The sequence below is a fragment of the Roseofilum halophilum BLCC-M91 genome, from assembly GCF_030068445.1.
GTDB classification, from domain to species: Bacteria; Cyanobacteriota; Cyanobacteriia; order Cyanobacteriales; family Desertifilaceae; genus Roseofilum; species Roseofilum halophilum.
Window position 1 is genome coordinate 1 of sequence record NZ_JAQPOK010000084.1, and the last position, 56,260, is coordinate 56,260.

Annotated in this window: 60 protein-coding genes and 1 CRISPR repeat array (1 of these 61 cut by a window edge); of the genes, 22 read left to right on the plus strand and 38 right to left on the minus strand. The window is 47.9% G+C overall.

Features of this window, described 5'->3' with window-relative positions:
* Positions 1-194 precede the first annotated feature (194 nt).
* Both PJF56_RS10600 and PJF56_RS10605 read left to right on the plus strand, forming a co-directional pair.
* Positions 195-437, plus strand: a complete 243-nt coding sequence (locus PJF56_RS10600; protein ID WP_283762642.1) for a coiled-coil domain-containing protein — start codon at positions 195-197, stop codon at positions 435-437.
* Between the two features lie 21 nt (positions 438-458).
* The gene (locus PJF56_RS10605; RefSeq protein ID WP_283762643.1) at positions 459-758 is read left to right on the plus strand and encodes a hypothetical protein; all 300 of its coding nucleotides are present in this window, start codon (positions 459-461) and stop codon (positions 756-758) included.
* Between the two features lie 132 nt (positions 759-890).
* On the opposite strand, the gene PJF56_RS10610 is transcribed toward PJF56_RS10605, so the two are convergent.
* The 6 genes from PJF56_RS10610 to PJF56_RS10635 form a co-directional block, all read right to left on the minus strand.
* Positions 891-3,152, minus strand: coding sequence for a calcium-binding protein (locus PJF56_RS10610; protein ID WP_283762644.1), 2,262 nt, complete (start codon positions 3,150-3,152; stop codon positions 891-893).
* A gap of 166 nt (positions 3,153-3,318) precedes the next feature.
* Positions 3,319-3,645, minus strand: a complete 327-nt coding sequence (locus PJF56_RS10615) for a 2Fe-2S iron-sulfur cluster-binding protein (protein WP_283762645.1) — start codon at positions 3,643-3,645, stop codon at positions 3,319-3,321.
* Between the two features lie 209 nt (positions 3,646-3,854).
* Positions 3,855-4,148 (minus strand): 2Fe-2S iron-sulfur cluster-binding protein, encoded by a 294-nt coding sequence (locus tag PJF56_RS10620; RefSeq protein ID WP_283762646.1) that lies wholly within the window; start codon positions 4,146-4,148, stop codon positions 3,855-3,857.
* A 253-nt stretch (positions 4,149-4,401) separates the two neighbouring features.
* Complete coding sequence (gene trpE, locus PJF56_RS10625; RefSeq protein ID WP_283762647.1) at positions 4,402-5,919, minus strand: anthranilate synthase component I; 1,518 nt, start codon at positions 5,917-5,919, stop codon at positions 4,402-4,404.
* Positions 5,920-6,030: 111 nt separating this feature from the next.
* Entirely contained in the window at positions 6,031-6,255 is a 225-nt protein-coding gene (locus PJF56_RS10630) for a hypothetical protein (RefSeq protein WP_283762648.1), read from the minus strand.
* Between the two features lie 146 nt (positions 6,256-6,401).
* The gene (locus PJF56_RS10635) at positions 6,402-7,145 is read right to left on the minus strand and encodes a DUF3120 domain-containing protein (protein WP_283762649.1); all 744 of its coding nucleotides are present in this window, start codon (positions 7,143-7,145) and stop codon (positions 6,402-6,404) included.
* A 186-nt stretch (positions 7,146-7,331) separates the two neighbouring features.
* Between PJF56_RS10635 and PJF56_RS10640 the strand changes: the two genes are divergently transcribed.
* Together PJF56_RS10640 and PJF56_RS10645 are read left to right on the plus strand one after the other, a co-directional pair.
* The gene (locus tag PJF56_RS10640) at positions 7,332-8,285 is read left to right on the plus strand and encodes an undecaprenyl-diphosphate phosphatase (protein WP_283762650.1); all 954 of its coding nucleotides are present in this window, start codon (positions 7,332-7,334) and stop codon (positions 8,283-8,285) included.
* 3 nt (positions 8,286-8,288) lie between these two features.
* Positions 8,289-9,620: a TIGR03279 family radical SAM protein gene (locus PJF56_RS10645; RefSeq protein ID WP_283762651.1), complete on the plus strand. Its 1,332-nt coding sequence runs from the start codon at positions 8,289-8,291 to the stop codon at positions 9,618-9,620.
* An 80-nt stretch (positions 9,621-9,700) separates the two neighbouring features.
* Here PJF56_RS10645 and PJF56_RS10650 read toward each other — a convergent pair whose 3' ends face one another.
* From PJF56_RS10650 to PJF56_RS10660, 3 genes are read right to left on the minus strand one after another with little or no spacing between them, the layout of a single operon-like run.
* A complete protein-coding gene (locus tag PJF56_RS10650) occupies positions 9,701-10,693 on the minus strand; it encodes a permease (RefSeq protein ID WP_283762652.1) in 993 nt (330 codons plus the stop codon).
* Between the two features lie 27 nt (positions 10,694-10,720).
* A complete protein-coding gene (locus PJF56_RS10655) occupies positions 10,721-10,963 on the minus strand; it encodes a thioredoxin family protein (protein WP_283762653.1) in 243 nt (80 codons plus the stop codon).
* Positions 10,956-11,396 carry a MerR family DNA-binding protein gene (locus PJF56_RS10660; protein WP_283762654.1) on the minus strand — a complete coding sequence of 147 codons (441 nt, stop codon included), beginning with the start codon at positions 11,394-11,396 and terminating at the stop codon, positions 10,956-10,958. The genes PJF56_RS10655 and PJF56_RS10660 overlap by 8 nt, the downstream gene beginning before the upstream one ends.
* A 303-nt stretch (positions 11,397-11,699) precedes the next feature.
* Between PJF56_RS10660 and PJF56_RS10665 the strand changes: the two genes are divergently transcribed.
* Together PJF56_RS10665 and PJF56_RS10670 are read left to right on the plus strand one after the other, a co-directional pair.
* Positions 11,700-12,368, plus strand: a complete 669-nt coding sequence (locus PJF56_RS10665; protein ID WP_283762655.1) for a cytochrome b/b6 domain-containing protein — start codon at positions 11,700-11,702, stop codon at positions 12,366-12,368.
* Between the two features lie 184 nt (positions 12,369-12,552).
* Positions 12,553-12,972, plus strand: a complete 420-nt coding sequence (locus PJF56_RS10670) for a peptidylprolyl isomerase (protein WP_347178794.1) — start codon at positions 12,553-12,555, stop codon at positions 12,970-12,972.
* A gap of 251 nt (positions 12,973-13,223) precedes the next feature.
* Here the strand turns inward: PJF56_RS10670 and PJF56_RS10675 are convergent, their stop codons facing one another.
* A complete protein-coding gene (locus tag PJF56_RS10675) occupies positions 13,224-14,486 on the minus strand; it encodes a GTP cyclohydrolase II (RefSeq protein ID WP_283762656.1) in 1,263 nt (420 codons plus the stop codon).
* A 194-nt stretch (positions 14,487-14,680) separates the two neighbouring features.
* Here PJF56_RS10675 and PJF56_RS10680 point away from each other — a divergent pair, with 194 nt between their 5' ends.
* On the plus strand, positions 14,681-15,184 hold the full coding sequence (locus PJF56_RS10680; protein ID WP_283762657.1) for an ureidoglycolate lyase: 504 nt from the start codon (positions 14,681-14,683) through the stop codon (positions 15,182-15,184).
* 8 nt (positions 15,185-15,192) lie between these two features.
* On the opposite strand, the gene PJF56_RS10685 is transcribed toward PJF56_RS10680, so the two are convergent.
* From PJF56_RS10685 to PJF56_RS10700, 4 genes are all read right to left on the minus strand, one after another.
* On the minus strand, positions 15,193-16,089 hold the full coding sequence (locus tag PJF56_RS10685; protein WP_283762658.1) for a DNA-methyltransferase: 897 nt from the start codon (positions 16,087-16,089) through the stop codon (positions 15,193-15,195).
* The gene (locus PJF56_RS10690; protein WP_283762659.1) at positions 16,082-17,050 is read right to left on the minus strand and encodes a hypothetical protein; all 969 of its coding nucleotides are present in this window, start codon (positions 17,048-17,050) and stop codon (positions 16,082-16,084) included. The genes PJF56_RS10685 and PJF56_RS10690 overlap by 8 nt, the downstream gene beginning before the upstream one ends.
* Before the next feature lie 226 nt (positions 17,051-17,276).
* On the minus strand, positions 17,277-18,761 hold the full coding sequence (locus tag PJF56_RS10695; protein WP_283762660.1) for a UDP-N-acetylmuramoyl-L-alanyl-D-glutamate--2,6-diaminopimelate ligase: 1,485 nt from the start codon (positions 18,759-18,761) through the stop codon (positions 17,277-17,279).
* Positions 18,762-18,842: 81 nt separating this feature from the next.
* Positions 18,843-20,318 (minus strand): CoA-acylating methylmalonate-semialdehyde dehydrogenase, encoded by a 1,476-nt coding sequence (locus tag PJF56_RS10700; protein ID WP_347179518.1) that lies wholly within the window; start codon positions 20,316-20,318, stop codon positions 18,843-18,845.
* Positions 20,319-20,701: 383 nt separating this feature from the next.
* Between PJF56_RS10700 and PJF56_RS10705 the strand changes: the two genes are divergently transcribed.
* The gene (locus tag PJF56_RS10705; protein WP_283762662.1) at positions 20,702-21,532 is read left to right on the plus strand and encodes a DUF4114 domain-containing protein; all 831 of its coding nucleotides are present in this window, start codon (positions 20,702-20,704) and stop codon (positions 21,530-21,532) included.
* A gap of 137 nt (positions 21,533-21,669) precedes the next feature.
* Here PJF56_RS10705 and crtB read toward each other — a convergent pair whose 3' ends face one another.
* The 6 genes from crtB to PJF56_RS10735 form a co-directional block, all read right to left on the minus strand.
* Positions 21,670-22,593 carry a 15-cis-phytoene synthase CrtB gene (gene crtB, locus PJF56_RS10710; RefSeq protein ID WP_283762663.1) on the minus strand — a complete coding sequence of 308 codons (924 nt, stop codon included), beginning with the start codon at positions 22,591-22,593 and terminating at the stop codon, positions 21,670-21,672.
* 30 nt (positions 22,594-22,623) lie between these two features.
* The gene (gene pds, locus PJF56_RS10715; RefSeq protein WP_283762664.1) at positions 22,624-24,048 is read right to left on the minus strand and encodes a 15-cis-phytoene desaturase; all 1,425 of its coding nucleotides are present in this window, start codon (positions 24,046-24,048) and stop codon (positions 22,624-22,626) included.
* 825 nt (positions 24,049-24,873) lie between these two features.
* A CRISPR array of direct repeats spans positions 24,874-25,279; the repeat unit is 37 nt; unit sequence GTTTCAATCCCTAATAGGGATTTAAGGGCATTTCAAC.
* Positions 25,280-25,574: 295 nt separating this feature from the next.
* Positions 25,575-26,189: a DnaJ domain-containing protein gene (locus PJF56_RS10720; RefSeq protein ID WP_283762665.1), complete on the minus strand. Its 615-nt coding sequence runs from the start codon at positions 26,187-26,189 to the stop codon at positions 25,575-25,577.
* A gap of 104 nt (positions 26,190-26,293) precedes the next feature.
* Positions 26,294-26,890, minus strand: a complete 597-nt coding sequence (locus PJF56_RS10725; protein ID WP_283762666.1) for an ATP-dependent Clp protease proteolytic subunit — start codon at positions 26,888-26,890, stop codon at positions 26,294-26,296.
* 94 nt (positions 26,891-26,984) lie between these two features.
* Positions 26,985-27,674: an ATP-dependent Clp protease proteolytic subunit gene (locus PJF56_RS10730; RefSeq protein ID WP_283762667.1), complete on the minus strand. Its 690-nt coding sequence runs from the start codon at positions 27,672-27,674 to the stop codon at positions 26,985-26,987.
* Positions 27,675-27,790: 116 nt separating this feature from the next.
* Positions 27,791-28,444 carry a TIGR04282 family arsenosugar biosynthesis glycosyltransferase gene (locus tag PJF56_RS10735; RefSeq protein ID WP_283762668.1) on the minus strand — a complete coding sequence of 218 codons (654 nt, stop codon included), beginning with the start codon at positions 28,442-28,444 and terminating at the stop codon, positions 27,791-27,793.
* A 25-nt stretch (positions 28,445-28,469) separates the two neighbouring features.
* On the opposite strand from PJF56_RS10735, the gene pgl reads away from it, so the two are divergent.
* The 4 genes from pgl (at position 28,470) to PJF56_RS10755 (ending at position 31,093) form a co-directional block, all read left to right on the plus strand.
* Positions 28,470-29,195 carry a 6-phosphogluconolactonase gene (gene pgl / locus PJF56_RS10740; RefSeq protein ID WP_283762669.1) on the plus strand — a complete coding sequence of 242 codons (726 nt, stop codon included), beginning with the start codon at positions 28,470-28,472 and terminating at the stop codon, positions 29,193-29,195.
* 55 nt (positions 29,196-29,250) lie between these two features.
* Positions 29,251-29,931 (plus strand): double zinc ribbon and FHA domain-containing protein, encoded by a 681-nt coding sequence (locus PJF56_RS10745; protein ID WP_283762670.1) that lies wholly within the window; start codon positions 29,251-29,253, stop codon positions 29,929-29,931.
* Between the two features lie 76 nt (positions 29,932-30,007).
* The gene (locus tag PJF56_RS10750) at positions 30,008-30,415 is read left to right on the plus strand and encodes an FHA domain-containing protein (RefSeq protein WP_283762671.1); all 408 of its coding nucleotides are present in this window, start codon (positions 30,008-30,010) and stop codon (positions 30,413-30,415) included.
* 246 nt (positions 30,416-30,661) lie between these two features.
* The gene (locus PJF56_RS10755) at positions 30,662-31,093 is read left to right on the plus strand and encodes an FHA domain-containing protein (RefSeq protein ID WP_283762672.1); all 432 of its coding nucleotides are present in this window, start codon (positions 30,662-30,664) and stop codon (positions 31,091-31,093) included.
* Here PJF56_RS10755 and pgeF read toward each other — a convergent pair.
* From pgeF to PJF56_RS10770, 3 genes are all read right to left on the minus strand, one after another.
* Complete coding sequence (pgeF, locus tag PJF56_RS10760) at positions 31,079-31,852, minus strand: peptidoglycan editing factor PgeF (RefSeq protein WP_283762673.1); 774 nt, start codon at positions 31,850-31,852, stop codon at positions 31,079-31,081. The genes PJF56_RS10755 and pgeF overlap by 15 nt on opposite strands.
* Before the next feature lie 99 nt (positions 31,853-31,951).
* Positions 31,952-32,371, minus strand: coding sequence for a type II toxin-antitoxin system VapC family toxin (locus tag PJF56_RS10765; protein WP_283762674.1), 420 nt, complete (start codon positions 32,369-32,371; stop codon positions 31,952-31,954).
* Complete coding sequence (locus PJF56_RS10770) at positions 32,353-32,610, minus strand: hypothetical protein (protein ID WP_283762675.1); 258 nt, start codon at positions 32,608-32,610, stop codon at positions 32,353-32,355. Before PJF56_RS10770 ends, PJF56_RS10765 begins: the two co-directional genes overlap by 19 nt.
* A gap of 63 nt (positions 32,611-32,673) precedes the next feature.
* On the opposite strand from PJF56_RS10770, the gene PJF56_RS10775 reads away from it, so the two are divergent.
* The gene (locus tag PJF56_RS10775; protein ID WP_283762676.1) at positions 32,674-33,465 is read left to right on the plus strand and encodes a biotin--[acetyl-CoA-carboxylase] ligase; all 792 of its coding nucleotides are present in this window, start codon (positions 32,674-32,676) and stop codon (positions 33,463-33,465) included.
* 108 nt (positions 33,466-33,573) lie between these two features.
* Complete coding sequence (locus PJF56_RS10780; RefSeq protein ID WP_283762677.1) at positions 33,574-35,046, plus strand: M23 family metallopeptidase; 1,473 nt, start codon at positions 33,574-33,576, stop codon at positions 35,044-35,046.
* A 140-nt stretch (positions 35,047-35,186) separates the two neighbouring features.
* Here PJF56_RS10780 and PJF56_RS10785 read toward each other — a convergent pair whose 3' ends face one another.
* Positions 35,187-35,882 carry a riboflavin synthase gene (locus tag PJF56_RS10785; protein WP_283762678.1) on the minus strand — a complete coding sequence of 232 codons (696 nt, stop codon included), beginning with the start codon at positions 35,880-35,882 and terminating at the stop codon, positions 35,187-35,189.
* 230 nt (positions 35,883-36,112) lie between these two features.
* On the opposite strand from PJF56_RS10785, the gene PJF56_RS10790 reads away from it, so the two are divergent.
* Together PJF56_RS10790 and PJF56_RS10795 are read left to right on the plus strand one after the other, a co-directional pair.
* Positions 36,113-36,619 carry a bifunctional nuclease family protein gene (locus tag PJF56_RS10790; protein ID WP_283762679.1) on the plus strand — a complete coding sequence of 169 codons (507 nt, stop codon included), beginning with the start codon at positions 36,113-36,115 and terminating at the stop codon, positions 36,617-36,619.
* A 127-nt stretch (positions 36,620-36,746) separates the two neighbouring features.
* Positions 36,747-37,865, plus strand: a complete 1,119-nt coding sequence (locus PJF56_RS10795; RefSeq protein ID WP_347179519.1) for an aldo/keto reductase — start codon at positions 36,747-36,749, stop codon at positions 37,863-37,865.
* Position 37,866: 1 nt separating this feature from the next.
* Here PJF56_RS10795 and PJF56_RS10800 read toward each other — a convergent pair whose 3' ends face one another.
* Positions 37,867-38,355 (minus strand): tellurite resistance TerB family protein, encoded by a 489-nt coding sequence (locus tag PJF56_RS10800; RefSeq protein WP_283762681.1) that lies wholly within the window; start codon positions 38,353-38,355, stop codon positions 37,867-37,869.
* Positions 38,356-38,429: 74 nt separating this feature from the next.
* Positions 38,430-39,563 (minus strand): iron-containing alcohol dehydrogenase family protein, encoded by a 1,134-nt coding sequence (locus tag PJF56_RS10805; protein WP_283762682.1) that lies wholly within the window; start codon positions 39,561-39,563, stop codon positions 38,430-38,432.
* Between the two features lie 194 nt (positions 39,564-39,757).
* Here PJF56_RS10805 and PJF56_RS10810 point away from each other — a divergent pair, with 194 nt between their 5' ends.
* Positions 39,758-41,152: a TldD/PmbA family protein gene (locus tag PJF56_RS10810; RefSeq protein ID WP_283762683.1), complete on the plus strand. Its 1,395-nt coding sequence runs from the start codon at positions 39,758-39,760 to the stop codon at positions 41,150-41,152.
* A 46-nt stretch (positions 41,153-41,198) separates the two neighbouring features.
* Here PJF56_RS10810 and PJF56_RS10815 read toward each other — a convergent pair whose 3' ends face one another.
* The 3 genes from PJF56_RS10815 to ilvN form a co-directional block, all read right to left on the minus strand.
* A complete protein-coding gene (locus PJF56_RS10815) occupies positions 41,199-41,546 on the minus strand; it encodes a carbon dioxide-concentrating mechanism protein CcmK (protein ID WP_283762684.1) in 348 nt (115 codons plus the stop codon).
* 169 nt (positions 41,547-41,715) lie between these two features.
* The gene (locus PJF56_RS10820) at positions 41,716-42,021 is read right to left on the minus strand and encodes a BMC domain-containing protein (RefSeq protein ID WP_283762685.1); all 306 of its coding nucleotides are present in this window, start codon (positions 42,019-42,021) and stop codon (positions 41,716-41,718) included.
* 68 nt (positions 42,022-42,089) lie between these two features.
* Positions 42,090-42,611: an acetolactate synthase small subunit gene (ilvN, locus tag PJF56_RS10825; RefSeq protein ID WP_283762686.1), complete on the minus strand. Its 522-nt coding sequence runs from the start codon at positions 42,609-42,611 to the stop codon at positions 42,090-42,092.
* A 511-nt stretch (positions 42,612-43,122) separates the two neighbouring features.
* Between ilvN and infC the strand changes: the two genes are divergently transcribed.
* From infC to PJF56_RS10840, 3 genes are all read left to right on the plus strand, one after another.
* Positions 43,123-43,656: a translation initiation factor IF-3 gene (gene infC, locus PJF56_RS10830; RefSeq protein WP_283768747.1), complete on the plus strand. Its 534-nt coding sequence runs from the start codon at positions 43,123-43,125 to the stop codon at positions 43,654-43,656.
* Positions 43,657-43,728: 72 nt separating this feature from the next.
* Complete coding sequence (locus PJF56_RS10835) at positions 43,729-46,722, plus strand: MFS transporter (RefSeq protein WP_283762688.1); 2,994 nt, start codon at positions 43,729-43,731, stop codon at positions 46,720-46,722.
* Positions 46,723-46,740: 18 nt separating this feature from the next.
* On the plus strand, positions 46,741-47,208 hold the full coding sequence (locus PJF56_RS10840; RefSeq protein ID WP_271942585.1) for a Crp/Fnr family transcriptional regulator: 468 nt from the start codon (positions 46,741-46,743) through the stop codon (positions 47,206-47,208).
* Between the two features lie 123 nt (positions 47,209-47,331).
* Here PJF56_RS10840 and PJF56_RS10845 read toward each other — a convergent pair whose 3' ends face one another.
* Positions 47,332-47,472 (minus strand): hypothetical protein, encoded by a 141-nt coding sequence (locus tag PJF56_RS10845; RefSeq protein ID WP_283762689.1) that lies wholly within the window; start codon positions 47,470-47,472, stop codon positions 47,332-47,334.
* A gap of 5 nt (positions 47,473-47,477) precedes the next feature.
* Positions 47,478-47,621, minus strand: a complete 144-nt coding sequence (locus tag PJF56_RS10850; protein WP_283762690.1) for a hypothetical protein — start codon at positions 47,619-47,621, stop codon at positions 47,478-47,480.
* Between PJF56_RS10850 and PJF56_RS10855 the strand changes: the two genes are divergently transcribed.
* Positions 47,620-48,570, plus strand: a complete 951-nt coding sequence (locus PJF56_RS10855; protein ID WP_283762691.1) for an SGNH/GDSL hydrolase family protein — start codon at positions 47,620-47,622, stop codon at positions 48,568-48,570. The genes PJF56_RS10850 and PJF56_RS10855 overlap by 2 nt on opposite strands.
* 53 nt (positions 48,571-48,623) lie before the next feature.
* Here the strand turns inward: PJF56_RS10855 and hflX are convergent, their stop codons facing one another.
* The 3 genes from hflX to PJF56_RS10870 form a co-directional block, all read right to left on the minus strand.
* Positions 48,624-50,312, minus strand: coding sequence for a GTPase HflX (gene hflX / locus PJF56_RS10860; RefSeq protein ID WP_347179520.1), 1,689 nt, complete (start codon positions 50,310-50,312; stop codon positions 48,624-48,626).
* A 198-nt stretch (positions 50,313-50,510) separates the two neighbouring features.
* Complete coding sequence (locus tag PJF56_RS10865; protein WP_283762693.1) at positions 50,511-51,278, minus strand: Uma2 family endonuclease; 768 nt, start codon at positions 51,276-51,278, stop codon at positions 50,511-50,513.
* Between the two features lie 116 nt (positions 51,279-51,394).
* Positions 51,395-52,498 (minus strand): AMIN domain-containing protein, encoded by a 1,104-nt coding sequence (locus PJF56_RS10870; protein ID WP_283762694.1) that lies wholly within the window; start codon positions 52,496-52,498, stop codon positions 51,395-51,397.
* A gap of 117 nt (positions 52,499-52,615) precedes the next feature.
* Between PJF56_RS10870 and PJF56_RS10875 the strand changes: the two genes are divergently transcribed.
* Positions 52,616-54,058, plus strand: a complete 1,443-nt coding sequence (locus PJF56_RS10875; protein ID WP_283762695.1) for a sensor histidine kinase — start codon at positions 52,616-52,618, stop codon at positions 54,056-54,058.
* Positions 54,059-54,191: 133 nt separating this feature from the next.
* Here PJF56_RS10875 and rpmF read toward each other — a convergent pair whose 3' ends face one another.
* The 4 genes from rpmF to PJF56_RS10895 all read right to left on the minus strand — a co-directional run.
* Complete coding sequence (gene rpmF, locus PJF56_RS10880) at positions 54,192-54,362, minus strand: 50S ribosomal protein L32 (RefSeq protein ID WP_271940070.1); 171 nt, start codon at positions 54,360-54,362, stop codon at positions 54,192-54,194.
* Positions 54,363-54,433: 71 nt separating this feature from the next.
* Entirely contained in the window at positions 54,434-54,898 is a 465-nt protein-coding gene (locus PJF56_RS10885) for a DNA phosphorothioation-associated protein 4 (protein WP_283762696.1), read from the minus strand.
* A gap of 55 nt (positions 54,899-54,953) precedes the next feature.
* Positions 54,954-55,289, minus strand: a complete 336-nt coding sequence (psb28, locus tag PJF56_RS10890) for a photosystem II reaction center protein Psb28 (protein ID WP_283762697.1) — start codon at positions 55,287-55,289, stop codon at positions 54,954-54,956.
* Between the two features lie 101 nt (positions 55,290-55,390).
* Positions 55,391-56,260 carry the 3' portion of a potassium channel family protein gene (locus PJF56_RS10895; protein WP_283762698.1) on the minus strand. It continues 1,194 nt past the right edge of the window, so the window shows 870 of its 2,064 coding nt (coding positions 1,195-2,064); its start codon lies off the right edge, out of view — the gene reads right to left on this strand; its stop codon occupies positions 55,391-55,393.

Here is a 56,260-nt window from a genome sequence, read left to right on the forward strand (position 1 = left end):
GCTCACTGCTATACAGCGCTTTTCGATGTTATGAGGTACAGTAATCGAAATTTTAAGGGTTGAGTGCCTTCCCATGAAAAGCCTGAAAAATGGGGATTATAGCGTGAAAAATGGTTTTCCCATTACCAATTACCCATTACCCATTACCGCGCGAAGCGCTGTAACTGGTCACCAACCCCCATTACCCATTACCCATGCAACCCTCCTCCTTTTTAATCAGTTTATTGGTCGTGATGACTGTTATTTTAGGCCTACTCTCTTTTCCCAGTTTCGGACAGTCAGACCCACCCGAACCCGTTAATCCAGATATCCGCTCTCCTGATGTGCAAATGTTATCTCAAGAAGTGCGCCAGCTTCATCAACAAGTCCGCCAGCTAGAATCCCAGGTCAGATCCTTAGAATCTAAGGTGCGGTCTTTAGAATTTTCCATCCGTTAGGAGTCAATCCAATTTCCGATCGTGAATACACCCAGTCACGCCATCTTAAACTTGACCGCTTTGGGAAAGACTAATTTCCCAGAATATAACCGCCATTTCTTTCCCTTCAGCAATTACCGCTTGATCAGTCCCTTTTCCTACTGGAATCCTGCTCATTATGGAGTCTGGGTGTCTGCTATAGAAATACTTCTAGTGATTGCAGGAACTATTTATTGTTGGTCGTTTATCCAGTCTTGGTTCGGTAAAATTCTGATGGTTTTGGTGAATACTGCCTATGTTATTTTGTGGTTTCTATTCTATTTTAGGTTGATTATTTCTTAGGAGTCATATCAAGTCCGGATAATCACTTGTTATTGCGAATGGAAAGCAAAGGAAAGCAATCTAGCCAATTTCGTTACTCTTGGTGATTGCTTCCCTGCGGTCGCAATGACAACTGTCTAACCAGATTTGATATTAATACACAAAAATATTCCCATTGCTAAAACTACCAACCGAGGGACGACCGGGAGCATTCAGAACCGCTAGAGGTTGATTATTCAAGATCCCGCCAGCAGCCGATCCATTAGTATCAAAGAATAACTGACCTTGGGAATCGTAAATAAAGCGGAAATTAGCACCATTTTCGGCATTGCGGTAGGCAGCCGGAGGATTAGCCGGATCGAAGGCAGAATTAGACAAGAACAACTGTCCTTCAGACAATTGTCCCGCCGTTAGACCGGCTCCAAACGTTTGGGCATTCACCAAAATCACACTACTATCACCAAAGCCTTGGATCGTATCTCCCCCTTCATCGACAAAAGTATAGAGATAGTAATCTTGTCCAGATACCCCATTGAGTGTATCTGGGCCTTGTCCTCCGAAGAAGAAATCACTAGAGCTATTGCCTCGGAAGTTCTCGGAGAGGGGCGTACCCGCCACTAAACTACCCGTAATTGGAGTGGGAACAGCCTCGGAAGTCAGTCGAGCAATTCCTCGTCCCGTATTATCTGGAGTGGTAAAGCGCAGGGTGGTCTCCTCGGTAATGCTCAAGCTGGTTTCGTTATATTTACCGGGAGAAACAATAATCGTATCTTGACCGGATATACCTGGTGTGGGGAAGCTATCATCCTGATTATTTCTCAGGATTTGATCTGTACTGGCTGCGCTCACCGTGGTATAGACATTAATCGTTGCTTCATCGGAAACTCTGCCCCCGGTATTCGTGGAGCGCACCACCAACCCAAAGGGCCCATTGCCACCCGGAGCGCTGTTGAGGGTAATATTCCCGTTATTATCAATACTAAAGTTAGAGGTGGAAGCGCCTCCAGTAATGCGGGAAATTTCATAGGATTGAATTCCAGAATTATCTGACGATTGGATTTGCCCGATCGCCGTTCCCGGTTGGGTGGCATCAATGCCACTGTCATTACTCACAGTGATGAGTTCTCCCCCAACTAATTGAGGAGGAGTAGGGGGTTGGGTTCCGGGGGTTGGGGTAGGAGTCGGCGTTGGCGTGGGAGTGGGGGTTGGGGTGGGGCTAGGAGTTGGGCTAGGCAGATCGACGGCAACAAAATCCGTTTCGTTAATCAGAGCAACATTGACATTTTGCAAGACCATTAGATAATCACCCAGTACGGGCCCGGTTTCCCCACCCGCGTTAATAATCTGACGAATGACCACATCATTGGCATTGTCTCCCGTTCCTTGAGTAATAAACAGGTCACTAAAGGTCAACCCGCCGCCTAAGCCGATTTTGTCTTCTTTGTTTACATCCTGGTCAACGAAGAAGTCGGTGACAATATCTGCACCAGAGATCTGGAAACCCCCGGAGTCTGGGGCGATCGCAAACGTATCCCGTCCCGCACCACCGAGCATAATATCCGCGCCCGTACCGCCAAAGAGGAAATCATTCCCCGCTACGGTGTTATCGGCATCTCCTGCTAGGGCATCATTACCGGCATTGCCTTGTAGGGTATCATTACCGCGATCGCCAGAGAGAAAATCATTCCCATCTCCCCCTTCCATTTGATCCTCATTTTGTCCCCCAAACAGAGAATCATCACCCGGATCGCCCAGCAGGGTATCATTTTCCGTACCACCAGCAATAAAGTCTGCACCATTACCACCCAGGAGACTATCGATACCGGCTTCACCGACAACGACATCATCATCATTATCTCCAAAAATAATATCGCTATCATTCCCTCCAAAGAGAAAATCAATCCCTTGGCCCCCTCGGATGCTTTCCAAACCATTGCCACCCTCGATGGTATCGTTCCCTAAATCTCCAAACAGATTATCATTGCCTTCACTACCGACCAGATAATCATCATCTTGACCGCCATAAATGAGATCGTTACCTCCATTCCCATCAATGGCATCTACACCCGTTCCTCCAAAGAGCAAGTCATTAAACGTCCCTCCAGAGATCTGATCGTTACCTGGCCCTCCCAGGACTAAATCAATCCCCTCTCCTCCGGCCAGAAAATCATCTCCAAAGTCCCCTGAGATTTCATCAGCCCCTGTGCGACCAAAGATGGTATCGCTTTCTTGGCCACCAAATAGGCTATCCTTACCCGGCCCGCCATCGATCAGATCGTTATCCTGATTGCCCAGGATCACATCATTAAACCCCAATCCGTTCAGGGTATCATTACCTTGAAAACCATAAATAATATCCCCTTGGTCGGTTCCGTTGAGTAAATCTGGGCCGGGAGTTCCGTTAATCGTTGGCATAGTTGAGCCTCCTCACAACTGAAATTAAGAGTGAAATTAAGAGATTAAGATCTTCATCCCATTAAAGCAAACTTAGCTCAGTTCAGGGTTAATTGGGGGTGAAGGGAGAGTGAAAGCTCTCTTGTCCTTGCCTGATCCTTGAGGTCACCCAGCTTATTGGATTAATTTAATAGAGTTCTTCTTCTTGGTTAGTAATAATTGTGCAGTCGGCTTTAGCATAGGCAACGCAGGTGAGGACATAACCTGCTTCCATTTGCTCATCGGTTAAAAAGGACTGGTCAGTTTGATCTACCAAATCTTCTGGATAAGTTTTCTCTGGCAATAGGAGCTTACCGGCACAGGTCGAACAGGCTCCGGCTTGACAGGAATAGGGCAGATCGACCCCCTGATCCTCTGCTGCGACTAAAATGTATTCATCTTCGGGGACTTCAATGATTTCGTCGAGTTCTTCTTCTTCGTTAATCAGTCGAACGTTATAGGTTTTCTTTGCCATTTCGCTCTTTCCTCGTTAAAGGTAGGGATGATAATCTGCTAATTTATACCCTAATATGACGACAGACGAACCCGATTCCCCATCCCCTTTTGGGTGAAAGGGGGATTGGGGGAGTCTAGATGGTTCGTTGGGTATAAAAATCTTCCTTGAGGCTGCCAACACTAGAGCCATGTAGGATTATATGCTACAGGGTTCTAGATCTCAAAGAACTAGCCCAGTTCTTCTTCCTTATGGGTTTCAATTTTGCAATCCGATGTAGGTTTAGCAATACAGGTGAGAACCCAGCCTTCTCCAATTTGATCGTCATCGAGGAAGGATTGATCTTCTTGGTCAACAGTACCAGAAACGATTTTACCTGCACAGGTGGAACAAGCACCGGCACGGCAGGAGTAAGGCAGGTCAAAGCCTTGTTCTTCAGCAATGTCTAGAATAATTTCATCTTCAGGGCATTCTATTACTTTTTCGCCATCAGGGGTGACTAATGTGACTTTGTATGTAGCCATGGTGTTACTCCTCAGAGATTAGTTGAATGAGTATAAGCTTGGTTAATACAAACGATAGCCAGGGTATTGGCTTAACCGTTTGTAAGATTGCTTGTCTTCCTTCTTGATATTACGGGATTTTGGACAAATTGCAAGCAAAATTTAATCAACAATTTGAATCAGATTGGTGATTTGATTTTCTAATTCCTTATACTTCACCCTTCCAGTCAGTAGCTAAGATTGCAGTTTTTCCCATTCAGGTTATCGGGAAGGCTTAGGGGTTCAAGCATTGAATGGCCTGCAATAATCCTTTGGCTTTATTGAGCGTTTCTTGGTATTCGTTCTGGGGCACCGAGTCGGCGACGAGACCGGCTCCGGCTTGAACGGATAAGGTTTGATCCTCTACGACCATGGTTCTAATGGTAATGGCGCTGTTGAGCTGTCCTTCAAAGTCGTAGTATCCGTATACACCAGAGTACGGGCCGCGCCGATCGCCTTCAAGTTCGTGAATAATCTCCATGGCGCGAATTTTGGGTGCGCCACTGACGGTTCCGGCCGGAAAACAGGCTTTGAGTAAATCCCAGGCTGTATGGTCGCTTCCCAGTTCCCCAATCACGTTACTGACAATATGCATGACGTGGGAGTAACGTTCAATCACCATCAGCTCATCGACTTTGACTGTGCCACTGGTACAGACTCTGCCCAAATCATTGCGCCCTAAATCCACTAACATCACATGCTCGGCGATTTCTTTGGGGTCTTGCAAAAGTTCAGTGGCTAAAGCTTCGTCTTCCTCTGGGGTTGCGCCACGGGGACGGGTTCCGGCAATGGGTCTGACGGTGGCTAGGGTTTTGCCACTGGGGTCTTTTTCGGCTTTAACCATCACTTCTGGAGAAGAGCCAATCAGTTGCCAGGAGCCAAAGTTAAAGTAGGCCATATAAGGCGAGGGGTTAATCAGTCTCAGGGAGCGGTATAGGTCAAAGGGTTTACCGCGATAGGGGGTACTCAGGCGCTGGGAGAGAACCACTTGAAAGATATCGCCAGCAAAAATATAGTCTTGGGCGGCTTTGACGTTGGCACAAAAGGCTTCTGGGGTAATGTTGCTGGTATAGGACAAGGTGGAGTCTGGGTTAATGCGGTTGGGGGGTGTCCATTCTAGGGAAAGATGTTTGCGCGATAGGGGTTTGTTGAGTTTCTTGACGAGGGATTTGATCCGATCGCACCCTTTCTTGTACGCTTTTTTGAGTTTGATGTTGGGATCGCGCACATCTACATAGGCGATCGCCCAAATCTTACGCTTCACCTGATCGAAAATCAACAGATGATCCACCTGCATCCAAATGCCATCGGGCAGAGCCTTCTTTTTCCCTTTATGGACGGGAACCGTGGGTTCAATCCAATGAATCAGCTCATAGCCCCAAAATCCGAATAATCCCCCGATTCCCGGAGGCAGTTGGGGCAATTTTACCGGATGATAGGGTTCTAAACAGTCGGCTAAGTGCTGGAAAGGATCGCCTTGAAATTCTTTTGTACTGCCATCTCGGAAGGTTTGGGTGGTGCGATCTCCTCTTGCTTCTAAGATCCATAGGGGATCGCACCCCAATAAACTGTAGCGACCGATTTTTTCTCCGCCTTCAACCGACTCTAGCAAAAAGTTGTAGGGATGACGGGCACAAACCTTGTACCACGCCGAAACCGGGGTTTCTAAGTCAGCTACCCATTCTTGACACACGGGAATAAAGTTACCTTGTTGGGCAAGCTGTTTAAATTCGGAAAAATCGGGGTAAATCATGGATCGAGAGGTGATGGAACAGGATTGGCCATCCAAGGATATCCTGCTTATGCTGAATCTCAATCATATCGCGCTTTGCGCTGGTAATGGGTAATGGGTATTCAGGATTTTCTACTCTCCGTCTATGACTGAGAGTTCATCCGTCAGTTTTAAGCGTCCTCGATAATAGGAATGGATCAGGCGATCGATGGCGTGTTGTTCTTCTTCCGTCAGGTTTTGCTCTAAAATCGCTGCCATCAGTCCATATCGGTCAGCTTGGGTTAATTCGCGCTTGGTATAGGCTTGAACGATGACATCGCTCAGGGCGCAGGGGAGGAGATTTAAGGAGAATTCCATGGCTCAGTTGTAAGATGACACTCTAAAGGAGCTTTAATGTCATTGTCCTTTGTTTTTCCTCTGGGTTACGTGATGACGGGGGAAATTAATTGTGAGTTCTATCACTATTACAGCGCTTTGTTAGCTCTGTATCATTTGAATTGATCTTAGGCGCACACAGCAGCCACCCAGAAGAGTCCATCTACAACTAGGGTACTGAGGACTGCACCGCTAAAGGCCCACCATGGTATTGATTTCGATCGCAGGGGAATTAAACCGAGTAGCAGCAGGAGCAGGACTAGCACTCCCGCCCAACATCCCCCCCAGGGGGTATAGATTTGGGCGATCGCCTCTTGAAAGACGGGACGGACAAATTCTGGTTCGACGAGCATCAATTGTCGCCAGTGGGGGATCAGGTTAACCAGGTAGAAGTAAATATCGGTGATCGCTGTCCCCAGTAGGGAACCGAGATAGAAGAAATGGCCGATTAATCCCCAAGGATTTTGAGAGCGTCTACAGCGTAAAATGAGGTCGAGTAACACGAAGGGGAGGGCGATCGCCTCGATGGGTAAATGATAGACTGGTTCCCACCTGAGCCATCCCCAATAAATCGAACCCGCTAACCAACTCCAACTAAATCCTAAGCAGAGATCCCCCCAAAGCTTGCCCCAGCTCTGTCTCATCAACAGCAGACTTAAGCCAATCCAGAATAGGGTCATTACAAAACTTAATTCTGGAAAAAGTCGCACTAAGGGCGCTTGGAAGAACACAGGAACAATCACCAACCCCCCAGATGCCAGCCAGATTTGCCAATGTTGAGGGAGTGCCAGCCCTTGCCACCATTCCTTTATAGGATTTGGGGCTGACTTGGATGTTGAGGAAGAGTAGGGGGGGAAGGTTTGTTGAACCACAATTAAGCTTCGTTACTTAACTTTACATTGTTTAAGATATCAGATTTTTCAATCTTGTCTATTACATCTAATATCCCCCTAGGGGGGATACAACTATGATAACCGATCGCCAGAGAAATGAAACCCACAGGCGACAATCCTCTGTTTTTAGCAATAATGGGACAGTTCTTCATCGATGGTTAATAAATGATCAACAAAAGCGGCGATCGCCCCCTCCTCCTGGGGTTGATGTTCCTTTCCGCCCTATTTTTACCCAGCCTCGTGCAAGCACAAGAACCGACTACAAACGCGGTTTCGGGGCAGATTAATATCTTTCAAGCCTTCATTTTAGGGCTGGTACAAGGAATGACCGAATTTATCCCCATCAGCAGCACCGCTCATCTGAAAGTAGTTCCCGTGGCGCTGGGATGGGGAGATCCAGGGGTTGCCTTCTCTGCCATTATTCAACTTGGCAGTATTGGCGCAGTTCTCTGGTACTTTTGGAGCGATCTGAGCCAACTGACTCTAGGAACCCTTGAAGCCCTGCAAAAAAAAGAGTATCAGTCCAATAGCGTCCGCATGGTATTGGGGATAGCGATCGGAACCCTACCCATTGCCATTATCGGTTTAGGCATTAAAATACTTGTACCCAACTTCGACGAATCCCCCATTCGTCAACTCTCTTCCATTGCGATCGCCTCCATCGTCATGGCCATTCTACTCGGATTAGCCGAACAATGGGGCAGCCGAAAACGGGACTTCGATCGCCTGGGAATGCAAGACGGCATCCTCATGGGATGCGCCCAAGCCCTCGCCATCATCCCCGGCGTTTCCCGCTCCGGCTCCACCATTACCGCCGGATTATTCATGGGATTAGAACGCGCCAGTGCCGCCCGCTTTTCCTTCCTCCTGGGCATTCCCGCCATCACCCTCGCCGGATTAGTCGAACTCGCTGGACTAATCGACGAAGGACTCGCCGGAGTGGGCTTATTTCCCCTAATTGTCGGCTTAATCTCCTCCGCCTTCTTCTCCTATGTCGCCATTGCCTGGCTGATCCGCTTTCTCCAAACCCGTAGCACCTGGCTCTTTATCTGGTATCGTCTCATTTTCGGCATCCTTATCTTAATCGCCATCAGCACCCAACTGATTCCCAACCGCTAACCCATGAGTACCATCCGCCCCGCCAAAATCTCCCAAGTTCTACCCGACTCCATCGCCGCCGAGATTGGTTTTGAAGCCGGTGATGCGATCGTCTCCATTAACGGTACAGCACCGCGAGACTTAATTGACTATCAATTTTTATGTGCCGATGAAATCCTCGATCTCGAAGTCCTCGACATTAAAGGCAAAACCCATCAAATCGAAATCGAAAAAGACTACGACGAAGATTTAGGACTCGAATTTGAAACCGCCCTTTTTGACGGCTTAATTCAGTGCAATAATCGCTGTCCCTTCTGCTTCATCGATCAACAGCCCCCCGGAAAGCGAAAAAGCCTCTATCTCAAAGATGATGATTATCGCCTCAGTTTTCTCTACGGCAGTTATTTAACCCTAACCAACTTATCAGCAAAGGAATGGAGCCGCATTGAAGCCATGCGCCTCTCTCCCCTCTATGTTTCCGTTCATGCCACCGAACCCGACATTAGAAACCGCCTATTAAAAAATCCCCGCGCTGGTGACATCTTGAAGCAACTGGAATGGTTCCAAGAACGGCGCTTACAAATTCATGCCCAAGTCGTCGTTTGTCCCGGAATTAATGATAGAGCGCATTTAGAGCAAACCCTTTTAGACTTAGCCCAATTTCATCAAGGAGAAGTTCCCACTGTTGCCTCAATAGCCGTGGTTCCTGTGGGCTTAACCCGGTTTCGTCCCACAGAAGATGAACTGATTCCGGTAACTGTAGAAAAGGCGCAAGAAGTGATTGCCCAAGTGCAAAGATTACAGGAAAAGTTTCAACACCAAAAAGGCGCAACCGTAGTTTGGTTAGCCGATGAGTGGTTTTTAATCGCCGGAGTCGATTTACCGGCCGAATCCCATTATCAAGATTATCCCCAAATTGGCAATGGAGTAGGTTCAATTCGGTTATTTATTCGCGAATTTGCAGAGAAAATAAAAGAAAGAAACGTTTCTCAAGTGTCTCCCCCGAAAACTTTATCTTGGGTGGTGGGAAACACCGTAGAAAAAGCATTTACCCCCCTCGTCAACCAATTAAATCAGATATCAGGCTTGACAATTCAGTTACAAGCGCTCAATAGCGACTATTGGGGACAAGAAATGACCGTTACTGGCTTATTGACGGGGGAAGATTTGCTGCATAAATTATCTGGCAAAGATTTAGGCGATGGCATTTTATTGCCCACGGTGATGTTAAAGCATGGCGAAACTTGTTTTTTAGACGATCGCACGGTGGAAGAGGTGGAAGAAAAATTAGGTGTGCCGATTTTTCTAGTCGAAAATATTGAGGCTTTGCTAAATATAGCGCTTTCCGTTCTATAGGTATGTAGGGGCGAACGGCCGTTCGCCCCTACAGGATTGTCAATACTCATCTATTTGAGAAAGGCTATATAGCCATCAATCTAAACGGTTAACACCTGATTAAACAAGTAACCCACGCTGATAATGCCCACAGTCATTAAGGTGATAAAAACCGCTAACAATTGAGGGCGCAATACCTTCCGCAAAATCACGATTTCTGGCAAAGATAAAGCCGTGACTGCCATGGTGAAGGCTAACACTGTACCCAAGGGGATACCTTTATTAACCAAGGCTTCACTAATGGGCATCACCCCGGCAATATTGGCATATAGAGGCACACCGAGAACCACGGCAACCGGTACAGCTAAAGGATTATTTGCACCGGCAAATTCGCTAATGAATGAGGTGGGGGCATAGCCATGAATGCCTGCACCAATGGCAATGCCAATTACTACATAAATCCAAACGGAGCTGATAATTTGACTCGACTGAGACCATCCCTGATTAAATCGCTCCTTCCAAGTCAGAGAGGAGTCGGAGCTATCCTCTGGGGGGACAGATTGCTCGGACTTTGGCAGTTGCCAAACGAAGGATTCCACCCATCGCTCTAATTTGAGTTGGCCCATGATATATCCAGCCGCGATCGCCAATACTACCCCAAAGCCAATATAGATAAGGGTGACCTTAAAGCCAAACAATCCCCACAGCAACACCACCGCCACTTCATTCACCATGGGGGCAGAAATGAGATAAGAAAAGGTGACTCCTAACGGAATTCCCGCCGTCAAAAAGCCGATAAACAAGGGAACTGCCGAACAGGAACAAAAGGGGGTAATAATTCCCACCAGGGCGGCTAAAATATTGCCACTGAACTGGCGTTTTCCGGCTAACCAATGGCGCACATGCTCTGGTTGTAAAAAGCTCTGAACTGTACCCACCAGAAAGCTAATGATCGTCAGTAAGGTGAGAATCTTGGGCACATCATAGAGGAAAAACCGCAAACTCTCGCCTAGGTGGGAGTCGAGGGGAATTCCCAACAGATGATTGACGATTTGACAGGCCAGCCAATCGAAGGGATAAAAGGGATCGAACATGGGTAATTTTTCTGTCTACTGTTGGGTCTAATTTTGCAAGAAGGGTTTAATTTCGTCTGCACTCATGACTTTACCTTTGGCGACGAGTTTCCCGTTTACCATTAGGGCTGGAGTGGAGAGGACTCCCCGCTTGGCAATTTCGATCGCGTCTTTAATGTGTAAAACTTCTGCATCCAGACTGAGATCGGCGATCGCCTGCTTTGCATTCGTTTCTAACTGCTGACATTTCTTACAGCCAGTTCCCAAAACTTCCACTTGAATGTTACTCATGATCTGACTCCTTCCTGAATTGATCCATCGATTGGGAAAAATTAACCGTATCTAAAACCACACATTCTCGATCCGTGACTTCTAGATTTTGGGCACAATAATTTACCAATGGGGTTAACTGATCGTGGAGAGCTTGTAACTGTTGAATCTGCTGTTCAATCTCGTTAAGTTTCTTACATAGGCGCTCATGCACCGCTTGACAAGTGAGCGATCGCCCATCCTTAAGCGCGAGAATATCCTTAATCTCATCTAAACTTAGGCCCAACCCTTTCACTTGCACAATAAAAGCCAGTCGTTCCATATCGCTCTGACTAAACAAGCGATAGCCTGCTGCGGTGCGCTCAGGAGCAGGAATTAATCCGATCCGTTCATAAAAATAAAGGGTTTGTGGATTAATGCCTAAAGTGCGGGATACTTCGCCGACTTGAAACATAGATCTCACTTGGTTACCAGCTCAATAGCTCTACTCTAAACCCTATAGTCGAGTATAAAGTCAAGACCTTGAGCCAGCCTGATCCTTAGCACGGAGTCAACCGTAATCAATTTTGCTATAGTTGAAGCGAAATAGAGCAAACCTAAATGAGTTATGTAATGGCTGCCCCTCATCCCCCAGCCCCTTCTCCCGCAGGAGAAGGGGAGCAGAAGTCCCTCTCGGAGTGGGAGAGGGATATAGGGAGAGGGCATTTCCCCTTGCACAACTCATTTAGACTAGCTATAGAGTGAATCCTTTTTGCTTATGCCCCGGTCTATTCCTTACCAACCTGTTCTCCTGCGACTCTTACATGGTGGCAGTGCCCTACTGGTGATTTTGGCCCTGATTTCCGGTTTTTGGGTTTATAACACCTATGATGGGCGTTGGGGTAGCCTACCCTTACCCAACCTACCCGATATCCAAGACATTCACGGCACGATCGCCGTTACCTTCCTGCTCTTACTTCCCCTCTTCGCCTTCTATAGTTTCCACATTGGCTATCATCGCCTCATTCAAGAGCAATCTTTTAACCCCTTAAAACAGGTGGGTAAACCGGTTTGGTGGATCTTTATGCACCGTTTAGCCAATACCTTCATGTTGGTGGCCGCCACTTTCGCCGTCATCACCGGTAGAATGATGGAAGAAGAATGGCTTCCGGCTGGAGAAATTGACCGCCCCTGGTATTTAGCCCATTTAGTTTCATGGCTGATTGTATTCCTGAGTTTAGCTCTACATCTGTTACTAGCGGCTAAAGTGGGTGGAGTGCCTTTACTGCGATCGATGTTGCAATTCTCCCGGCGCGATCGAGATACTCCTAAATCTTGGTTGAGAGGTCTGAGAAAAATCTCCTCTAGTCGGCTCTTCCAATGGGTGGAAATCATGGTCATGGGGGGGATTATTTTGGCGTTTCTGCTCCCCGTCCTACCCTCATAATATCAATTCAAAATTCAAAATTCAAAATTCAAAATGGGTAGACTCAAGTGCGATCGCCTGCTTTGTCTACACTCTACGACTCCCCCATTCCCTCATTCCTCCATTCCCCCACCCGGAGCTATTCTAGAACCGCCGAATTTGTGATAGGGTGAAAAGGTTGTCTAATTCGCCTCAAGGAGAAGCTATGACCCGCGCCATTATGGAAACAGAAAAAGGGACGATTAACTTAGAATTGTTCGATCAAGATGCTCCCAATACAGTAAAAAACTTTGTGGAATTATCCCAGAAAGGATTTTATGATGGACTGACTTTCCATCGGGTTATTGATAACTTTATGATTCAAGGAGGCTGTCCCCTAGGCACAGGAACCGGCGGCCCAGGGTACAAAATTAAGTGCGAAATTAATGATAATAAGCATGTAGCTGGAACCCTATCTATGGCCCACGCAGGTCGGGATACTGGAGGCAGTCAGTTTTTTATTTGCCATGCTCCTCAACCCCATTTAGATGGTGTGCATACCACATTTGGTCAAACCCAAGATATGGATGTGGTGAATGCTATTCGTAAGGGAGATAAGATTATTTCGGTGAAAATCGAAGAGTAGGGAATGGGTAATGGGTAAGTAGGTAATACAGCAAACCTAAATGAGTTATGTAATGGCTGCCCCTCATCCCCCTACCCCCTTCTCCCGCGGGCGCTGCCCTGAGCGAAGTCGAAGGGAGAAGAGGGAAAACAGTCCCTCTCCCTTGGGAGAGGGATATAGGGAGAGGGCATTTCCCGTTGCACAACTCATTTAGACTAGCGATAGATAATAGGTAATTAATTGTCTATCGCCCCATTTTCCTATCTCCAAAATTATCCCTCTAAACCGCGACCTAATGTTTGCTCTAGCATCTCTACATCCGGAACTTCTTCTGGTGCATAATATCCGGCTGCTCGTTTGGCTGTAATCTCCACTTGGGCATCTTTGGGAATTAATTCGGGAGGGATGGGAACCCGCTCGATAACTTCAATGCCAGAATTGGTAATGGCATCATATTTCAGGTTACTCATGGATACTAATCGGTCAATGCGGGTTAAGCCTAGCCAGTGTAGGACATCGGGCATAAATTCCTGAAAGCGCATATCTTGAACTCCGGCAACACATTCGGTACGCTCAAAATAGGCTTTGGCCCGATCGCCGCCTTCTTGACGTTTGCGAGCATTATAGACCAGAAACTTCGTAACTTCACCGAGGGCGCGACCTTCCTTGCGGAAGTAAACAATGACTCCTAGACCTCCTTCCTGGGCGGTGCGAATACAGACCTCGATGCCATGGGCAAGATAGGGGCGACAGGTGCAAATGTCAGAGCCAAAGACATCGGAACCGTTACACTCATCATGGACGCGCACGGCGATCGCGCGATCGCCATCTGAAATCGCCCTTAAATCGCCAATTAAATACACCGTCATTCCGCCAATGGGGGGTAAATATAACACCAAATCCGGGCGGGTCACCAACTCTGGAAACATGCCCCCTGTCTGCTCAAACAGGGCCTGACGCAGATCCATTTCCTCGACTCCAATCCGTTTGGCAATTCCCGGTAAATACCACACCGGCTCGATCGCCGCTTTGACAACGACTAAATCCCCACCTTCCTTGAGAATCTTGCCATCAGCTTGCAACCGTCCCTGATTTACAGCTTCCTGAAGTTCAGGCATATTAATATGGGCTTGGGTAATGGCGATCGTCGGGCGAATATCAACTCCCTGTTCATAAAATTGGGTATAAATTTCACCCACACGAGCGCCAAAGGGGTCTAGAGAAACAATCTTATCCGGATCGCTCCAACTGGGATGGGGGCCAATATCAGCCACGGGGGCAGTATTGGTTAAATCTGCTCGATGTTCCGGGTTCAGCGCTCGACGAGCTACCGCTAGGGCCCGATAAATGGCATAGGAACCCGAATGAGTTCCGATCACATTCCGGTGCGCTGGATTAGTTAACGTGGCAATTACCGGCCCCCTAACGATGGGATCGGCATTTCCCCAATCAATGGCGATCGGTTTTGCCCCACTGCTGCGAGGATGGGACGTGAGGACAATGGGTTTAGACTTACGACGGGTTGAATCAGCCATAGAGACCAGGGGAGAGTGGACAATTGACAGTTGTATACTGTATTGTGTCACGATTTTTGAGAGTGGGATCGAAACTTGTCCGCCGATAATGCGACCCATCCCTGGCGCGATCGCATTCCCCAGACGCTTAAACTGATAGAACAACAGTTGTCTTGACCGGCTAATATCCTGCCATTTCCCTATTCCCTTTTGCAATGACCGAACCCCTCAAACTGCAACCCCTTCCCGCACCTTGGATCGCCCCAGAAACCTTTGCCCCTTACGGTCAAGTCATCTGGGCAACCGACGATGGCAAACCCTATGATTCCCAGGATGCCCAACTGATCCTCGATCGCGGAACACCCCGATTTTACATCATGCGCTTGCACCAAAACGGGCGCAAATTTGCCGCCATTACCCGTCATCAAAACTGTACTCAATGCCTGGGATCTCTTGAAGGTAAAGATTGGTTTTTAGGCGTTGCACCTCCGAGCGAGAACTCAAAACCCGACCCAGAGCAGATCCGCGCCTTTCATATTCCCGGTAATTGCTTCGTTAAACTCCACCTGGGAACCTGGCACGCTGGGCCCCATATTGACCACGATTTCGTAGATTTTTATAACCTAGAATTAAGCGATACCAATATTACCGACCATCAAACCTGTAATCTGGGTTTAACCTATGGTCTAGAGTTTGAAATCAGCGATCGCCGATCCTAATCCATAATTCATTCAAAAAGGCTGGGTTGAACCACCAAATTATCGATTCTATGTTGCGCCATTTCTTGATATTGCTTGACTATTTCACAGCCAATAAATTTTCTCTGGTTCTTGAGCGCTACAACGCCCGTTGTTCCTGAACCCGTAAACGGATCAAAAACAATATCTCCTTTCCGAGTTGAAGCCAAAAGGCAAGTTTCAACCAAAGCTTCAGGATAAACTGCAAAATGGGCATCCCTAAATTTTCCTAACGGAATTTCCCAAACTGTCCTTTTATTTCTCCCTTTAGGATGAAAAGCCTGATCCCATCGACCATTGTGTAAGTTTTGATGACCTGAATTTTTTCCTTTTTCTGGTGTCCCATTCCGTTTTCCTAAATGATTTCTTCCTCCTTTCATTTTGGACTTTTCCGTAAAAGTAACATGCGGCTCTCTAATCGCGTCTGCATTGTAGTAATAATTGCTTGATTTGGCAAATAAAAAAATATATTCATGATCCGTTGTGGGTCTATTCTTCACTGAAGAAGGCATCGCGTTAGGCTTTTTCCATATAATATCACTTCTAAGAATCCAACCAGTATCTTTAAGAGCAAAGGCCATGCGCCAAGGAATTCCTTGAAGTTCTTTATTTCTGTAAGTGTCCCCTAGATTCAACCATAACAGTCCATCTTCACGGAGTTTAGGTTGAATCAATTTAAAGCAGGAAACAAGATTTTCAATATATAATTCGACGCTATTTTCTCTGCCAATTTCATGTTTATTGTCCAAGCTATCACTATATTTTCTATGTCCGAAATAAGGCGGACTAGTTATAACGGCTTGCAGGATATTATTGGGTATTTTATCAACCACAGAACGAATATCCCCCAGGAGAATTTTGTTGATTATTTCATCCAGATTATCCATAACTTAAAATATCTTGAATATACTTATTCAATTCAATTTGGGAACAGTCATCAAAGCCCAAGAATTGATTGGGATTCATATTAAAGTGGAATAGCTTATCAATTTTGTTTTGCATATTACCCAGTTCAGAGATAGACCAATTCAGGGCAACAATAACTACTATTATATAATAGCTTTGTGGATCATCCTTAAGTTCTCCAATCGAAGCCATGATATCCCTAGTGAACAGATGGGAATGACCTCCTCCTTCAGTTTCTCGCGTTTTAATTGGCATTAAGATAATTTTTTTAGGGCTACCATCTGAAGGAATAAGTTCTACAGAAACATCAATTGTATGTTGATTGATTTTAATTTGCTTGTCAGCAATGATGATTTTCTTATATTTTCCATAATTGCCATGAATAGCATAATGATTCTGAAATGCTGTAATGATAGCAGTTCGCGCACTCGCCTCAAGATAATGTCCTTTAATGCTACGTCGAGACCCTTCTAGACGATCAATAATAACTTCTCGTACTGTTAACCAGCTAAAACTCTGAACCCACGATCGGTATTCAACAATCAACTCCGCCAAAGTATCAGTTTCTGCCGCTATCTTTTTGATTTTTTTTAGTTTTCTCATGCGTGTAATCAGAGGGGCTAATCTTTGTTGAGGAGCATCCCGAATTATCCATGCAAAGAAATAGAAACAGGCTTTGTTATGGGGATAAACTCTACCAATACCGTCAAAGAGTAAAGGCCGTTTCTCTTCTCTTTCATGATAGCAGGCATCAATAATAGAAATTAGCTCACTTTTACTGACAGACATGAGGATTTGATTTAAATCTTTATGCGATCCAGTTAATCGTTTTGCCGTTCTTTCTACCCAGTCATAAAATGGTTTGGCTTGGTCAGCAAGGTTGGCAAGTTCTACTAAACGATAGTGGGTAATATTAACTTGGTGAACAATCAATTCGTTCATTTGTAATCCTTGATTTTGGGAAGGGGAGAGGGCAGTTAATATTTAATATCATTTAAAGGTTGCGCTAATCTCTTGACCCTCATTCCCCAGTTTCCCTTCGCCGATACTTACAGCAGTAGGTAAGGCACGGCTTAAAGTGGTCGAAGGTGAATCAATAGCGGACTCCTCCTGCCCACCCTAGGAGGATTGGCTTGTCTTTGAACTGTTGCTCAACCGTCTTGTTCGGTTATGATCGCTCCTGTAGAGCTAACCTCGCCTGTTCTCGGTCATCGAAGTGAATCTTTTCTGTGCCTAAAATTTGATAATCTTCGTGACCTTTACCAGCGATTAAAACCCCATCACCCGGTTTGGCTTCCAGGATAGCCTGACGGATGGCTTGGGCCCGATCGCCCATGACAATGGGTTTGGCAGATTCAGGAATTCCGGCCATAATATCCTCAAGGATTTGCTCCGGATTTTCCGTGCGCGGATTATCGGAAGTCACCACCGGCACATCGGCTAATTCGGCGGCAATTTTACCCATGATGGGGCGTTTGGTGCGATCGCGATCGCCTCCACAACCAAACACGCAAATCATCCGCCCTGGAATAAAGGGACGAGAAGCCTTCAGTAAATTTTCTAGGCTATCGGGGGTATGGGCATAGTCTACAATCACCGTAATCTCCTGATCCGGTTTCACGCTCACGCGCTCCATCCGTCCCGGCACGCCCAAGAAGTCAGGTAAACTCGATACCATCGTTTCTAAGGAAATGCCCAGATGTAAGCCAGCGCCAATGGCTGCCAATAGATTGGAGACATTAAATTGACCCACTAAGGGCGACTCGAAGGCCATCTCCCCTTGGGGGGTATGTAAGATTCCTTTCACGCCTTTGGGCTGATATTCTAGATCGCTTGTCCACAGAGACGCGGAAGGATCATTAAGGCTATAGCTCCAAACCTGTTCCTGGGGTAAACGCTCAATTAACCGCTTGCCGTAGGGATCGTCAGCATTAATAATCGCTTTTCCTTTTAAGTAATCTGGACTAAACAGCAGGGCTTTGGCTTCAAAATAATCTTCCATGCTGGGGTGATAGTCCAAATGGTCTTGGGTTAAGTTCGTAAAAACAGACACTTGAAAGGGACAGCCCCAAACCCGTTTTTGCTCTAAAGAATGGGAGCTGACTTCCATTACTCCATATTCACATCCGGCAGCGACTGCTTGGGAGAGCTGTTGTTGTAAGGTGACGGCAAAGGGGGTGGTATTAACTGCCGTTTGGTGATATCCCGGCCATTTGGCGTAGAGGGTTCCCAGGAGAGCCGTCGGCTTTTGTCCGTGGGTTAAAAAGGCTTCAATTAAATGGGTGGTGGTGGTTTTGCCGTTGGTTCCCGTTACGCCCACCAGCTTTAAGGTCTGGCCAGGATGGTTATAGAAGGCGGCGGCTACTTCCCCGCAAATCTTGGCCATATCTAGACCGGAAATCACACAAGCGTCTCCAGGAGGATGCTTACTGAGGGCGGATTCCGAGACGATCGCCGCGATCGCCCCCGCAGCCACAGCACTCGGCCAAAACTCTCCCCCATCCACACGGGTTCCGGGCATTCCGATAAACAGATCTCCAGCTTGACAAGAGTGGGAATTCGTGCTTAGTCCTTTTACATCCAGGTCTAAAGCCGGGTGTGTAGAGACTTCCCCTAATTCACTCACGTTAGGGAGCAACTCGCGTAATTTCATCTGTCAGCCCTCCTCACAGAAATATCCTTTGGCATTTGCACGGGAATTGTTAGTTACTATAGTATTTGTATCAGAATTGGTTCAAAACTGCCGCGACCAAGTTTTGGGCCAGCGCTCAATTACGACCTTGGTTTGGGTAAAAAATTCGACGGCATGACGGCCTTGACCGTGTAAATCCCCAAAAAAGCTTTCTTTCCAACCACTGAAGGGAAAAAAGGCCATGGGAGCAGCTACACCGATGTTAATGCCGATATTTCCGGCTTCAACTTCATAGCGGAATTTACGGGCGGCTGCGCCACTGCTGGTAAATAAACAGGCCATGTTACCCCAGGGACTTTGGTTGATGAGGGCGATCGCCTCTTCTAAGCTGTTGACATGCATTAAACCAAGAACCGGGCCGAAAATCTCTGTGGTGGCGATCGCACTCTCAGCCTGTACCCCATCTAAAATCGTCGGTCGCACAAAGTAACCATTCTCGTAACCGGGAATGTTCCGATTTCTGCCATCCACCAGCAATTGAGCGCCTTCTTGGGTTCCTTGCTCAATTAATCCGTGAATTCTCTGTTGACTAGATTGAGTAATCACTGGCCCCATCTGAATGCCCTCATCCAGACCAAACCCCACCTTGCGCTCCGTGGCAGTAGTGGCGATCGCCTCCCGAAAATCATCTCGCACCGAACCTACAGTGAGGGCGATCGAAGCCGCCAAACAGCGCTGTCCCGCACAGCCAAACGCACTATCAGCCACAATTCTCGTCGTCATCTCCAAATCCGCATCCGGCAGCACAATAATCGGATTTTTCGCTCCCCCCTGACACTGCACCCGCTTCCCCTGCTCTGCTGCTCGACTATAGATATAGCGAGCCACCGGACTCGAACCCACAAAACTAATCGCCCGAATCAGGGGATGATCTAAAATCGCGTCCACCGTCTCCTTCGCCCCATGGACTAAATTCACCACCCCCTTCGGCAAACCCGTTTCTGCTAACAGATGAAACACCTTCTCCATCGTCAGGGGCACTTTCTCCGAAGGCTTAACTATATAAGTATTGCCACAAGCCAGAGCATAGGGCATAAACCAAAAGGGAATCATCGCCGGAAAATTAAACGGCGCTATGACTGCGGCGACTCCCAACGGTTGGCGAATCATGATTTCATCAATCCCTTGGGCAATATCTTCCAGGTTAGTGCCTTGCATCAGAGTCGGAATTCCACAAGCCACTTCCACATTCTCAATCCCTCGCTGTAACTCCCCTTGAGACTCCTTCAACGTTTTACCGCACTCAATCGTAATCGTCTGAGCGAGACTCTCAAAGTCCCGCTCTAGCAAACTTTTGAGCTTAAACAAATACTGAATTCTCTCTTGAGGGGGAACCCTGCGCCAATCCTGTTGCGCTATACTCGCGGCTGTGGCTGCGAGATCCACCTCAGTGGCTGGAGAAACGGGAACTTGGCTCAAAACCTGGCCTGTCGCTGGATTCATCACTGGCATCGATTCCGTTGCTCCAGAAACCCGCCACTCTCCATTGATATAGTTGTGCAGAGTCCCAGTCCCCATACTCATCCCTCCCCTTCTTACGGTTTAGCTTCCCATTCTTCGACTCAATTATAGAATTTTACGCAAAATCTCCAGAGAAATTATAATTTGACTCCTGATAAACCGTTACATTTCTTCAATGTCTGTGAAAATAAGGAGCTATTTTCGGAATCTAGGGGGTCAACTTCACACAATCTTTAAATTTGTGCCCTCTAATTTAAAGTTTCCGTGAATTCCACGAAAAACCCTAGGCGATCTTTCGGGGGATTGTCTATGATAGGAATTGTCAACGAGAAAAGGAAATAGCGATCGCTCTGAGGCGATTCCGTAAAATCCCCTTCCGTATTGAACGCTTCTACGATCTTTTACTCAAACTACTGTTATTTAATTTCAGGAGAATCCTAATGAACTATCTAAATTTATTCCCCCAACGCCTATTCTCTGCCACTGCACTAACCGCAATCACCCTGGGTTTATCTGGGTTAACTGGTGGTAGTGCCCAAGCTCTAGATTTCGGTACATCTTGGGATACCAACTGTCTAGGTGGAGTTGGACCAGAATCCTGTTCTCTACAAAACCACTTTGATAGTCAGACCGTAAGTGGTGGGATTGACGCTGTTGCTGACCAAACTGGCTACGAATGGTTTACCAACACGGCTACTGGAAATGCTACCGGCACTTTCATGTTTGAAGTTGCTGGTTTTGCCCCTCACAACGAGTTCGGGATTTACAACAAGTCAGGTTCTAAGATTGACTTGTTTGGTGGAATAAATGATGCGGGTGATTCAGTGACTGTCAATTTCCTCAGTGGAGGCAAAGTGAGTCGCACCACTCAGCAGTTGGAACCCGGCCCGATCAATGCTCCTGTATGGAATATGTTTGAAGACTTTGGTAACGAATTCGGTTTCTACCTAACCAACAAGAATGGCGAAACCTTCTATTCTCAAAGCAGCAAAAATGACGGCGGTTATCAGCAAGCCGTTGTGTATCAGGGTGATGATGAAACAGTCATGGAGTTGCCAGGAAGAGCAGCAGGAACATTTACGGATAATGAATTCATCATTGCCTTTGAAGATCTCTTCCGTGGAGGAAGTTCCGACTCTGACTTTAATGATTTAGTCGTGATGATGGAATCGATTGAACCGGCTGATGTTCCCGAACCTTCTATGCTGCTTGGCTTGGGTGTTTTAGGTGCGAGTTTCTGGTCTGTTCGTCGTCGTCGTTCTCGCTCTTAGTTCTTAGAGTTTTCCCAGACGTAAATAGACAGAAATAGACATAATGTAGGGGCGAACGGCCGTTCGCCCCTACAGCTTTTTTTAATACAGATCTAGCAGTAGGGGCGAAATATTTTTCGCCCCTATATCAATCTCGATCAGAAAATTTGCGATCGCATATACGCCACCGGCAAACTCACCAGTTTCTTCGGCAAAGACACATAGGCACGCTTCGTAAACACATCATAATCATTGCGTTCAATTGCCCCTAAAATCTGTTGATAGAGCATCAGGGCTGACCAAACCGGCCATCGAGCATCCCGAATCAGATAGCGTACACCCCCTTCTGCTTGTTTATAAAACTTCCGCGCTCGTTGAATTTGGAAGCGCATAAACTGCCGCCAACGGTCATCAATCACCCTATTGAGTAAATCCTCTTCCGTATAGTCAAACAGGGCTAACTCTTCCAAAGGCAAATAAATTCTACCCCGCCCAATATCTTCCCCCACATCCCGGAGAATATTGGTTAACTGATTAGCAATACCCAGAGCTACAGCCTCTTCGATGGGCACATAGGGCTGATTATGCCAAGGTGCAATAGAACCAGACTCATCTACGCCCATCACAGATGTAGACATTAACCCGACTGTCCCCGCGACTCGGTAACAGTATAAATACAAATCATCAAACGTTTGATACCGACTCTGGAATAAATCCATCCGTTGCCCGGCAATCATATCGCGGAAGGGCTGAATATCTAGGGAAAACCGTTCCAGGGTATCGACTAGGGCCACTTCTTCATCGGTCAGGGCATCGCCATCAAACACTTCTTCTAGGCGCTCTTCCCAATGGTCAAGGGTTTCTGGGGTGGTGATTTCACTTTCCTTGCCATCGACCAATTCATCGGTGTGCCGACACCAAGCATATATGGCCCAAATGGCCCGGCGCTTGGCTTCTGGCATTAACAGGGTTCCTAAGTAGAAGGTCTTAGCATAGGTTGCCGTAATTTGACGACAGAGTTCATAGGATTTTTCTAGGGAGACAAGCGGTCTCATGCGAGCAGGCTTCGGTAATTGCAGCATGGGTTACAGAGAGATTCGGCGGTGGGGGACTTAGAGTGCGGACTCAGATTTAGCCGGGGACTTTATTGGAGTTTCCCCCAATTCCTGACTTCTGACAATAGCTTGGGCGGTTAATTTCCCGGATAAGACGGCTCCTTCCATGCTGGCTAGGTAGCGTTGCATGGTGTAATCTCCGGTGAGATAGAAGTTGGGAATGGGGGTTTCCTGGGACGGGCGGTGGTTTTGCCGTCCGGGGGTGGCTTTGTAGACGGAGCGGGGGGTTTTGACGACGTGGTATTTGAGCAGTTGGGTGGGGTTGTCGCCAGTAAAGTGTTGAGGAAAGAGGGTTTTGAGTTCGGCTAAGGTGGCTGCGATGATGTCTTCATCGGATTTGGAGATCCAGTCTTTAGCCGGTGCAAGCACCAATTCCAGCATGGAGCGATCGCTGTTAGCATACTCTTTGCAGGTGTTGCTCATGTCCGCATAAACGCTCAGGAGGGGAGAGCGGGAGAAGAGCAGGTGGTCGATGTCGGTGAGTTTGCGGTCAAACCACAGATGCAGGTTGATGACGGGAACTCCTTCTAAACCTTGCAGTTGCTGGAAGTAGGGCATGGCTCGCCAAGGTTGGGGCAGGATGGTTTTCAGGGGGTCTACGGGCATGGCGGAAACGTAGATATCAGCGTTGAGGACTTCATCGGGTTGGCCATCCATTCCCCGCAATAAGAAGCCGCCTACGCTGTAGTCGTCTTGAAGTAGAAATTGTTTGACGGGGGCGTTGAGTCGCACTTGGCCGCCGCGATCGCCAATATAATCGACTAAAGGCTGGCAGAGTCGTTCTGTGGGCGAGCCATCGAGAAAGGCCATTTTCGAGCCGTTTTTCTCCTGGAGAAATCGATTCAGAGCCGTGAGGATAATCGTAGCGGAGATTTCATCCGGGTTAATGAAGTTCAACGCTTTGGACATAGCGATGAACACTTCGGTTTCGATGCGAGGGGGGACGTTCTGTTTTTTGAGCCATTCGCTAAAGGAATATTGATCCATTTCCTCCACGTAGCTCTGTCCCTTGAGGATAGCTGGAATCAGTCCGATACCAAACTGGATTTTTTCGCTCCAGGTGAGCATGTCATTGTTGCGGAGAATGGCAATCAGGCCATTGATGGGGGCGGGCAGGTTAGGAAAGTCAAACCGGGAGTAAGTTCCGGGCTTTTCCGGCTGGTTAAAGATCATCGAGTGCTGTTTCCATTGCAGCCGGTCTTCGATATCCAACTCTTTGAATAATTGCAGCATATTGGGATAGGCCCCAAAAAAGATGTGCAATCCGGTTTCGTACCAGTCTCCGTCTTCGTCTTTCCAGGCAGCTACTTTGCCCCCTAGGACATCCCGACGCTCTAGGATGATGGGGGTGTGCCCCGCATCGGTGAGGTATTTGGCGCAGGAGAGTCCTGCTAATCCAGCTCCAGCGATCGCAACTCGCATTTAGTTCCTTTTTCGCTCTGTAACATTTCTTATTATTCTACTATAGTTGGCCCAGAGTTCTCACATTTCGATCGAAGATTGCCAAAAATGGAGAAATATCCGAAATGGCGATCGCCGGAAATCTCCCTTGCCAATGGATTGAAGGTGTGATACATTTCTTAATAGTAGAGAAACAACAATGTTGGCTCTACAGACTGCGGAGATCCGAAACAACCGGTAAGCAAAGTTGCCAGTTGCCCAGGTGTCTCCTCTAAGTCTTTTATCTTTTTCTAATTACCGATGTTTGAAGTCAGAGCGTTCCACCTTGTGGAGTCGCAGGAACCTTTGGGCCATTTTTTAAGTTTCTCTAGTCTGATGCATTAGGGACGAGGGATAGTTCTCCTACAATCTCTGTGCAGTTTAGGGACTAGCACAACCGAGATGGATCGAGTTCCAGAGTTTTCCTATGGTGGAAATCATAGGGAAGGTTCACACGCTGCTTGCTTCAAGCGATCGTTTTTCCGACCCATGATTGTTTATTCACCACTTCATCTGGAGTTGCGGCCGATCTTATGTATTTAACTGGTGTTTTCTGGACTCACAATCCTAAAGTTTTAACCACGCCTTTGTTCTGGAGAGCCTTGATATCTATGGGTAAAGGTTGGACATTATTTTGTCAATATTCTTGGCTGATTTCGCCTCTAAAGTGTCTTTTGGCAAGTTAACTCAATTCTCAAGAAGGATGGGTAATGGGTAATGGGTAATGGGTAATTGGTAATGGGTAATTGGTGATTGGTGATTGGTGATTGGTGATTGGTGATTGGTAATTGATTCCGAGGGATACTTGTTTCAATCCCTAATAGGGATTTAAGGGCATTTCAACGCTACATCTGGTAACGATAGCGATGTCGTCGGCTTTCAGTTTCAATCCCTAATAGGGATTTAAGGGCATTTCAACCAACTTTAATTTTTCATCACTCTAGATTTAATTCGGAGTTTCAATCCCTAATAGGGATTTAAGGGCATTTCAACGCAAGATTGCATAATTTATTGTCGTTAATTTGTTTGAGTTTCAATCCCTAATAGGGATTTAAGGGCATTTCAACTAGCGGGGAGAGATCGGGGACGATACTCGAATTCCGGTTTCAATCCCTAATAGGGATTTAAGGGCATTTCAACCCAGCCGTCCCACTTATCTACCGCGTGATCACCATCGTTTCAATCCCTAATAGGGATTTAAGGGCATTTCAACTGCTGGCATCTGAGACCCTTGCCGTATTTAGTTTTCCAGGTACATTTCCGACGATCTCCCTTAATCTTAGCAGAAGGCTGCTGAAAAAACAACCCCAAATCGCTGAAACCCTTGCCCTGTATGGGCCGACGCGGTCTCAAGATCTAAAATGGCTACAACCGAGACCAGATAAGGGATAGAGCGATTGGAGCGCTCAAGGCATTTTCCACACCCCCCCAGCGTCGGAAAAAAAGAAAGGGGAGAGTGAGGACATTACCTTTTGCATGAGTACCTATTCCCTATTCCCCATTCCCTCTCAGTACAGAGTCGATTCGATACCCAAACGATTGAGATCGCGTTCGATTTCCAGGCCCAAGCGGCGGTTGTGGGGGTCGGTGCGCCGGGCTTTTTGTAGGTAGAGTTGGGCTTTTTCCAGTTGATTGTGTTTGAGTAAATGTTGACCTTGAGACTGATAAGTAATCGCTTGCCATTGGCGCACTTCCGGATCGAACGGCAGGCGATCGCGCAAAGCTTCCACCAAGGCGATCGCCCTCGGAAAGCGCTTATTCTTTAACAACTCTCGCAGTTGCTCATAGGAACTTTGTTTTAACTGTTGATCCTGGGGACTCAAAGGCGGAATTTTCACCTTCCGGGGAGGGGGTGCAGGAGAAGGGGTATCCGTCACCATTGGTTCAGGAGGGGGATGAGAAAACGCTTCAAACCCCAATTCCGTATCAGTAACCTCAGAAATCTCCTTTAACAGAATTTCATAGGCTTGAGTTAATTGAATAAATTTATCTTTAGCTCGTCTATCTCCCGGATTCACATCCGGGTGACACACCCGTGCCAAGCGCCGATAGGAAGCCTTCACCTCTGCAAAAGAGGCCCCCGGCTTTAAGCCCAACACTCGGTAATAATAAGCAATATTCATCCCCACACATTAACAGCGATAACACTCCTAATCCCCTTAACTCGTGGATAACGCCCTCTCCCTTGGGAGAGGGATTTAGGGAGAGGGCGTTATCCCTGACTAAACTAAACCCGGTCTACAATCACCTTATCGATCAGACCATACTCTTTCGCCTCTTCAGCAGACAAGAAATAATCCCGGTCTGTATCCTTTTCGATTTTCTCTAAGGGTTGATTGGTGTGTTTAGCCATTAGCTCATTTAACTGGGAGCGAGTCCGCAGAATTTGTTGAGCTTCAATTTGAATATCCGTCGCTTGCCGTCTCCCCACACCGCCAAGGGGTTGGTGAATCATAATCCGAGAATGGGGAAGGGCCAACCGTTTACCCGGACTGCCCGCAGCCAGTAAAAAGGCTCCCATGGAAGCGGCTAATCCAACACAGATGGTGATCACTTCTGATTTAATATGTTGCATGGTGTCGTAAATAGCCATGCCTGCGGTCACCGAACCACCAGGAGAATTGATATACAGATAAATGGGCTTATTCTGGTCATCGGAGTCTAGGTAAAGCATCACTGCTACCAATTGGTTGGCTAAACTATCCGTGACTTCGCGACCGAGAAAGATGATCCGCTCTTGATAGAGGCGATCGTAAATATTAATCCACCGTTCGTAAGGACTTCCGGGGAGACGATAGGGAACACTAGGAACACCGATAGGCATAGGAAAATACCAGAAAAAAATGAACAACAAAACAAAAGGCAAGCTGTTACAGCACTGGGTAATGTTATGAGGCAAGGGCTGTAATTGCCCAGAGTTAGGAACTCATGGCAGGCATGGGCTGGGGAAGATCCTTGGTACTGGCTAATACTTTATCAATTAACCCGTATTCTTGGGCTTCTTCGGGAGTGAGGTAGAACATGCGATCGGTATCTTTGGAAATTTTTTCCACAGATTGGCCCGTATTCTGGGACAAGATCGAAAGCATGGTCTGTTTATTATCCAGCACTTCCTTCGCCCGGATTTGGATATCCGTCGCTTGTCCTTGTGTACCCGTGCGCGGTTGGTTAAGAATGATCGTTGCATGGCCAAGGCTGGCGCGACAGCCTTTGGTTCCAGCCGAAAGGATCATGGACGCGGTTCCCATGGCTTGACCAATGCAGATGGTATGCACGGGGGGTTTAATGTAACTGAGGGTATCGCAGATGGCGAAGGCCTCAGTTTCAAAGCCAACAGCTTCTCCTCCGTACCAAGAGGTTCCGGTGGAGTTGATGTAGAAGTAGATGGGTTTTTCCGGACTTTCAAACTGGAGATACAACAGTTGAGCGACAATCAGTTCGGTAACGTCAACACCGACTTGTTGTTTGACTTGATCGTCGGAAAATAGGGGCATCCCTAAATAGACGATGCGCTCCTTGAGGAGTAAGGAGGCAAGATCGGGGGGGGGAGTTCGATAATAGGCATCTCCGTAGTAGGGAGATTGTACGGCCTTAATCGGTGTATCCATAGACTAGGATTGCTATTGAATGGGTGTTTGCTAATGTTTCTTATGGTAGCGCGATCCGGCGCTGTGCGCTGGGAATGGGGGATGGGGGGACGATTTAGAGTTCAGGAAACCCATCTTCATCTACCCATAATTTTTAATTGATACAAGTCTTCGGGGCGGTCAATGTCGGAGAGAATGGGTAAGAGAAAATAGGATAATTCTAGAGCATGGGCAATATTGAGAGTTTGGGAAAAAACTTCTGAGGTTCCCCAATCAATGTCTTGAAATAATTCAGGGATGGGGTGGGATAGACCAATTAAATAATAACCCCCATCGGCGGCTGGCCCGAGGACTAAATCGTGGGAGGCTAAAGCATGAAAAGCTTGAGCTAAAAGAGGTGGGGTGAGACTGGGGCAGTCGGTTCCAATCACCACGATGCGCTCTGTTCCTTGGGCAAACCCTCGATCGATGGCTCTGTAGAGCTTTTCCCCTAGATCTCCTTGTACCTGACTGCGATAAACTAGATCAGCACCTAACCAGGTCTGCATGGCCTGAGCTGTTGAGCCTGTAAAATAAACCACAAGCTGTATGGCTTCTCTATGCCGATCTTGTAGCTGCCGTCCTTGGGCGATCGCCCATTCGGCCAGTTGACGGTGTAATTCAGTTGCTCCCTGAACCCCTAATGCAGGAATTAAGCGGGTTTTAGCCCTGCCCAATTCTGGATATCGAGTAAAAACTAGGAGTTGGCATGGGCTAGATAATTGGGAAGATAATTCAGGACAATCGCTCACACTTACCTTTGTTGTAATTGGGAACATGACTAGAATCGTAGAAGTTTTACCAGATAAAGGCGCTCTTGTCAGCCGCGCCCTTTCTTTAGTCAAAGAAAAAATTGAAACGGCGATCGCCGACTGCCAAGGCTACTGTACCATTGCCCTAGCTGGAGGCAGCACCCCCAAACCCCTCTACGAGTTCTTGAGCCAAGAAAATCTCCCTTGGGACAAAATTCATGTGTTCTGGGGAGACGAGCGCTACGTTCGGTCTAATCATCCCGATAGTAACGAAAATATGGCTCGCCAAGCCTGGCTCGATCGGGTTCCTATCCCTCCAGATCATATCCATCCCATGCCCACCGGAGCGCAAGACCCCCAACAGGATGCCCAAACCCACGAGACTCAATTACGGCAGTTTTTTGGCAGCTCCTCTGGAGATTTTCCCACGTTCGATATTATTTTGTTAGGGATGGGCGATGATGGCCATACCGCGTCCTTGTTTCCCCATACTGAAGCCTTGGCAGTCGGCGATCGCCTAGTAACTGTCGGCAATAAAGATGGCCAACCCCGTCTCACCTTTACGGTTCCCCTGATTAATCACGCTCGTTGTGCCATCTTTCTCGTCGCGGGAGCCAATAAAATCAATGCTTTAACCCAAGTCTTTGCTCCAGAAGGAGATAGCAAAGCATATCCCTCTCGTTTAATTGCTCCTCAAGGAGAGCTTTGGTGGCTCTTAGATGAAGCAGCAGGGGGATCGCTTAAAAGTTAGGTCTAATTCCATCTTTCCCCTATTGCCTTTTGCCTCTTGCCTTCCCATTTGTCCTATGATTGTTTGTCCCAATTGTACTCACCAAAATCCTGACGGCGCTCAAGTTTGCGAAGCCTGTTATACTGACCTCCCTGCTCTGACCACCTGTTTCAACTGTGGAGCTACAGTCCAACAAGATGCCACCTTTTGTGGGCAGTGTGGAACCCCCTTAAACCCTGCGCCTCCCGATCCAGATGCTTCTGAAGAAGAAGAATCTGTAGAAATTCCTGTCTTAGTCGAACCCGATCCCCTAGTGATTCCTGAGCCAATAACCCGTTCTAGCTCAGAATCATCAGAATCATCAGAAATAGAATCTGAAGCCTCAGAAGTCTCAACTCCATCGTCAGTCAATCGCTCAACCGAACTGCAATCACTAAGCGCTTCCCTGGTGCATGTTTCTACTGGTCGGAGCTTCGAGTTATCTACCCATCTTCCGGTGCTAAACATCGGCAAACCCAACGATAGCCTGCCCCCAGAAATAGACGTTTCTGGATTTGCCCATTCGGATGTGGTCTCACGGGTTCATGCTGCCATTCGTATCGAAGAGGGTCAGTATTATATAGAAGATCTGGGGAGTTCTAATGGAACCTATATTAATCACCTCCCCTTGAGTCCAGGCGATCGCCATCAATTACAAGCGGGCGATCGCATTACATTAGGTAAAAATGATCTGGTAACTTTTTTATTCCAAACCTGACGATCTCTAGATTCTCCCTGAACTAGAAAGTCCAAACAATTCTTCCCTTATTCTTCGTTATTTCTGTGTTATTAATGTGATCGCCCTAACCTTATTACATCCTCTTAAAGATACCCCCATTCAGCATTGGGAATTCCAACAAGAATCCGTCGTGCGGATCGGACGTTCTACGGATAATCATGTCGTTCTCTATAGTGCCGTGGTTTCCCGTCACCATGTGGAACTCCGTCTAGGAGAAGAGTCTTGGGATGTGGTGAACCTGGGAACCAATGGCACTTATTTGGAGGGTCAGCGAATTGAGCAAATGCCGATTACTGGCGAAGTCGTGATCCGACTCGCTCGCTCTGGCCCAAAGATTCAGATTAAAACCGATTTTGAAGCGGATCAATCCCTTCCTTCCTCTGGAGAACCCACATCCAGGAATAAACCCCAGATTCCGGTTAAGCCGATTAATAGCAAAGTCATCACGGCGATCGATCCCTAGGGATTGGGTTCTATCGAGATTTAAAATCCATGAAAAGCGAGACTTTTAGGGGAAAAAGTTTAAGATTCTACTTAATTACTGATTACTGATTACCAGAGAAAAACTCTATATTTATTTTTTGAAGAAATAGAAGTTGGTCGCCTGAATCAGGTGAGTCGAGTTATAATAATTATTTTAATGAGTTCCCGTATTTTGCCTATTGTTGACTATAGTTTTGCTTAATTTAAACTACGTCAGGATAATTTTATGCCAGCGATTACGATATCTTTGATGCATCCGACTCAACCAATAGCTATGCATAGTTGGACGTTTGAGCCGGATCGAGATGAACCCATTCGTATTGGTCGTTCTCACGATAATGACATTGTAGTTTATAGTTCCGTGGTCTCCCGCCATCACGCGGAGCTATGGCCAAGTGAAGAGGGTTGGAATCTTAAGGGATTTGGTGCAAACGGGACATTTGCGAATCAACAGTTGGTCACAGAGGATATTGTAAAGGATGAAACGATCGTCCGTCTGGGAAATTCTGGCCCCAGATTGCGAATTCGTTTAGGGGTTAGCGATCCGAAGGCGAAACTGGTGAGAAAAGGCGATCCTAAACCCCAAAGGGAAGCGAGTGAAGCCCAAAAACATAGTACGTTTATCAATGGCCCTCAAGCCCAATCAAATGATTATTGAATTCACGATTCCTGACCACTGGACAGATTTGAGTCGATCGCGGCGATAAGAAAAGAAGAGATCCGGGTTTTGATAGGTACAATAGGGGGCGATCGCCACTTGCTCTACGCTAATTCCCAATTGTTGCAGTTGCCTGAGATTCACCTGACGCACATCTAAGCGGATGCGCTCCGGTTCGGAATCGGGCAAAAAGACCGGATTTTCTCCCACGGATAAACGCTCCATCCAATCTGGGGGAGTCTTGCCCTGGATCAGGGTTTTCCCCACCTGTTGAGCTACATCTAATGCTACCTGATACTGCGATCCGGCGATCGCCGGCCCAAGAGCAATCCGCAGATCTTCGAGTCGAGTACCTAAGCCTTGGAAACGGGCGATCGCCTCTGGTACAATCTCTGCTGCGGTTCCTCGCCAACCCGCATGGAGCGCTGCCACTCGACCGGTTGCCAAATCTCCCATTAACACCGGCACACAATCAGCCGAACACACCCAAACTGCATCATGGGCCTTTTCCGATATCAGGCCATCGGCTTCTGGACGCTCAACCCCCAACCCTTCTATTTCTAAAGGGGTCAAAACCCGTTGACCATGAACTTGCTTCACCCGATACACCTGGGCCTGCTCGTCCAAAAGAAGCGCTAAAGATTCAGGCGTTTGGGGCGCAAACTGGCGGGTAAAAAAACCATGGTTCCAAGGATCGAGTAAGCTACAGGTCAAATAAGTTAATCCCTGAGCCGTCTGCCAATGCCAAAGTGAACTCATCAAAAATTTTGGGTCTGAAACCCCGTCTTTTGAGGACGGCTTTACGATCCTATTTTACCACAATCACAAACTCTATGCTATTATCAAAACCTGTCGATGTTATGAATCATTAGTGTTAACTCGCTCAATATCAGTTTGGATAAAATCATTCCCTTTGAAAAGTAAAGGTTGATTCATTGCCTTTGCTAACCCATAAGAAAAGCAGTCTCCCATATTCAATTTTGCTGGGTGACGACCTTTGCCAAATTTTAAGAAAGCTTCAGCCGCTAACCTAGCTTGCTCTGGAGTAAATGGTACGACAGTAATTGATAATTCTTGGAGTAATTGTTCCAAATATTCTAGACCTTCTTCACCATATCGCGTTCCTAAAACAATTGAGAGTTCAACATATCCTGGAGCAGAAAGCAGACAAGTTTCATTCATCTCCATCAGGTCAAGGAAGATGGGTTCCTCTGGTTCGGCATACATAATGGCTAGGATAGCGGAAGGATCGATGACCACTAATCTAGCCCTCCCCATTGATTGTAGCCAATAATTTCCTCCGCCGATCGCCGATCGCGAATAGGTAAATTTCTCATGCGATCGCAAATTTCATGTACGGCGGCCACATTAATTTTCCGCTTCTCTGGTTCTGAATTCTGAGGCATTTCTTGTAATAATTCCACTAACCATTTCAGTAAGTCCCAACGCTCCCCAACTTGCAGATGCTGGATCTGCTGCTTGAGTTCTACTAAGGTATAGTCAAGGTTGCCTGCCATTAGCTCCCCTCAGTTAGTTCTGCGATCTTAATTATATGGGAATCCGATGCCAGTAAGAATAATATGAACCTGAATCAAGAACGAATTGGCCAAACCTGGGAAACAATCAGCAGCCAATTCAATCTAGAACCCCTTCCCCTACCCCCAATTCACGGGTTTGAAACCCTGGAATCGACCAATCAAACTCTGTGGAAACTACTGAGGGAGGGGGCCCCACCGGGTACAGTGGTAATTGCCCGTCGGCAAACGGCTGGCCGAGGACAATGGGGGCGATCGTGGTCTTCTGCGGATGGGGGTCTATATCTCTCTTGGGCGATCGCCCCTAACCTGGCTACAGAGAAAGCCTTATTACTCACCATCAGTAGCGCTTGGGGAATAGCCACTATCTTGCGCCAATATCAAAACCTGCCGATCCAAATCAAATGGCCCAACGACTTAATTCTTAATCAAAGAAAAGTGGGCGGTATTCTCACCGAAACTCGCGTGCATCAAAACCAAATTCACCAGGCCGTCATTGGGGTAGGAATCAATTGGGAAAACCGGGTTCCCGAACCGGGAATCAGCCTCAAAGACGCATTCACAGAGCGATCGCTTGCCAACCCTCTCACTTGCCTAGAAGACCTTTTAGCCCTAACCTTAAGGGGTTTGATCTCCGGATACAAGGCGATCGAGCAGAAAAAAGGAGCAACCCTAATCTCTGCCTACAATCAACTGCTGATCCATCGGGGCCAGGCGATCGCTATCCAAGGCCAACAGGGCAAGATTAGAGGCATTACTCATACGGGTCAGCTCTGTATTGACTTTAACTCCTCCCAAAAGCTCCTCAAACCTGGTGAAATTCAATTAGGCTATTAGAATGCCTACAGAAGTTAAGAAATATATGATAAAACTTGTCAGAGACCCAATAATGGGATAAAGATCCAACCCCTAATCGTGAAAACACTTAACCGAGAACGAATCCAGATGAGTACGGATAAGACAACACAAACCCCCAATCCCAACCCAAATCACCAATACACTCGCACTTTGTTTTGCCTCACCTGTCACCGTTCCCTGCTCATGCAAGGACTCGGTTGGTTAGGGGCCCTGGGTTTACTCAGTGGCAGCATGGTTTGGACTCCCAACCAAGGCGCTGCCTACGAACAAGACTCCATTGACCCGGTTGCCTATGATGCGGTTCCTGAAGCCGAATGGACGGAACCGGCTTATGAACCTAGTTATGAGCCGCAATGGACTCCCGAACCGGCTGCCTATGAACCCAGCTATGAGCCGCAATGGACTCCCGAACCGGAACCGGCGGCCTATGAACCCAGCTATGAGCCGCAATGGACTCCCGAACCAGCCGCCTATGAACCAGAATGGACTCCCGAACCAGCCGCCTATGAACCAGAATGGACTCCCGAACCGGCAGCCTATGAACCAGAACCGATTGATGATAGCTCTGTACCGGTGGTGGTAGAAACCCGTGAAGAGGCTCCCCTTTCCTATTCGGCTGCGGACTTGATGCCGGAAAATACAACAACAGCTCAAGACAATACGGCTCAAGAAAGTGCCTATATTGATACGTCTGACGATTTTGATACAGGGGCAACAGGGGCAACGGCTGTGTATGAGGAACCCACGGAAGTGGTGGTTTATGAACCCTCTGCTCCTGCGGCTCCTGCACCGGAACCGGTGAATCAGACTGCGGCTGCTCCGGCTCCTAGCGCCCCATCGGAGCCGATCCCTGCTTGGTCTCCAGATACTTATCAGCCTGCTCCTTCTGGTGGAAACACCCATCAAGAGTATGCTCCGGCTCCGGCTCCGGCTCCTGTGGTTGGGGGAACGACGGCGAGCGGTCGGTCTTATTTCAATACCCAGAAACCTACGGGTCTGCCGGGTAATGGTAATGTGAGCTTGTTGTATCCTCTGGCAATTCCGGCTCAAATTACCTCCCATTTTGGTTGGAGATTGCATCCGATTCATGGAGATTGGAGATTACATAGCGGTACGGATATGGCGGCGGCTACAGGAACCCATGTGTTGGCGGCTTTGGCTGGACGGGTGGCGATCGCCAATTTCCTAGGCGGATACGGCTTAACTGTGGTTCTCGAACATAGCAATGGAAGCCAAGAAACGCTCTACGCTCACTTGTCCGAAGTGTTTGTAGAACCGGGTGAAGAAGTGGAACAGGGTACAGTGATTGGTAGTGTGGGCAGTACCGGCCATTCTACGGGGCCCCATTTGCATTTTGAGCTACGAGAAAACACGGAAGACGGATGGGTAGCCGTGGACGCTGGGGCCCAGTTGGAATATGCCTTAGCTCGGTTGATCCAGTCTTGGGAAACGGCCTCGGCAACTCCCTATACTGGGGGCAATGCTAAGGAGTTGGAAGTTTTACCCGCTCCGGATCTGGCAGTTGAAGAGTTGCCCTATGTGAAGATTCGCCCGATGTAGGAGAAACGGGGACGCTTCGGACATGGAGACGCTTCGGACACGGGGACACGGGGACGCGGGGACGCGGGGACACGGGGACGCGGGGACGCGGGGACACGGAGACATTACTTTCCTCTTGCCTCTTGCCTTTTGCCTATTCCCTATCCCCCCATTCCCCCATTCCCCCATTCCCCCATCCCATACCCATGCTCGCTTAAGAAGTCCGCAGTGATCGGATTTTCGGGTTCATGAACACCGGTTCGCAGTAATCCTTCCACATATTTCCCTAAAATGTCTCCCTCCAGATTGACTACATCTCCGGGATGTAGATACTGTAAATTCGTATGGTCGAAGGTATGGGGAATCACAGCCACCTTAAAAGTGTCAGTCGCGCCCTGGTCTTGAGCTAGGGTTAAGCTAATCCCATTCACGGCAATACTGCCCTTGGGGACAAGATAGCGGGCAAGACTGGGGGTTTGGAGATCAAATACCATTTCCCAGGCGATCGCCGTCTGTACAATAGAAACCACTTCCCCCGTACCATCCACATGACCCGTGACAAAGTGACCCCCTAGTTTACTTCCCACTCTCAGAGAAGTTTCTAGATTGACAGGCACTTGGCTCATGGCTCGATGCTTCAAGGTGGTGCGACTGAGGGTTTCCGGCGAAACAGCAGCGATAAATCCCTGGGAAAGTAGGGTTTCTACTGTCAGGCATACGCCATCGACTGCTACACTATCGCCTATAGCTAAATCCGCCAAAATTAGCTCTCTCCCTTCTGGAGAACAGATAATTTGGACTTGGTAATCATTCAGGGGGGTGAGTGTCCCTAGGGCTTGAATTAATCCGGTAAACACGGGTAATTTTCTGGAAAAGTGAGCTTAAGATGAGAAGGAGACAGATTACAGATTTTAGATAAACTTATGGTCTAATTAGAATAATCGATTTTAAGGTAGAGAATACTGTAGGCGTTTCCTGAATCAGTTTATCCTTTAGGAAACCCCCGACAAAACCCGATCTTATCTACGAGCAACGCAGCCCAAGGATAAGCGTCCCTTGCCAGAGAGTGATCTAGAGGCTTTACCCGATGATTGAAATGAGAGTTGCTGGAATTGCATTAGATGCGGGCACACGCAGCCCCATAGTCTTGTTAAAGGATACGACGGAGCGCCGTGCCTTGCCGATTTATATTGGCCAAGACCAGGCCAGAGCGATTATTAATGCTCTGGAGAGGCAAAAACCCCCTCGACCCCTGACCCATGATTTGATGGTGAATGTCTTAGAAACTTGGGAGATGTCCCTTGAGCGAGTGGTGGTTCACGCCCTTCATGATAATACGTTTTATGCTCTGTTGACGGTTCGTCAAGGCGAGGTGACCCATGATATTGATGCTCGGCCGTCGGATGCCATTGCCTTAGCTTTGCGTACCGGTACGTCGATTTGGGTGATGGAAGAGGTGATCGCTGATGCTTCGATTCCGGTGGATCAGGAGGCTGATGAAGCGGAACAGGAAGCCTTTCGCGATTTTGTGTCGAGTTTGCGACCGGAGGATTTTGCCCAACGGGGTAAAGGGCGATCGGTGAATGGAGAATAGAGACACGGTGACACGGTGACGCGGTGACGCGGGGAGGTAGAGATGGGGAGGATGAGGAGAATGGGGAGGATGAAAAAAATTCGATTTCCATCATCATCCACCAAGTTTAGTGGAAACAGTTAGTAGGGTGAAATATCGGCGCTTTGGTAAGACTAATCTGGATTTATCGGTTTTTTCCCTGGGTACAATGCGACCGTTGGGATCGGAGGAAGGGTTTGGCCAGATTGTTTTACGGGCAGTTGAGAGGGGAATCAATCATATTGAAACGGCTAGAGGGTATGGTAAAAGTGAGGTCTATTTAGGCCGGACATTGCGTCAGTTAGACCGGGAATCGGTTTATTTAACAACAAAACTACCGCCGACTGCCGATGCGAAGATGATGGCAGGATGGATCGATGAGTCTTTGTTCCGTTTAGGGGTAAAACGCATCGATTGTTTGGCGATCCATGGGGTTAATACTTGGGAGCATCTGGAGTGGGTACAGGGCGATCTAGGATGTATGCAGGCGGTGCAGGGGGCGATCGCCTCTGGTAAGGTGGATCATGTGGGTTTTTCGACTCACGGTTCCTTGGAGTTGATCCAATCAACCCTAGAAACGGGTTTATTTGAGTTTGTAAATTTACATTATTATTGGTCGTTTCAGCGCCATGCTCCCCTGTTGGCGATCGCCGATCAATTGGATATGGGCGTTTTTATTATCTCTCCAGCCGATAAGGGGGGGCGTTTATATGCTCCCCCTGCAACATTAAAAGCTTTGTGCGAACCCTTTTCACCCCTAGAACTGAGCTATCGGTTTTTATTGGCTGACCCTAGAATTACCACCCTCAGCATCGGCCCTGCTACGGTAGCAGAGTTAGGCCCATTCCTGGAAATGGATGATTATCCCCTCACAGCAGCAGAACAGCAGGTTTTATCCCGTCTAGACCATCACATGAGTGACCGCTTGGGGCCAACCCAATGTCATCAATGCTATCAATGCTTACCCTGTCCCGAAGAGATTAACATCCCGGAAGTTTTGCGCCTACGGAATTTAGCCCTGGCCTATGATTTGGTGGAGTATGGCAAATACCGCTATGGCATGTTTGAAAATGCCGGTCATTGGTTTCCAGGAAACAAAGCTTCCCGATGTACCGAATGTGGCGACTGTTTACCCCGATGTCCAAGCCAACTCAACATCCCTGAACTGTTAGGGGAAACCCACAAGTTACTGAAGGGAAAACAAGGCCGCAGACTTTGGGAAGATTAATTTATGTCTTAACAAACTTAGCCAATTCTTGAGTCAAGCTCTCGACCATACTCTGATCTTTCGCGATCTCTACGGCAGCTTCCTGAGCAATACTGGCCACTTCTTCCGGAGGTAACTTCACCAATTGAACCAACTTTTTATACGCTTCTTCCTCTTCGGCATTAATCAACTCTTCATCGGGAGTTCGAGCGCTAGAGGCAATCACTTGATAGCCTAATTTCAAGGCAATTTTGCGCTCTTCCACCGTCTCTAACTTGGGAATCAACTCCTCTAGGGGAAGATTTTGCATCATATAATCGCGTAATTCTTGTTTGAGTTCCTCCTGTTGGGTCGAGTTTCCGGGGGCAAACAACTTACTAAAGCGATCGAGCATCACATCCACTTCTTCGGTAGCTAACTCCCCATCAGACCATGCCATGGCTGTAACCACACGCAATACATTCATCTGACGGGGTGTAATGGGAGGAGGGGGTGGGGGTTGCACAGCCATAAGCTTCTCCGATTTTGGTGATGAGTTTTAATTTCTCACCCTACCATAATCAATTCCCTATTGCCCATTCCCTTTTAATTGAGGGTAGAAACCATGGCTGCAACTAACCGATCGGGAGTTACGGTAAAGGGAAGATGATGAATATCAGAAGACTCAGCACAGGCGATCGCCGCCGTTTGTCGCAATTGAGCCAACGTCACTTCCCCTAAACCCAAGTCTTCTAAGGTTTTCGGCAAGCCAATTCGATCGTAAAACTGAATCAACTGTTGGCGAGAAGAAAGGGCTAAATGATTGTTTTGAATCATTTCTTCTAGGCGCAGTTGTACCAAAATTCCATAAGCCACTTTCTCCCCATGGAGAGTTTTATGGTTTGTGCCAATATGAGTTAAGCCATTATGCACTGCATGGGCGGCTACCGTCCGACATTGAGCGCCTCCTAATCCTCCGGTGACTCCCGCCATCAATACACAAGCATCGATAATTTGTTGCCAGGTGTCGCTTCCGGGATGTTGCAGGGCTTCACCGGCATGTTGCAGGAGGATATCGCGCAGGACTCTGGCTTGTTGTACAGCCGCGATCGTTAAGGTTTGTTGAGAATGACCGCTACTGACTGAGGCTTCATACCATTTGGCGATCGCATCCCCAATACCTGCCACTAATGTCCGCTTAGGGGCGCTCAGAATCAGATCGTAGTCGAGGATCAGCAGATCCGGACAGCGATCTAGAGTCACGTCATAAAGGAATGCCCCCTGATTAGAATAGACATTCGAGAGGGCTGTCCAAGCGGCACAAGTTGCCCCAGAAGTCGGTAGAGTGGCGATCGCCAAATGGCATTGATGGGCAATGAGTTTAGCCGTATCCAGGGCTTTGCCCCCACCCACACCGATAATCAAATCAGCTTGATGATCCGCTACAGCTTGGCGTAGGCGTTCTAGGGAGGTTTCGCTACACTCAGGCAGATAGGAAGCCGTTTGCAGGGTTAACCCTTGGTCTTGGAGAACAGAAAAGAGGCGCGGTTCAATCACACTCAAAGAGCGATCGCCCCCAATAACCAAGGGACGCTGCCCCAAAGCAGCCAACTCCCTGCCACAGTCGTCTAAAATTTTTGCTCCTCGAATCACCCGTGCGGGTGCTACATTAATGGTCGTCCGACTGGCTACTGGAGTGAGTGGGGTGGACTCAGCAGTTGATGGGGTGGATTGAATCATCAAAAAAAGGGTCTGAAACCCCGTCCTTCCAGGACGGCTTTACTCCTTCATCCTACCATAATTACCTATAGAGTTCTTTGCTCATATGGCCCGTTAAAGGGCGATCTCTCTTGAGTGGAAATCCGTGGTATACAGTTACTAGGGGGACTCAGGGGAATCCTCAAGCTTCAATAGTCTTAATCGGTTGAATCGCCATGAATACGGATATTAAAAACCTGCTCTCGGATTTGATCAAGCGCTATCGCTCTCAAGTCGATTTTCTCGCTATTCGTCTAGAAGAAGCAGAAGCGACCGATATCTTGCTGCGGGGAGATAAAGTGGAAACCCTCAGTGAAGGCATTTCCCTAGGGGGACAAGTGAGAGCGTGTTACAAAGGCGGTTGGGGAATGAGTAGCTTTAACCAACTGGGGGTGTTGTCAAATCGGATCGAAGAGGCGATCGCCTCAGCGCGGTTAGTGGGACAAGAAGAAACGATCTTAGCCCCGATTCCGATTATTGAAGATAGCCGCATTTTGCCCCTGGGGGGAACCCATCCCAGGGAGATTCCTTTAATTCAGAAAAAAGAATTATGCGATCGCTACGCCGACATCCTCCACAGCACCGATCCCCAGGTAGCCACCACCTCCGTGCGTTATGGAGACTGCTGCCAACGGATCATCCTCATCACCTCGGAAGGAACTTTAATTGAGCAATCTTGGGTAGATTTAGAGATGCGCTTTGCCGCCACAGCTCGCCAAGGTTCCACTGTACAAACCGGACGAGAGACCACCGGATCGCGCAATGGGTATGAAGATTTAACCCAACTCGATGACCAAGTGCGATCGGCTGCCCAGCGTGCCGTTAACGCCCTTTCCCATCCTCCCATTAAAGGCAACACCTACACCGTCGTTATCGACCCGATTTTGACCGGATTATTTGTCCATGAAGCCTTTGGTCACCTGTCCGAAGCCGATATGGCCTATGAAAACCCCGATATCCTGGAAGTGATGACCCTGGGGCGCAAATTTGGCCCGGAAAACCTGCAAATTCTCGATGGTGGAGCGCCCCAAGGTCACCGAGGCAGTTATTTCTATGATGATGAAGGAACCCCAGCAACCACCACTCAACTGATTAAAGATGGCGTATTAGTCGGCCGTCTGCATTCGCGGGAAACAGCAGGCAAACTGGGAGAGGAACCCACCGGAAATGCTCGTTGCCTCAATTATCATTATCCGCCCTTGGTACGGATGACCAATACCTGGATTGAGCGCGGCGAAACACCAGTTAACGGTCTCTTTAGCGGTATCCAAGAAGGGGTTTATGCCAAAAACTGGCTCGGAGGCATGACCAACGGGGAAATGTTTACCTTTAGTGCGGGGGAAGCTTGGATGATCCGCAATGGAGAACTAGCAGAACCGGTGCGGGATGTGACGCTTTCGGGCAATGTGTTTAGTACCTTAGCCGATATTGAGGCGATCGGTAATGATTTTTACTGGGATGAGTCCGGAGGTTGCGGCAAAGGGGGACAGAACGGTTTAGCCGTTGGCTGTGGCGGCCCCTCCCTACGCATTCGGAATGTCGTTGTTGGTGGAGAAGCCGAGAATGAGTAATGAGTAATGAGGGCCAATTACCGATTACCAATTACCCATTACCTACCTAAGTTAATGAAGGTCTTGGGGTATCCCCTTCCACGGCTTGGCGATAGAACTCTACATTATCGTTGTAATCAATGGGAAGGACAGCAACGACGTTTTCGTGGGGGCGGGGGATGATTACCCAGGATTCTAGAGTGGCTCCATAGGCTCTCTCTACGGCCTCTATGCCTGCATCCATGGCCGTTTTTACCTCCGAAACGTCTCCCCGGATGTTTACGGTAAACCGAGCGCTCCCTACGCGAATATAGCCGACCAAGGTAATCCGTCCCGCTTTCACCATTGCGTCAGCAGCAGCTAAAATACCTGGGAACCCCTTTGTCTCAATTGCTCCAACAGCTTGCTGTCCCATAATTGTTGCTCCTAATGTTAATCAATAACGATTTCTATGCAAGATTTTATTGTAGGGGTTTAGGGGGTCACTTGAATCAACAAAATGGGCAGAAGGGTAATGGGTAATCGGTAATGGGTAATTGGTAATCGGTTAAACCGGGTTTCCCTATTCCCTATTTCTCAACTCCCTAGCGGAACGGTTCACTGACTTCTGTGTAGTCTATGGGAAGTACGGCTTGCACATTTTCCGGGGGATTGGGGACAATGTAGTGCATCATCACCTTACCTCCATAGACTTTTTCGGCTTCCTGAATTCCGACTTTTACTGCTGGTACAACTTCAGATGTCCCTCCCCGAATGGCAACCACAAAGTTACCACTTTCAGCGCGGTCAAAGTAAACAAGGGTAACTCGCGCTGCTTTAACCATGGCATCAGCAGCAGCGAGAACAGCAGGAAATCCTAGGGTTTGGATGACACCAACAGCTTCAGGCACGATTGTTCTCCTTTCGGGGGGATGATTTCACTATTTTAGGCCAGAAGTGCGATCGCGCTCCTTTGGGTTCACGCTAATTTGGCTTCTAAAGATTTGAGCAACTCCGTATTCACCCCAGACTCGCGGGGGAGGGCGATTTTACCCGTGCGAGCAATTTCCCGAATGCCAAATTTTTGCAGCACTTGCACAATGGCCACCATTTTCCCAGGATCGCCAACAACTTCCAAAGTTAAGGAATCTTCGGCCACATCCACCACACGGGAGCGGAAAATGTTTGCTAACTCAATAATTTCCGAGCGACTTTGAGTTGGGGCATTGACTTTGAGTAACATTAATTCCCGTTCTACACAGGGACTTTCCGTTAAGTCTTGCACCTTCAGGACATTAATTTGTTTGTAGAGCTGTTTGGTGATTTGTTCGATAATCTTGTCATCTCCGGGTACAACCATGGTGATCCGAGAGACTCCGAGCTGTTCGGCTGGGCCGACAGCGAGACTTTCAATGTTAAAGCCACGACGAGCAAACAAACCAGAAATACGGCTTAAGACTCCAGCTTCGTCTTCTACCAGTACAGAAAGGGTGTGTTTCATAGTTGCCTCATCCGCCTACGGGTGATAGAATCAGGTTTTGATTTTAGGGTTTAAATCCTACAGTGTAACATCATAGACTCGACTATAATAGGGGCTTTAATGGGGCGATCGCCCCCCTATAATCCTTTCTTAAGATTAACCCGATGAACCCCATTGGGGAGCTTGAGGTTCAGGGAGATCTGGCCCCCAACTTAGGGCGAAGGGATGCTACCCGTCATAGCTCAGACAGCCTCAAAAATCGCTCAAAGGCTCCCCTAGAGCAAAAAACAAGCGAAAAAATGTAGAACATCTCAAAACCTGTCAGTTACAATGGCAGAAACCTACGGATTTTGCCCCCATCCGAGACCTTAATGGACTTAGTGATTCAGGGCATCGATCTGATGGTTTAAGCAACGGTATTGGAGGCTCTAAGGGTTTGAATCACTCGAATCAGACCCCTGCTGAAGTCTCCAGAATCGTCAGATTCCATACCCAACTGTTGTTCTATCCCTATTTACAATTCCAAACGCCTGTGGTTGACAAGAGAAAAAATCGCGATCTTCCCCAAATCAACGAACGGATTAAATATCCAGAAGTTCGAGTTATTGATGGTGATGGCACCCAACTCGGAATTATGTCTCCGAGAGACGGCCTGAAACTCGCTCAAGAACAAGAACAAGACTTAGTGCTGGTCAGCGATAAAGCTGATCCCCCCGTCTGCCGAATTCAGGATTACGGGAAATATAAGTTTGAGCAAGAAAAGAAAGCCCGCGAAGCCAAGAAAAAACAGCACACAGCCGATGTGAAAGAAGTGAAAATGCGTTATAAAATTGAGGAACATGATTATAATGTTCGTCTTAATAACGCGCGCAAATTTCTCAAGAAAGGTGATAAAGTTAAAGCAACGATTAGCTTTCGAGGACGAGAAATTCAGCATAGCAATTTGGCAGAAGAGTTGCTCAAACGCTTGGCAAAAGATCTAGAAGAAGAAGCTGAAGTACAGCAAGAACCCAAACGGGAAGGGCGGAATATGATGATGCTCCTCTCCCCGAAAAAAGAGTTATAAGTCAAGCAGTGCCTAGGAACGAGAGCGGTCTCTTGAACCTGGGCATTGTTGGGCAGCATAAAATACCAAGATATGGAACTCAATTATCAGGGACGCGGCTTAAACAAGTGGGGACAACGGTTCTTCCAATGGTTTAACCTTCGGCCAGACGAAAGTGAGCGCACAGTCTTAATGCTGGCGTTTTATACGGCAAGTTGTGTGGGACTCAGTTGGACAGAAGCGAGTACTGCTGACTTGTTCTTGCAGCGATTTGGCGCTGAATCCTTACCTTGGATTTATATTGCCAGTGCGATTATGGGGTCAGGATTAGGGTTTTTGTATGACTGGTTGCAAACCCTGATCCCTTTGCGTAAGGTGATTGTGCTGACGGCCATACTGATGGCCATTCCCTTATTTTTATTACGCTTAGGGTTGGATCTGATTGTAATCGCTCCAATCTTGATTTTTTTGCTGCGTCTGTGGTGTGAAGCCATCTTTATTCTCAATGAATTAAATACCAGTATTTGCGCCAACCAACTGTTTAATATTCGAGAAATCAAGCGTACCTATCCGTTGATTTCCAGTGGAATTTTGATGGCGGATGTGGTCAGTGGCTTTTCCCTACCGGTGATCTTGACGTTCCTGCGAGTGGAAAATATCCTGGTTTGTGCCAGTGTGTTGATGTTTGTGGGGGGAGCGATCGCCTTTTACCTCACCCAAAATTATCAACAATTTTTCCCAGACACCACCAGCCGTGTCTCCCAAGAAGACTCTTCAGACTTTACCCAGCGCCGCTTGGGTCGCCCCGTATGGCGATATGTGATCCCCTTAATTCTGTTCTTTTTTGTGGCTCAAGGCTCTTTACAGTTCGTTGAGTTTCAGTTTTTTGACCAACTGGAAAAAAATCTCAATTCAGGAGAAGTCGCCAGTTTCCTGGGATTTTTCAATGGTGTGTTGGGAGTCTTTGAGCTGATTCTACAATGGTTTTTCTCCTCTCGGATCATTGAGCGTTTAGGGGTGTTTGTGGCGGCTTCTCTGTTGCCGGGACTGATGGGAATTATCAGTTTGATTTCCTTGGGCCATGTGGCGGATTTGTTTTGGTGTTTGATTACGCTGAAGTTTTTTGATGATTTGTTGCGCTATACGGTGGTCTTAGGGTTGGGGCCGGCTCTGTTCCAACCGCTTCCAGAAAGTATCCGTAATGGAATCCAGGCCTGGCGGGCGATCGCCGAACCGATCTCAACTGGAGCAACGGGTTTGTTACTTTTGGGAACCATTTGGTTTTGCAGTCAAATTCTGCCCCAACTTCAATCCCGACAGTCGGATGTGTTCCTGTTCCAAACCATTCTCATTTCCCTGGGCTGGTTATTGGCGATTTTCTTCCTGCGTTCTGGCTATGTGCAACTGTTGGTATCGAGTGCCAAAAGCGGCCGCTTAGGGGTCTCGGATGTGGATTTGCGATCGCTACAACGAAATGTGGCCGACACCCTGAAACAACCAGGAGCAGAGGAAGATAAGCGCTCTTGTATCGAACTGCTCAACCGATTTGACCCCCAAAATATTAACGAAGTCCTGGTTCCCCTCCTGCCTTCCCTGTCTCCTGCTCTACAACGGCAAAGCTTGGAGGTACTACTAGAACATCCTCAAGCTAAGGATGTGGAAGCCATTCGCGCCCTCACTCAAACTTCCTTGCTCCCGGATGTGTTGGCCCTAGCTCTGCGCTACATTTGGCTCACGGAAGCTGAACCCGATATCCGTCAATTACGCAGCTATCTTCAACCCTCTGTCGATCCGGTGGTGCGGTCAACGGCAGCAGCCTTAATGCTCAAGCGCGGCAATGCTAAAGCCAAAGCCGAAGCCACTAATACCCTGCGACGGATGGTGACTAGCGAGCAGGAACGGGAGCGGGTGATGGGATGTCGCGCTTTGGGGGAAGCGGTGTATATGCAAGCCCTACGGCTCTATGTGCCCAATTTACTTCAAGATGATTCCCTGCGGGTGCGCTGTGCCCTGCTAGAGGCGATCGCCGCCACCCGTTTAGAAGAATATTATCCTTCCCTACTGCGGGGGCTTTACTATCAATCGACCCGCGAAGCTTCTTGTCGGGCGCTGGTTCGCCTCGGCCATGAAGCGATACCTCTGCTCTTAGACTTGGCCCGCGATATCTATAAACCGGATCTGGTACGGATGTATGCTTGGATGACGATCGGTGAGATTAAAACACCCGAAAGTCTGCATGTGCTAACCCAAAATCTGATGACTTCTTGGGGTAGCACCCGACGCAATATCCTGAAAATCTTGATTAAATTACCCGACGATCTGGGAATTGAAAAAGTACAGACAGTCATGGGGCGATCGGGAATTGAATTATTGATTGACCAGGAATTGATGTTTATGGGTCAGCTTTATGCCGGACGCTTAGATTTGGCTGAGGAGCGGGTTTCTGGTCGAGAAGCTCAATTGCTGTTGCGATCGCTGACCGATTTGGAAACCGATTCGATTGAGCGCTGTTTTCTGTTGATGAAGTTTTTGTATCCCATCCAGAGTGTACAAGCGGCTGCCTTTAACCTCCAGTCCAATTCCATGAGTTCTCAAGCTAGAGGCTTAGAAATTTTAGATAATATTGTGGATATTCCCCATAAGAAAGCCTTGTTAACGGTACTCGATCAATATACCACTGCCGAAAAACTGACTTATCTGGAGGATTTGGTGGTGTATCAACCCCTAAATCCGAGCGATCGCCTGCGCCATCTTCTTGACTTACGCCATTTTCTCTCCGATTGGCCCTTAGCCTGCTGTTTCCATCTCGCTCAAGCCTTTCGCTGGAGTACCACCGCCGAACATATTCTCGCCGGACTTCGCCATCCCAGGGGATTTGTACGGGAAGCCGTCTTGAATTATCTTAAAGTAGCAAGCCCTTCAACCTTGAGTCAATTGTTGCCTATGCTCAAAAACGATCCCGATCGCCTGGTGGCTGCCCAAGTTCAAGCCTTAATTGAAGAGTTTGGACTCTCCCATACGGAGGTCTCCTCATCCTCAATCTTAACTGAGGATTCCTCAGATTTCCCCATCCCCCCATTCCCCTAACTCAGACCTGGAGAAGTTATGTTAAGTAGCGTTGACCGCTTGCTATTTGTGCGAGGTGTTCCCATCTTTAAGGAGTTACGGGATGATTTTTTGGTGCGCCTAGCCTCGATTATGGATGAGTTATCGTTTCCTGCTGGACAAACGATTTTTACCCAAGGACAAGAAGGACGCTCTCTGTATATTGTGGTCTCTGGACGGGTACGGGTGCATATTGGCGATCGCGATTTGGCTTACTTAGATAAGGGCACGACGTTTGGGGAAATGTCCCTGTTTGATGCGGAACCGCGATCGGCTTCGGTAACGGCGATCGAAACCTGCGACTGTTTGGTTTTAACCCAGCAACAACTCTATGATGCCATTGATGAAACTCCAGGCATTGCGGTCAATATTATTCGTTTGCTCTCCCGACGCATTCGCGAGTTAAACCAAAAAATCAACGCCCAAGAAAGTAAAATTCAAGAATTACAACTATCCAGCAAACATTAAAAGTTGATTGATTTTGAAGTCACTGTACGACATAGAAAGAAGCCCTAGAGGATAAACCAAACCCGCCTCTATGCCCTTGAAAAGAACCATGATGGCGGGTTGAAAGATCGCGCAGGGAACAACTTAGCCCAAGGCGTAGGCTGATTGTAGACCCCACCAAATTAAAACGGCAATACCACCTAAAACGACAATAGACGAGATGGCGATCGCCGCCGCGCTATCTGCGCCTTTGAATTTCATGATGCCGCGATTTAAGTCAGACATGGCGATTAGCCTCCATCAGAACAAGGGTCAAAGGTTATAACAAACTGACTCAGACATAGGGTAACGGTTCCTGGCTTGAGTGTCCACGATCCAATTGGGCGATCGAGTAGGATAGGAAAGGTCAAATCAGGCAGATACTCCGAATTCATGGGCCAGATTAAAATTCTATTACTGATTGGGGCGATCGCCCTAAGTCTTTTTACTTTCTTTGAACTTGCTCTGCGTTGGTTCTTCGGGTTTGGCAAACCCTTGATCTATCAAGCCGATCCAGAAATTGGTTATTTACTCGCTCCCTCCCAAACCACGCGCCGGTTTGGAAATCGGATTACCATTAATCGATATTCCATGCGGAGTGCTGAGATTAGGGACGAACCAGAACCCGGCATAAAACGGATCTTACTGCTCGGAGATTCCATCGCCAATGGGGGATGGTGGACGGATCAGGAGCAGATTCTTTCGACTCTGATCGGCAACAAACTTAAGGAAGAGAGGGGCAAACCCGTGGAAGTGCTGAATATTTCCGCCAATTCCTGGTGTCCGCGCAACGAAATCGCCTATGTACGCAAATATGGCACATTTGGATCGCAATGGATTATCCTGTTGATCAATACCGACGATCTGTTCGGCACTGCACCCACCTCCATTCCCGTAGGGCGCGATCGCTTTTATCCCAATCAATATCCCCCCCTCGGTATCGTCGAAGCCTTTACCCGCTTCGTTTTGCCCTATGAGTCTCCCCCAGAAATGGCAGAAGTTCGAGCCGAAAAAGGCGATCGGGTGGGCTTTAATTTACAAGCCATTCAGGACATCCACACCTACGCTCAAGAACACCAAGCCCAAGTCCTCCTAGCCATGACTCCCCTCAAGCGCGAACTCGGAGAACCCGGCCCCAGAGACTACGAATGGAAAGCCAGAAAGCGCCTCCTAGCCCTCACAGAAGCAGCTCAAATGCCCTATATCGACTTTTTACCCATTTTTAACGCCCAAGACACCCCAGAAACCCTCTACCGCGACCACATCCACCTCAGTCCCCTTGGTTACCAACTCGTCACCGAAACCCTATGCAGCCAGAACGAAACCAGAAAGTCTTCGGCTTAAAAAGCAGGCGATCGCAGCACTACGACCATTCCCCCATTACTTCAACCCCCTGCCTAACTCTGATGGGCCGCATAATGCACCAGTTGACCGAGCTTGTGACGTAGGGTTTCTAAACCGAGACGCTCACTAGCGGAGATAAACAGAGCTTGGGGATAATACTCTTGAGCTAGAGCCAGGGTATCGCCATCGACTTGATCGATTTTGTTAAACACCATCAAACTGGGACAAGGCTCGATCGCCAGATCCGATAAAACCATCGTCACCGACTCCACTTGTTGCTCCCAAGCTCGATGGGACAGATCCACTAAATGTAACAGGGCATCGGCTTCGGTAACTTCCTCTAAAGTTGCCCGGAATGCATCCACCAGGGGCGGGGGCAACTCATGGATAAATCCTACCGTATCCGTCATCAGAATAGTTGTTGGCTCTCCGGTCACGGCCTGGGGAACCCCTAACCGACGGGTGGTGGCATCCAGGGTAGCAAATAATTGATCGGCGGTATAAACTTCTGCATTGGTTAGGCGATTAAGTAAAGTGGATTTACCAGCATTAGTATAGCCAACAATGGCGATCGCCGGAATTTCCCGATGTTGCCGTTGATGACGCAACCGGCCCCGATGGGCTTGCAGTTGGTTCACCTCCCGTTGCAACCGAGATAAGCGCCGGGAAATCACCCGTCGCTCGGTCTCTAACTTCGTTTCCCCTGGGCCTCTGGTTCCAATACCACCCCCCAACCGGGACATCATTTGACCGCGCCCGGTCAACCGAGGCAACATATACTCCAGTTGGGCCAACTCCACCTGAAGTTTCCCGGCGCGGGACTGGGCCCGTTGGGCAAAAATATCTAAAATCAGCTCAGTGCGATCTAAAACCCGAATCCCGATTTGGGTTTCCAAATTTCGCACCTGAGCCGGGGATAAATCTCGGTCAAACACCACCAAGGTTGCGCCTAGGGTTTGGGCCGTTAAAGCAATTTCCGAGACCTTCCCCTTACCGACAACCGTTTGCGGATGGGGCTGCGATCGCTTCTGCTGCATCGTTTCCAAAACTATACCGCCAGCCGTTTCCACCAACCGGGCTAATTCTTGCAACCCTTCTGAAAACCGTTCCGGAGTCACTCGATCCACCTGCAAGCCTACCAATAATACCCGGTCTTGCTCGGAATCCACATCTTGGGCAACCGCTTCTTTGCGAAATTCATTTTCCAGCTCTTCCACCAAGTCCAGAAAATCAGAATCGGTCAATTGCTCTAAACTCACGGGAGGAGAAAGAATCCAATTCAGTTGGGGATCGGCGATTAAATGGGCCAGATAGGCCGATTTCACATAACCCGTCGCTCCTTTACCACTGCGATAGGAACCCCCACCACTAAGGGTTAACACTGCTAGAGCATCTAAGCGTTGCAAAGCCATAGCGGTGAGAGATGATTTATTCGGAGGACTCTGTTTCAGTTGGGTGGCAATACAGCGAATACCACTGAGTCGCTCCATGCCATATCGGGGCAGTTCCAGGGGGGGGATCTGGGTTTGGTGGGGACTGCCAACTCCCACACGGATGACTTGCCCGCGACGGTTAATGTAGCTACAGACGGGTTGATTAATGTCTGAGCTAATGGCGGCAACGCGCTGGGCAAATTCGGACGTGGTTAGGCGATCGCCCGGTAGCCGTTGATGATACAGCCGTTGCAGTTGTTTCAGTTGACTCGGCTTCAATCCTTGAATGTTGCCGTAGATAGTATCGATAGGCTCTCTCTCCCTGATTTGTTGGATAAGATTACATGGATTTTACCCTAAATACCCAATAGGTATAACACGATTGTAGTATGCCGATTCTATGGGGTTGTTTTTAGCGATAAATCTTAACCGAAATTTGTAGCAGAAGACGACTCCGACTTGTTGCCGTGGGGGATAATGCGACCCATCACTGCGCGATCGCCAAAACTAACTGAGAGTATCTGGATCGATACCCAATTGCGCCAGACGCTCTCGTAACTGTTCAATGGTCTGCTCTTTCTCTGCAAGCCTTGCTTCAGCGCTCTCTGCTCGCTCCTGTTGGCGATCGGTTTCCTGACGCTGGCGTTCCGTTTCCTGGCGTTGGCGATCGCGCTCTTGTACGACATCCTCATAAGTCCCGAACGCTTCCCCAGTCGGCGCGAACACCTGCAACTCTGGCGATCGGGTACTAAAACTCACTCCCAATAAAGGACTTCTCCAACCCTCCATTTGAGGAATTTCCGTTAATCTCCCTCCACGTCTCAACCATCCTTTTAGTTGATTCTGTTTCGGATTGTAGACATAATATTCTTCCACGCCATAATGGTCGTAGAACTCAAACTTATCGTTCATCTCTCCTGTGGTATTGCTCGGCGACATAATTTCCATCGCCACTTGAGGCACAATATTTCCTTCTTCCCATTGTTTATAAGAACCTCTATCTTTTTTCTCCACTCCCAAAACTACCATCACATCTGGCGCTTGGCAGAAGGCTAAATTTTCTTCAACTCCCGTTAACGTTCCCGCTTTTCTGGGATACCACAACAAATCCCCAGCCACAAACACATTTTGTCGCTCTTGAAACAGAACTGACAATCCTCCGACAATCGTTGTCATTAAACGAAATTGAACTGTATTATCTGCCATCGGCTTGCCATCACTGTCTGGGTAGAGTCGAGCATCAATTTGCGCTTGAGAAAGCAATTCTTGTACCATCGTTTTCTACCTGAATACCGATCGGGTTTGCACTCCTGTTTTGAAGATATCATAGTTCTAGATTTGATATGAGAGACTAAAAGCGAGCAAGATGCTCGCACTCCCCATCTCCCCATCTATAAACGAATTTCAATCACCTGTCCCGGCTGAACAATGGGGGACGTGAGGCGATCGGATTGGCCTTGAATAGGGAAAGTGCCTTCAGATCCGAGAACCAGGGCTGTGGCTTGAAAGCGACTCTGTTGACCTTGGGTTTCAAATTGCCCTATCACCCGCGTTCCTACTGGGATCAGTAAACGCCCCTGCCGATCGCGAAGGGCTTCATCCACAATTAACACTTCTTGCAGGGGAATACCGGCATTGAGAACCAGGCTCTCCTGTCCGGGATAGCGCAATGTTAACCGGGTTCCGCGAGGCAAGATGGAGCCAGAGGTCTGGGCGATTCTGACCCCGGAATTTGACGAGGGCAAATCTTGTCCAAACTCGATTACGGGAATCACCGTAGAGCCGATGGGGGGGACATCTGAGGCAGTAGTAAGGGGCTGAGGGTGCGATCGCCGTCTCATGCCCACTAAATCCGGTGTGGTTTCTACGGAGGCCGGTTGGGTCACCAAGGAAGCGGCTGATGCTCCGGGGGTGGGTTCTTCTGTCTGAGCGGCTGGCGGTTGGGAACGGGGAAACAGGGGAGGAACGGACACCAGGGGCTGATTGGCTGGGGCTTCAAACCTCCCTGGCGGCAGATTCAGGGCTGATGTTGAGCGATCTTCAGCAATCAACGGACGGATTGCGATTTTATACAGTCCTGCCGATGTGGGAGAGGATGCGATCGCCACCGATTCTGGGGCTAACTTCACCCCAGGAGAAAGGTATAAAATTAAATTGGTTTGATTGGAATTTGAACGCTCTAAGGAAATTTGCTGAACCGCTCCAGAGTAACTATTTTTTTCCGTTGGTACTTGAATTTCCGTATTCGGTAATTCTATAATCAGTCTGAGGGGATTCTCGACAACGAAGTACCGAGGGGCAATCTCTCCTTCAAGGGTTAACTCTAATTCGGTTTTTAGGGGGTCATATTGCCATTGTCTGAGTTCCCCAGCGAGGGAGGGACAAGGGAAGAACCATAAGGCGATCGCTCCTAGCACACCTAACCCATTCACAGCCATGCCGATTTTAGATACCCATGCCTCTATTCTAAATTCTTTGATTGGTCTGTAATTCATATCACACCTTTCCAGAAAAAAAATCACAAGTTGACAAGGGTATTATCACATCAAGATTTCATGAATTCTTAGATACTAATAGATAGACATGCGTAATCCTAGGGGGGAAACGATGCTATGTACCTGTACGAACACGACTCGACCACCGAAAGCCATATTGGACGGATGAATTGCTCTGATGGCCTTAGCGCCCACTCAACCCCCAATGTTCATAAAAGACTGGTAAAACGCACCCAGCAATTGGCCCAAGTTAACTTAGAGTTAGCGGATGAAGTCGCCAAGCGGAGACAAGTGGAAGAAAAATATCGCTCCATGTTTGAGAATGCCATGGAGGGCATGTTTCAAAGCACCCCAGAGGGTGAGTTCATCAGTGCGAATCCCGCTCTGGCTGAGATTTACGGTTATTCTAGTGTAGAAGCCCTGAAGGGTGAGGGAATTCAAGTAGGAGATCTTTATGTAGACAAAGACCGCCGCCAGGAGTTCGTTGAACAATTAACGAAGCAAGGACGGGTACGCGGTTTTGAATCGCAGATTCGCCGACCGGATGGGCAAGTGATTTGGATTTCGGAAACGGCCAGGGAAGTACGTGATGCAGACGGAATCCTTCTTTATTATGAAGGCATGGTTCAGGATATCACCGATCGCAAACAGGCGGAATTGGCAATCAAAGAGTCAGAATCGTCTTATCGCCAACAGTCAGAGGCGCTGCAACAGGCTTTAGACCAGGTACAACTAGCCCAAAGTCAATTGGTGCAACAGGAAAAAATGTCTGCCTTGGGTCAGTTGGTTGCGGGAGTCGCCCATGAGATTAATAATCCTGTCAGTTTTGTCTGTGGGAATCTGACCCACGCGATCGCCTATACTCAAGATTTATTAGAGTTAGTCGAACTCTACCAAACTCACTATCCCGAACCCGTCGCCGAAATTCAAGAGGCCCAAGAAGATCTAGATGTAGAGTTTTTAGTCGAAGATTTACCCCAAGTGCTGACCTCCATGGAAGTGGGAGCCAACCGGATTAAACAACTGGTTCGGAGTCTGCGCCATTTTTCCCGTGCTGACGATCAAACCCTGCAACCGGTGGATCTCCATGAAGGTTTGGATAGCACCTTAATGATTTTACATAATCGCTTAAAAGCCAAGGGCAATCAACCAGAGATTGTGGTGCAAAAAAACTATGGTGAAATTCCCCAAGTGGTGGGATATGGGGGACAACTCAATCAAGTTTTCATGAATTTGTTAAGTAATGCCATTGATGCGATTGAAGAAAAGCTCGAACAAGGGGGTTATGCTACAGAAAATCCCCAAATTGAGATTACCACGAGTTTACCCTCTGGCGATCGCGTAGAAATTCGCATCGCTGATAATGGCACAGGTATGACTTCAGAGGTTCAAGAGAAAGTGTTTAACACCTACTTTACTACCAAGCCTCTGGGCAAAGGCACAGGATTGGGACTATCCCTGAGTCAACAAATTATCGCTGAACGCCATAGCGGACAGTTGAAATGTGAATCTCAACCCGGTGAGGGAACCACATTTATCATTGAGTTAACCTTGAAATAGGCTAGAGAATTGAGCCATTACCCATTACCCACTATATCGCTATTGTGCCCAGGGTTCTCCTCTTTTTGATAATCAAGAATGGGTGAGCTGATGCCACCCATTCCCAGACCTGTCCCTGACGTTGACGGGCAATTTATTCTTCTTCTTCATCCTCATCAGAAGGATAGACAAAATTGGATCGTCCTGTAAGAATGGACTTACCCAGAGACATAGCTTTCTGGGCTTCGAGTGCTGCCTTGCGTTTCCAGACAGCGCGACGCTGATTGCGTTTGGTTTTAGAGGTTTTCTTTTTGGGAACAGCCATAGGAAGAGGGTTATTTTTCCACAACCTTTCAATTGTAAGGTAAAAATGGGCTTGGGCCAAGATGATCCGGGTTATAGAAATTGGCGCAAATCAAATTCTGGGGGTGACTCTTGGGGATGCTGTTGCTTGAGTAACATCAGGGGCAGATGATGGGTGATATCAACAATACCGCGCAATTCATCTTGGAGGATCTGTAGCCCCCCATTGGCATATTCTTCAAGGATGTGGACTTGCTTGGCGATCGCCTCTGGGGAGGATAGGGAAAGCACGTTAACGTCTTCTGTTTTGGCGATCGCCAATAAGCGAATGGCGCGATCGTATCCTCGTGACCTAAAAATTTCCCAGGCAATGGGGGCAGGTTCCTTAGCGATGGTGTCATCTAGGGGAACGGCTTGATTGCGCTGATAGCCTAGGGAAGCCGCAAACATCACCGCATCCGCATAGGTTTCAAACGGCGCATTATCCTCATCAGACTCAACCAACCGCTTGACCAACTCCCCCTTATCCTTTGCTAATCGAATGCGGTATCCTGCCATCCTATTCCTCTTGATTCAGCAAGTCGCTGGGGACGAGGTTCGTCCCAAGGATGTCTTATGCTTTCTGAAACCCTAAACCATTTTCTTGAGCGTAGCGTTCCATAAAGCGCATAAACCGATCCCACTCAGCCTCTCCCTGCATTAGCAAGAAGGCTTCCACCGTAGTGGGTTTACCATCAATAAACTTAGCCGTCACTTCCCGACTGACCAATTCTCCCTCTTCATCAATCAGATGCAACCCGGTTACTTCATCGGTATTACCTTCCTTAAAGACGGTGGGATCGGAAAAAACAAACGTTGCTGTACCACTACTTTTATCTTTAGCACGGGTTAGACGCACTTCCGGGACATCCTTTTCTGTGATGCCTTTGGTTAACTGGATTTCTGCCATCTTTTTATGATTTAGTGTAATTCAAACGGATTGAAGGTGTTTTACTATCATCTCAGTCTCAGGACACTTGTGCAACTATAGCCCTGGGCGCTGGTGATGGATTAAGGCCGGATTAATTGGGCTTTTACTCGCGATCGCTTTAATTCTCGCACTAAACGCTCCGCTTGATGCAGATAGAGCCGTTTTGGTAAGATGTGGGGCAAGTTATTCATCAACTCACGAGCGCTGCTTAAACGATATCCAACAATCCGAGCAATCACATTAGCGCCATCAAAAGCCGAATCCATGCTCAAGGCAGAATCGATACGAACCTGGCAAGTTGGCGCAGCTATGGTTCCTTGCTCAATCCGTTTTAATCCTTCAATGGCGGACAATACCACAATGCGATCGCCCACTGCCAGCAGCAGATCGTCAGAAGGCATCAAAGTTGCCGTCTCTGTTGACGTTTGATGAAGAACCACGACTACCCCATAGCCATAAGCCACTTCACTAATCAGTAATCCATGTAATGTATCAATCGGTTCAATTTGATATTCCGTGACTAAAATGGTTTGATGATAGCGAAACAGACTAATAATATTTTCACCAAAGGCCGCTCCTGCAAAGGCTTCTGCTGCTACTTCATAGGTTCCCAAAATTTGCACATTGGTCAGTAAATGACTTAAATATCGGCTCAAGCCTTGGCCATACGTGCCAATCACTAAATGAGTGTTAGGATTCAACCGCCGAGCCATGAGTGCAATTTCCAGATTCAGCATTTCATTATTTGTGGTAATAATCACACTTTTAGCCGTCCTGACATTGGCTTGAGTTAGGCTTTCGGTTAAATTGCCGACAACTAGGGGAATATGGGGGAATAAACTTTGATCGAACTTGGGATTAAAGGGAATAGCGACGATCGCTTGTTCTAGATTATCCAAGAAACTCGCGACCTGTTGACCGAGGCGATCGAGTCCCACTAAAATTAAATG

What these genes read in the sequence shown, in the direction of transcription:
- PJF56_RS10875 (WP_283762695.1), top strand. Translation starts at nt 52,616, where the DNA reads ATGTACCTGTACGAACACGACTCGACCACCGAAAGCCATATTGGACGG.
- PJF56_RS10840 (WP_271942585.1), top strand. Translation starts at nt 46,741, where the DNA reads ATGTTAAGTAGCGTTGACCGCTTGCTATTTGTGCGAGGTGTTCCCATC.
- PJF56_RS10850 (WP_283762690.1), bottom strand. Translation starts at nt 47,621, where the DNA reads ATGAATTCGGAGTATCTGCCTGATTTGACCTTTCCTATCCTACTCGAT.
- PJF56_RS10720 (WP_283762665.1), bottom strand. Translation starts at nt 26,189, where the DNA reads ATGAATATTGCTTATTATTACCGAGTGTTGGGCTTAAAGCCGGGGGCC.
- PJF56_RS10640 (WP_283762650.1), top strand. Translation starts at nt 7,332, where the DNA reads ATGATCAACAAAAGCGGCGATCGCCCCCTCCTCCTGGGGTTGATGTTC.
- PJF56_RS10650 (WP_283762652.1), bottom strand. Translation starts at nt 10,693, where the DNA reads ATGTTCGATCCCTTTTATCCCTTCGATTGGCTGGCCTGTCAAATCGTC.
- PJF56_RS10655 (WP_283762653.1), bottom strand. Translation starts at nt 10,963, where the DNA reads ATGAGTAACATTCAAGTGGAAGTTTTGGGAACTGGCTGTAAGAAATGT.
- PJF56_RS10610 (WP_283762644.1), bottom strand. Translation starts at nt 3,152, where the DNA reads ATGCCAACGATTAACGGAACTCCCGGCCCAGATTTACTCAACGGAACC.
- psb28 (WP_283762697.1), bottom strand. Translation starts at nt 55,289, where the DNA reads ATGGCAGAAATCCAGTTAACCAAAGGCATCACAGAAAAGGATGTCCCG.
- PJF56_RS10775 (WP_283762676.1), top strand. Translation starts at nt 32,674, where the DNA reads ATGAACCTGAATCAAGAACGAATTGGCCAAACCTGGGAAACAATCAGC.
- crtB (WP_283762663.1), bottom strand. Translation starts at nt 22,593, where the DNA reads ATGCTGCAATTACCGAAGCCTGCTCGCATGAGACCGCTTGTCTCCCTA.
- PJF56_RS10765 (WP_283762674.1), bottom strand. Translation starts at nt 32,371, where the DNA reads ATGGGGAGGGCTAGATTAGTGGTCATCGATCCTTCCGCTATCCTAGCC.
- PJF56_RS10675 (WP_283762656.1), bottom strand. Translation starts at nt 14,486, where the DNA reads ATGGCTGATTCAACCCGTCGTAAGTCTAAACCCATTGTCCTCACGTCC.
- rpmF (WP_271940070.1), bottom strand. Translation starts at nt 54,362, where the DNA reads ATGGCTGTTCCCAAAAAGAAAACCTCTAAAACCAAACGCAATCAGCGT.
- PJF56_RS10620 (WP_283762646.1), bottom strand. Translation starts at nt 4,148, where the DNA reads ATGGCTACATACAAAGTCACATTAGTCACCCCTGATGGCGAAAAAGTA.
- PJF56_RS10725 (WP_283762666.1), bottom strand. Translation starts at nt 26,890, where the DNA reads ATGCCTATCGGTGTTCCTAGTGTTCCCTATCGTCTCCCCGGAAGTCCT.
- PJF56_RS10770 (WP_283762675.1), bottom strand. Translation starts at nt 32,610, where the DNA reads ATGGCAGGCAACCTTGACTATACCTTAGTAGAACTCAAGCAGCAGATC.
- PJF56_RS10660 (WP_283762654.1), bottom strand. Translation starts at nt 11,396, where the DNA reads ATGTTTCAAGTCGGCGAAGTATCCCGCACTTTAGGCATTAATCCACAA.
- PJF56_RS10665 (WP_283762655.1), top strand. Translation starts at nt 11,700, where the DNA reads ATGCCCCGGTCTATTCCTTACCAACCTGTTCTCCTGCGACTCTTACAT.
- ilvN (WP_283762686.1), bottom strand. Translation starts at nt 42,611, where the DNA reads ATGAAACACACCCTTTCTGTACTGGTAGAAGACGAAGCTGGAGTCTTA.
- PJF56_RS10855 (WP_283762691.1), top strand. Translation starts at nt 47,620, where the DNA reads ATGGGCCAGATTAAAATTCTATTACTGATTGGGGCGATCGCCCTAAGT.
- PJF56_RS10790 (WP_283762679.1), top strand. Translation starts at nt 36,113, where the DNA reads ATGATTGAAATGAGAGTTGCTGGAATTGCATTAGATGCGGGCACACGC.
- PJF56_RS10615 (WP_283762645.1), bottom strand. Translation starts at nt 3,645, where the DNA reads ATGGCAAAGAAAACCTATAACGTTCGACTGATTAACGAAGAAGAAGAA.
- PJF56_RS10690 (WP_283762659.1), bottom strand. Translation starts at nt 17,050, where the DNA reads ATGAACGAATTGATTGTTCACCAAGTTAATATTACCCACTATCGTTTA.
- trpE (WP_283762647.1), bottom strand. Translation starts at nt 5,919, where the DNA reads ATGATTTACCCCGATTTTTCCGAATTTAAACAGCTTGCCCAACAAGGT.
- pds (WP_283762664.1), bottom strand. Translation starts at nt 24,048, where the DNA reads ATGCGAGTTGCGATCGCTGGAGCTGGATTAGCAGGACTCTCCTGCGCC.
- pgeF (WP_283762673.1), bottom strand. Translation starts at nt 31,852, where the DNA reads ATGAGTTCACTTTGGCATTGGCAGACGGCTCAGGGATTAACTTATTTG.
- PJF56_RS10815 (WP_283762684.1), bottom strand. Translation starts at nt 41,546, where the DNA reads ATGGGACAGCAAGCTGTTGGAGCAATTGAGACAAAGGGGTTCCCAGGT.
- PJF56_RS10780 (WP_283762677.1), top strand. Translation starts at nt 33,574, where the DNA reads ATGAGTACGGATAAGACAACACAAACCCCCAATCCCAACCCAAATCAC.
- PJF56_RS10705 (WP_283762662.1), top strand. Translation starts at nt 20,702, where the DNA reads ATGAACTATCTAAATTTATTCCCCCAACGCCTATTCTCTGCCACTGCA.
- PJF56_RS10685 (WP_283762658.1), bottom strand. Translation starts at nt 16,089, where the DNA reads ATGGATAATCTGGATGAAATAATCAACAAAATTCTCCTGGGGGATATT.
- PJF56_RS10885 (WP_283762696.1), bottom strand. Translation starts at nt 54,898, where the DNA reads ATGGCAGGATACCGCATTCGATTAGCAAAGGATAAGGGGGAGTTGGTC.
- PJF56_RS10670 (WP_347178794.1), top strand. Translation starts at nt 12,553, where the DNA reads ATGACCCGCGCCATTATGGAAACAGAAAAAGGGACGATTAACTTAGAA.
- PJF56_RS10645 (WP_283762651.1), top strand. Translation starts at nt 8,289, where the DNA reads ATGAGTACCATCCGCCCCGCCAAAATCTCCCAAGTTCTACCCGACTCC.
- PJF56_RS10810 (WP_283762683.1), top strand. Translation starts at nt 39,758, where the DNA reads ATGAATACGGATATTAAAAACCTGCTCTCGGATTTGATCAAGCGCTAT.
- PJF56_RS10805 (WP_283762682.1), bottom strand. Translation starts at nt 39,563, where the DNA reads ATGATTCAATCCACCCCATCAACTGCTGAGTCCACCCCACTCACTCCA.
- PJF56_RS10755 (WP_283762672.1), top strand. Translation starts at nt 30,662, where the DNA reads ATGCCAGCGATTACGATATCTTTGATGCATCCGACTCAACCAATAGCT.
- PJF56_RS10845 (WP_283762689.1), bottom strand. Translation starts at nt 47,472, where the DNA reads ATGTCTGACTTAAATCGCGGCATCATGAAATTCAAAGGCGCAGATAGC.
- PJF56_RS10730 (WP_283762667.1), bottom strand. Translation starts at nt 27,674, where the DNA reads ATGGATACACCGATTAAGGCCGTACAATCTCCCTACTACGGAGATGCC.
- PJF56_RS10680 (WP_283762657.1), top strand. Translation starts at nt 14,681, where the DNA reads ATGACCGAACCCCTCAAACTGCAACCCCTTCCCGCACCTTGGATCGCC.
- PJF56_RS10865 (WP_283762693.1), bottom strand. Translation starts at nt 51,278, where the DNA reads ATGGTACAAGAATTGCTTTCTCAAGCGCAAATTGATGCTCGACTCTAC.
- PJF56_RS10835 (WP_283762688.1), top strand. Translation starts at nt 43,729, where the DNA reads ATGGAACTCAATTATCAGGGACGCGGCTTAAACAAGTGGGGACAACGG.
- PJF56_RS10800 (WP_283762681.1), bottom strand. Translation starts at nt 38,355, where the DNA reads ATGGCTGTGCAACCCCCACCCCCTCCTCCCATTACACCCCGTCAGATG.
- PJF56_RS10695 (WP_283762660.1), bottom strand. Translation starts at nt 18,761, where the DNA reads ATGAAATTACGCGAGTTGCTCCCTAACGTGAGTGAATTAGGGGAAGTC.
- PJF56_RS10745 (WP_283762670.1), top strand. Translation starts at nt 29,251, where the DNA reads ATGATTGTTTGTCCCAATTGTACTCACCAAAATCCTGACGGCGCTCAA.
- PJF56_RS10700 (WP_347179518.1), bottom strand. Translation starts at nt 20,318, where the DNA reads ATGGGGACTGGGACTCTGCACAACTATATCAATGGAGAGTGGCGGGTT.
- PJF56_RS10600 (WP_283762642.1), top strand. Translation starts at nt 195, where the DNA reads ATGCAACCCTCCTCCTTTTTAATCAGTTTATTGGTCGTGATGACTGTT.
- PJF56_RS10630 (WP_283762648.1), bottom strand. Translation starts at nt 6,255, where the DNA reads ATGGAATTCTCCTTAAATCTCCTCCCCTGCGCCCTGAGCGATGTCATC.
- PJF56_RS10870 (WP_283762694.1), bottom strand. Translation starts at nt 52,498, where the DNA reads ATGAATTACAGACCAATCAAAGAATTTAGAATAGAGGCATGGGTATCT.
- pgl (WP_283762669.1), top strand. Translation starts at nt 28,470, where the DNA reads ATGACTAGAATCGTAGAAGTTTTACCAGATAAAGGCGCTCTTGTCAGC.